The sequence below is a fragment of the Brevundimonas sp. FV1ps31S genome (genome assembly GCF_058681265.1).
On the sequence record NZ_CM178735.1, the window covers coordinates 111727 to 169397 of the forward strand.

Here is a 57671-nt window from a genome sequence, read left to right on the forward strand (position 1 = left end):
GGTGGCTTCGACACGCCATTGAGACACGAGAAGGCTCGTCGCGCCGCCGAGGAAGAACCCTCGCGCCAGGCCTGACAACGGGCGGCCGTTCGGGCGGTCGGCGCCTCCGGTGTCGCAGGCCGCCAGGATGATCCATTGCGCGCCGAACCGGAGATCGACGATGTCGCTGGCGGTCAGCCGGCCGTCGTCCTCAGGATCCGCCTGGCCGGGAGACGGCGTGAAGGCCAGGGCTGGCTCGATATCGCCCTCGCCCGGCAGGCCGTGGGTTGCGAACACCACGATGCGGGCCGTCTCGAAGGCTCCTGCGCGCCCCGCCTCCCGGACCGCTCGCTCGCTCGCGGCCTCTCCTGTGACGACCGTGCCGCCAAACCGGCCGTGGAGGGTCCGCAGGAGCTCACCCATTTCCGGAACTGACGGAAGCGTTCGTACATCGATCGCAGCCCCGGACAAGGAGCCGGAGGGTGAAGGCGGGCCAAGCGTTGGGTCGCCAAATCCAATGAGGGGCGAAGGGTAGTCCGTCGAACGGTCGCGTCCGCGAACCGTCAGCAGCGAGGCGACGTCCGGAAGCATGCTGATGGCGCGCTCAGTCCCTAGCCAACGAGTCCTTCGATAGCGATCCAGGGCGCTTCCCCGGAGCGGAGCCTCTCGCGTCACCAGGACCGAGAAGGGCAGGGATTCGAGCGATCCGTCGGGAACGATAAAGAGGTGATCGACGCCGTTGAGGCGCCGTTCGATCGGAGCGAACACCTTCCCGTAGAGGATGTGAGAAGCGCGCAGATCAAAAGGGGGAAGCGCTTCGCCGTCTCGATACTCCAGCGATCCGCGAAGGCTGGCAGTCGCCGCCCCTGCCTCCGCGGCCGTGATGTCCAGAGGGATGACCTGCGCCGGACCCTGGGATCGGATCAGGATGGCGTTGAGCGAAATGCCTTCTGCGAAGACAACGAGGGCTTCCCGAGCCCTCAGCACGGACTGGATGTCTTGTAGGCGCGCGGGTGTCGGGGCGGACAGGATGCGAAAGTCGGGGATCGCGGCTTCGAGTTCCGCTTCCACTTGGGCGAGCTCCCCGCGCAAGCTCACGATCCGTCCCGGGTCGCTGAACGCCCCGCCGGACGCAGCGGCTTGAGAAAGCTCCGTTGAGGCCGATTGACGACGCGTTAGAAGAGCTGCGGCACCGGGTTGGGTCGCCACCCGGCGCAACGCAGCTTCCTTAAGCGCATGGCCGGCCGCGCTCGATCTTAGCCACTGTGCGGCGATGAACGCCTGAGGCGCGCGCTCGGGCTCATCGGCGGCGATGCCGATCATGCTCTTCAGCGCGTAGCCGTATATCTGCGCAGGGCTGTCGCGCGTGGCCAAGCCTGATGCATTGAGAACTGACTCGTCAGAACGAAGTGTCGTGTCCACCAGGTCAAATAGATCGGCGATCTCTTCGAGGCCTTGGGTCTCACTAACGAAGAGGCCATGCACGATGGCGATCTGGAGTTGCGCGAGCACGGCGCTACCCTGCGCGGCCTCCGAGACTGGCATGACGTCGTGAACCCCCTTGTAGAACCCGCTGAACGCCAAAGCCAAGTCGCGATCATCGTAGGCGGCCGCGATATAGGCTGCGCCCGCGAATGCGCCGATCAGCATGGCTGATGTGTTTGGATCCCTGCGGATGTCCAGGGGCGGCGCGTCGAAGAATGCTCCCGGCTGGATCAGGGCGGACCATTCGTCCTTGAACCCCCGCAGCCTTCTCAAGCTCTCCGCAGGATCGGACGTCGATGTCGCGGAGGCGGCGGCAAGGGTCAGCCGCCCCGCAAGGATCATTCGCCAGAACGGACCGATGACCTCGAGAGCTTCTGGCGGCGCGGACGTGAGCTCGCTGACCAAGGGGCCGGCCGGGTCGAACATATCCGCAGTGTCACGCCTGAACTCCGCGCCCAATCTGTCGGCCCGCTCAAAGTCACCCTCTGAATAGGCTGCAGCGGCTTGGAAATAGGTCTGGATCGTGGAGTCGGGAAAAAGGCCGGCGAGGCTCTCGTAGGACTGGGCGATTCCATTGGAACTCGGCGTCGTCGGCGTAGGCGGCGAGACCGAACTGACACCCTGGCTTTGAAGTTGTCTGAGTGCTCCATCGGCGGCCGTGGCAAGGCCGGAATCGTTCGCCGCCCGCGCATCTGCGGATGCCTTGAGACAGGAATCGATCGCCTTCGCATTCTGTCCCTGACCGGCGAACAGCGCGCACAGCATCAGCCCGCTCCGGGCTCGGATCGTGAGAGCCTCGGGCGTATTCGACTGACCGGCGACTTGGTAGGAAATATCTAGATCGCTCATGGCGTTCGGTAGGTCGCCGCCGATCGCCGACGCGCTGGCCACCATGAAGTACCCCGCCGCGATGCGAACCGCATCGCGGACGCCGGACGCACGGATCGTCTCCAGACGAGCCCGCCATCGCGCCGCGATTTCGAAAGGCATCCCTTCCATCGACCCAAGCGCAGGACTTTCGGTCGGCTCGGTCGCGCTGATCGCCTCTAGGAAGGCATCGTCTTCGGGGCTCAGAGTCTGGGACCAGGCGCGTGGGGCTGCGGCGCAGCCGACGATAACGATCATCAGCGCGACGATCCAGGTAAAGCGTGTCATTCCGTCAGCCTTCCGACTGCGATGATTTCGGCGTCGGCGGTTCGCACCAAGGCGAAGCGATCCGGGACTAGGCGATCAATGTCGGCGAGACGCAGGCGCGCCTCGAAACCCCAGATCTGCGGGTCGGCGAGGCCGATCGTCCGGGCGACGATAACGCCGCGGGCGACAGGCCCCATTCCGGCAGGCTCGGTGAAAACGGGCAGTGTGCTGGCTCCGACGACGGTGAAAGCGCCCTCCGCGGTCGAGCCTTGCGCATCGACGATATCAAGGCGGTAGGATCCAGGAACAAGGCTGACGGGATCATTGCTGCTTGCCGGGGGAGCGCTGAGATCGGACGCACGCCAGACGGGCGTCCCGGACTCGTGGATGACCTCGAGGCGATATGGAGGCGTGCCGCCGCTCCAGGTCATGGTGAGCCGGCGCGAGCCTTCGACTACCTTGGCCCGGCCGGCGCGCAGGCCAGGCGTATCGAGCCGAAGCGCCCCGGGGGACAGGCCGACGCCGTGCCGCGTGGTGTCGAAAATGTCGGTCAAGGCCAGCCCGAACGTCTCGAGAGACCAGAAGCCGCTGCGACCGGCCTCTCGCCTGACCCTGTGGCTTTGGCCGGGCCTCAGCTCAATGACGAGGCCGCTGCCATATTCGATCGCCACCGCGCAGCCGGGGGGCGCTGCGACGGTGTCCCCATCGAATAGCGGCTCGAGCAGCCCGCCGTGAACAATGCGTCCCCGTCGGCTGATGCGGGCGCGGCCGCGCGGCTGCCCGAGATGAATGATCTGGGCCTCCGAGCGCGTCTGCGCACGCGCGAGGCGGGGGAGAAGGATTGCCGCTGTCGCGGCAGCGAGGGCGGTGCGTCGTGTGGTCATGCGCTGGAGGCTCCGCTGGCCGAGAAATGTCTCTCTCGTTGGGCTGCCAGAATGAAGAATATCGACATCAGGTACTGTGGAGCGACGACGGCCAGGACCGCAGAGCCGCTCAGGAGCAACCAGGCCAGCAGGGTCCAGAAACCCGTCACCAGCAACTTGACGCCTTCGTTGGCGAGCTCGCCGTTGAACCCTGGCCAGACAGCCCGAATCCAGAGCCAGAAGCCGAAAGTCGCGGTGGTGACCAGAATCGCAGTCAAGAGGGACTGGACAATCGGGGCGTCACGCACGATCCGACCGACCGACCATTGCTGGATCGCCATCGCCGCGATGGCGACGCCAGGCGAAGGTCCGATCGGCGTCCTCCATTCATCGCGGGACGTGGCACCGGACGAGCCGATCATCACAGGCCTTCCCCCCATGACCCGATGGGTCACATCTCCGGACGAGAGAAAGGCGCTTCCGGCGAGCCGCACGATGGCGGGGTCCTGCCTCCAGGCCTTTCTGAAGTCCACGCGGGTCGAAGCCCGGTCGGCGGCGTAGCGCTCCGTCTCTCCGTTCAAGGTGACCGCCAAGGGGGGATGGCCGGCACCTTCGGCGCAAGAGGCCCTCTCAGAGCGCGAGCGGTCGACGGCATTCAGCCCGTCTCGTCCGTCGTTCAGTATCGCGGCCCCGTAAACGTGCACTCCGGGCAGGACGCCATGGGTCTCACCACGACAAAATGCGGCGGACGGAGCTATGCGCCGAATGACCTGATCAGGCTCTTCGGCGAAGGCGGAAGAGACATAGCGAAGGTTGCGGGAAGGCAGCACTGTGCTGTCGAGAAGGGACGTCGGCAGGGTGCGGCCATCGAACAGCTCACGTACCAGCAGAACGGGCACATTCGCCGCTTCCGCCCGGTCCAGCGCGCCTCTCACCACGTCCAACTCGGCTTCGTCTTGCGACCGGCTAACGTCGATATCGATCACGATGAAACGCGCCCGTTCGATCACCGCTTGGTCGATCGCTCGAACGATCGCCGGCCGCGGCGTTACGAGCGGCCAGCCGGCCCAACGAGACGCTGTTTCATCGAAATCCACGATGACGACTTCCGGAGCCGGCGGCAGCGGACCCAGCGACCGCACGCGCAGGAACAGATCGGTGGTCGCTTCACCGGAGTCGATCTGGCTGAAGAGTGGGCGGTCACGTCCCGCGAGAAACACGAGCTGAAAAGCACAAGCGATCAGGACCGATGCTAGCCAAAAGCGGACAAGCCGACCGGCGGGGCCTAAGTAAAGGGAACGCATGGACAACTCGCCCCTCCCAGTTGCTCCCCACGATCGGGTCGTGCGTATCAGTGTTCTTCATGTGCGGCCTTGAGGTCAAGGCGCTTTTGGCGTCGAGCCCCTGCATCGACGGCTTTTTGTAAACGCGTTCTCGGCGGACCAACATCAGCCCGCTTGGCGTTCGCCTCTGCGCCAATCTCATTGATGTAGCGCTGTTATCGAGTTGGGCTTTGGGTTGAGGCGGGGCACGGCAAAATGGGTCGATTTTTAGCGGCGCTTGTCGTGACGGATCGCCGCGGTCCTGGATTTCCAACCGGGGATGCAGGGGGTGATGTCCTTGGCCTGCAAGGCGTCTCTGAACCTGTCAGCGTCATAGCCCCGGTCGCCCGGCAGCCCTTGCGTCTTGGGCAGGCTGTCCAACAGGGCCGCCGCACCGGTGTAGTCGCTGACCTGGCCTCTGCCGTCATGAAGGGGCTGATCGGGTGCCCATTCGCATCGGTCACGGCGTGCAGCTTGGTGTTCATGCCTCCCCTTGGTGCGCCCGATGAATCGCCCGACACCCCTTTTTACCCAAGCTTGAAGCCGTGCGGTGTGCCTTCAGATAGGTCGTGTCGATCTTCACGCGGTGCGGCGTTCGGCGTTGCCACCGGACAGGTCCTCCATCATCCTGATGAAGGCACCCGCCTCGCTCCAACGCTTCCAGCGATTGTACAGCGTCTTGTCGACCCGTAGACCGCAGCGCGTCACGCCATCGCAAACCGTTGCGATTGACGAAGATGATCCCGCTCAGCACCCGCTGATCATCCACACGAGCCCTGCCGTGGCTCTTGGGGCAGTGCGGTCGCAGCCGCGCCATCTGCTCGTCCGTTAGCCAACAGGGTCGCTCATATCCAGTCTCCTTACAGAGCCTGACTCATATCGAGCGCATCAATGGGGCCTGACCCTAGGTTGAATTCAGCCTTGCCATGTAAGCGATTTCACGAAACAATGGTCTTTGAGGCGGGCGTCTCGGGGGGGCAGCGGTGACGAAGGTCAAGATTGAACGCAAATTCAAGGACGCTGGCCCGACAGCCTCGGGCTTCGTTTTCATCTCCTATGTGATCGACGAGCTGATCACCAATGACCTGGTGGAGCTGACCAACAACAAGGGCGAATATGATTTCCCTGTCGAAGTGACGAAGTTCATCCTCTCCTGCCAGGCGATGGGCGCCTACAAGGGCACCGTCGAACTGATCCTCAAGGTCGGGTCGCGGGTGCTCGAGCCCGAGTTCAAGATCGAGTTCAAGCGCGACGGCACAGTCCTCGACAGACAGGTCAAAACCCTATGAAGGCCGTAACCCTTCCCTGGCTCGCCACGGTAGTCCTCGCCGCGGCCACAGCGACCCCTGCTTCGGCATTTCAGGTCGACGACGCGGCCATCGAAAGCGATGCACGCGGCTTGGCGGGCCCGCCGTTGGGATCGCGTCTGGATGGGATCGCCGCATTCTTCAACGTCGAAGCCTCGACCGACAAGACCGATGCGAGCTTGAGCCTGACCCGCAGCTGGGACGACTCGCGCAGCTCGACCCTGTTCTTCAATACAGTGACGGCCAAGGTGACAACGCCGCTCGGCGATGACGAGGTCAGCGCCGACTTCGTCACGGACGACGGCTTGGCCAATGTGTCCTCGGTGACCCTCGAATATACGCTGGTCTGGACCGAGCGGGTTACCAACACCTACGATCCAGTCAGATTCTTTCCCATAATGGCTGCGGCGGCTGCTTTGTGCCGGGCGCAACGCGGATCGGAAGACGTATGCGAAAGCGCCATGGCCGAGAAGCTTTTGCCCTATGTGACGAACTTGGCGGACCGGGCCGCGCTCGGTCTGGTCGTCCCGCCGAACCATTTTGTCGGGGCCTTCTCCGCCTCCGGGAGCCTGGGTTCGAAAGAGTACAAGTTCCGAGAACCTCTGACCCTGGTCGAAGCCGAGGATCGCCAGACGCCCTTCAGTCTGTCGGCCCAGATCGGCGGCTCCTACCAGGGTACGGCGCAGTGGGCGACGGGCTGGTACGCCGGGGTGGGCGTGGAATACGAAGAGGCCTACGAACCGGCCACGTCACGCACCCTCTGCCAACCGGCCCCGGCAATGGGCCCCCAGGAATGTTTCACCGGCTCCTTCGCTGCGCCTGATCTGGAGCGGATCTCGAAAGTTTTCGGCGAGCTCCGCAAAGGCGGCCTCGGCTCATTGGCGGGCTTCGACCTTAGCGCCCGGGTGAGAACCGCCTACGACTTCGAGGGCGATGTCTGGGGCGTCGAAGGCACGATCTACGCCTTGCCGGACGGCGACGGACGCCTGCGTGGCGGAGTGCGCTTCAAGCTTCAGACGGACGACGATCGCCCGACGACCGAGGACGACAATGCGAGCATCGGCATCTTCATCGGCAGTGCGTTCTAGGTGTTCAGCCCCGGCATCTGGAGGATCGGATCGAGGATGAATCGCTCTGGCTCTGAAGTCCAGATTTTGGCGATGTATTCGTAGGGTGTGAGGCCGTTGAGGGTGTTGAGCCTGCGAGCGAGGTTGTAGGCGGCCATAAAGTCGGCGAGGTGGTCGCGGCGTTCCCATGACGAACCTGTTCGATCGTGCCTCCTTCCCTTCCGTGGAAAGGATCACACCATCAAAACGTGGGATCAAACAGTCCGCAAGATCAGGACCGGCATGGAGACCATCGACGTCTTCGCCTTCCTGACGACCGACCCCAGCGAGCCGGTGAAGTCGGTTCACCCCAAGGCCATGCCGGTGATCCTGACTCGACCTGAAGAATTCGACGCCTGGATGACGGCACCGTGGTCGGAGGCCCAGGCCCTTCAGCGGGCGCTGCCGGATGGGGCGCTGGAGATCATCCATGACTGAACCCCAGGATTGGCCCGGAGAAGACGATGAAGCTCACGCCCAGCCCTATCGGCCCTAAGACTTCACCAAGCTGCAGTATGTTCCGCCCACCCACTTTCAACAGGCAGTCGCTAAACTGAAGATCGTCGGGGCCCTCACCGGCCTACTGATTGTCGTGGCGTTATGCGGGCGGGTCGCTGGGATAGTCTAAACCGCGTGATCGCGGCCAGCGCCATTCCGTACGGCGCACCGGCGACGCCCTGACCGACTCGCCCTACAGGTCGACGGCATGACGACTGACGACCTGAACGACACCTTGGACGCAATGTTGGCTGCGGCCGGTGACAATGCCGACAAGGCGCCCGGACTGATCGAAATCCAGATTGACGACTGGATCAACAGCCTATCGGCGATGCAGACGGGCAGGCCTCAGACCATCGTGGACGGCGTCCGCATCCGGGACATCAAGGTCGCCATCGGCGCCGCCAGCGAGACTCGGGTGTTGACCCGGGCCGAGGCAGGAGACCGGGGCGAGCCGTATCGTAATCTGGCGTCTCGCGGCTAACTGGATTGCCAGAGCCTTCGCGACGCTGGCGCGTGTCAGAGCGAAAGGACGTGCGGCTTAAGCGCGTCTACGGTTTCGGTAAGGCCTGCGGCTTCCATGTCGAGAAGCAGGGTGTCGGCCGTCTTTTCAGGCCTTTTCAACCTTGTTCGCATTTTGCGAATGGCGGCGACGGCCCGTCCAGGGTCGAGCGCTATCGTGTCCGCGATAAAGGCGTCGGCGCTTCGGGCTTCGAGGTTGAGTGGCGTCAGGACCGCCTCCGGGAAGTCCTTGAGGTTGTCCGTGACAATGACGGCGGCGCTGGTCTTAAGCGCAGCCGCGACGACGTGGCGATCATTCTCGTCGGGCAGGCCCGCCACAGCCCCCATCATGCCCGTGAAATCGCCGACGCAGGCCTCTTCAAAGGCTGTGACCATGGCTTTTCGGGCGCGGGCCGCGCGCGCCGTCGCGTCCTCAACCCCCTTGTCGCGCAGGATGCCTTCGATGGCGGTTTCGGTCTCGTCGAGGATCTTGTCAGACCAGCGGATGCGGAAAAACTCCGCCTCCGCCAAGGTCAGGAGGAGGTTCCGCTTCAGAGCGCCGGCAAGCGCACAGGCGTCTATCAGCGCTGTGAAGCGGTTGGCGAACATGGCCTAGAGATGCTCCGCATCCATTTCAGCCAGTTCGGAAAGTGCGGCGCTTCGTTGAGCGTCGCGCGCCTTCTTGTAGGCGAACAGGTTCTCCGCCTTGACCCGGCGATGCCGACCCACAGTCACATGCTCGATGGCCCCCTTTTCCAACAGGGACACGAAGAACGGCCGCGACACGTTCAGAATGTCGGCGGCCTGCTGGGTGGTCAGCATTTGGCTGACAGGGACCAGGGTTACGGCGTCGCCCTTTCCGACGTGCCGAAGCAGCTCCATTAAAAGCCGCGACAGGGCCGGCGCCAGGATGATCTCGGCGGGCTTGCCGGTCTCGTCCAGAACGCGAAGCCGTTGATCCGTGTCACTGGTGGCCTGCGCGGCCAGGATCTGGCGCAGTTGATTGGCCGCCGCCCTTTCGTTGGCGGACGGCAGCCGGTCGCCGAGCTCCTCGGCGAAGGCTGGCATAGTCATATTGGGTCTCTCCGGTGGCTTCGGAAAATAGACGATATTCGAAATAATCGCAACGAAAGAAATATTCGAAACCACTTCCCGTTCCGTTAATTTTCGAGAATTCGGAGGGAGCGCCCGCAAAATCCGAATTCGAGAATCGCGCTGGCCGTCGCTTGCTGCGGTTGGTTGTGCAATCCGGATGAAACGTCTGAAGCCGACCTTTTTGCGTTGGTCGCCCGGACGGTCAGAGCCATCACGAGCAACCACGGGAATCGACGCGCTCAGCGACAGGGGAGACTGCCGCCGTATTCGGGCTCGGCGATCCACCAGTGGCGGCCGGGTTTCAGCGGCCCGGTCGCGGCGCCAAACTCCCGCCAGCGGGCGAAGTCCCTCGTCCCGCCCTGCGCAGGAGGAGATCAGCCGTGGAGCATTTTGCCGGTCTGGACGTGTCGATGGAGGAGACGGCGGTGTGCGTCGTCGATACCGAGGGGACGGTGCTGATGCGCTGCTCCGTTCTTACCGATCCCGAAGCGATCGCGACGGTGCTGGCGCCGTTCGCGCGGACTTTGCGCCGCGTCGGGCACGAGGCGGGTTCGTTGTCGCCGTGGCTTCAGCCCGGTCTGAAGGCCCTGGGCGTGCCGGTGGTCTGTCTGGAAACCCGCCATGTCCGCGCGACAATGGCGGCCCAGCGCAACAAGACCGACGCCGCCGACGCGCTGGGCCTGGCCCATCTGATGCGCACCGGCTGGTTCCGCCAGGCCCATGTGAAGACCGACCAGGCCTACCGGCTGCGGCTGTTGCTGATCCAGCGCCGTAACCTGAAGCGCAAGTTCCTCGATCTGGAGAACACCATCCGCCACTCGTTGAAGAGCTTCGGCGTGCGGTTGAACAAGGTCGGTCGCGGCGGCTTCGATGCGGCGGTGCGCACGGCGTCGGCCGACGATCCGCTGACCGCCGAGTTGATGGACTGCATGCTCGAAGCCCGCGCCGCGCTGTGGAAACAGTACCTCAAACTGCACGATCTGGTGGTCAAGATCGTCGCTCAGGACGCCCTGTGCCGACGGCTTATGGCGATCCCCGGCGTAGGGCCGATCACCGCCCTGACCTTCGTCACGGCGATCGACGATCCGGCCCGGTTCCGCCGCTCGCGCAACGTCGCCGCCTACTTCGGACTGACGTCCAAACGTTGGCAGTCCGGCTCGTCGATCGACATCCAGGGCCGCATCAGCAAGGCCGGCGACCCCGATGTTCGACGCGCGCTCTACGAGGCCGCCAGCGCCATGCTGACGCGCTTCAAGGGCACGACGGCGCTCAAGACCTGGGGCATGAAGCTCGCCAAACGCTGCCACAAGAAGGCGGTCGTGGCGGTCGCCCGCAAGCTCGCGGTGATCATGCACGCCATGTGGCGCGACGGCACCGAGTACCTCGACCGACCTGCCGACAGCACCTCCACGACCACGACCTCGGCCAAGGACCGCAAGCTTCTCGGAGCCTGTGCATGACCGGGATCATCCCCATACGCGACGCGGCTGCGGCCGCCTGAACGCAAGGAGATCCGCTTCGGCGGAGAGAAAGGGCGCAGACCATGGAATGCGGGAAGCACGATATCTTGCCTGTGGCCGGAGTGATCCAGGACCACGCTCGAGTGCCTGTGACGATGCCCCGCGAGTCCGATAGCAGCATGTGCCTCGACGGCTCGACGACCGCTCAGACGGTCCCAAGCCCGCCGTCGATGAGCCCGGAAGAGTGCACGGCGCGCCTCGACTTCTCCCAAGAAACACGGATCCAACCTCAAAGCGTCGATTCTCGCGTCTACTCGTCCATCGGAGTACACTGGAGACCATCAGAGAAAGGAAGACGGTCATGCCGAAGAAGAAAGAGAAGAGCCCGATTAAGAGGGCAAGATAAAATCCGGCCTGCGATCCTTGGACATCGCCGGCCGGGTACATCGGTGAAGGCGAAGGGTTTCGGGGGCGCTGGAGCCCGCCATGACCGAACCGCGCGATCCTGAAGACTACGGCTTCAAGCCGCCGATGACGGCGCGGCGGGAGGCGCCGCCGACCTGGACCGTCGGGCGTCTGGTCAGCCGGGCGACGCCGTCGATGCCCCCGCGTGCGAGAGCGCGACACTTCTCCTCGAAGGGTTCGGTTCAGCGCGTCCGGCCGGTGCGTTCGGCGGCGGGCGGGATGCGGCGGGTGATGGTCAAGGTGCGGGTCGTGCCGATGACGCCGGGCGCGAAGAAGGCGCTGATGACCCATGTCCGTTATGTGGCCCGCGAGGGGGCTGGCGCGGAGGGCGAGCCGGGTCGATTCTTTGATGCGCGCGAGGATGCGGTGGACGCGTCCGGCTTCGTGCGGCGTTGTGAGGGAGACCGGCATCACTTCCGCATCATCGTCAATCCGGAGGACGGGCGTGATCTGCCAGACCTCAAGACCTTCACGCGCCGGTTCATGGAGCAGGTGGAGACCGACATGGGCACGCCGCTCGAATGGGTGGCGGGAGAGCACTACGACACCGGCAGACCGCATCTTCATATCCTGCTGCGGGGCAAGCGTGACGACGGCCGGGATCTGGTCCTGCCGCGCGAGTACGTCAGCCACGGGCTACGTCAGCGATCCCAAGAACTGGCGACCGAGATCCTCGGGTCGAGGCAAGAGCGGGCGGCGTCAGAGCGGGATTTGACGGCGGACCGATTCACCCGTCTGGATCAGACCTTAATCGGCGAGGTCCGGGACGGGCGGCTGAGCCTGGACAGCTTGCCGGAAGCGCAGCGAACCGACGCGCTACGACGGCTCGTCCATCTGGAAACGCGAGGCTGGGTCGAGCGCGAGGGGCCGGGCCGATGGACCGTCCCCGCCGATCTCCGTGAGACCCTGCAACGGGTCGGCGAGCGCGAGGCGAGGGACGCGGCGGCGGCCAAGGCGATCTGGGGCGGCCGATGGGGCGGAGAGGTGGAGCGGCTTCAACCGTTGGAGATCAAGGCGGGCGAGACCGTGGTCGGCGCATATGCCGGAGTCCAGCCTATCGGTCCCTATGGGAGCGGACCCCAGGCCCTGGTGATGGAGACGATGGATGGACGGTTCGGCCATGTGCGGCTGCCGTCGCTGGACAGCGCCTTGATTCTGGACCGGGTGCCCGAGCGAGCGATCGTCGAGGTGCGTGGCAAGGCGCGGCCGGAGCGAGCCTCGGATCGGACGATCGGCGAGATCGCGGGCGAGCGCGGCGGGGTCTATTCGGCAGCGGACCACCAGGCCGCGCGACTGGACGACAGCCCGGCCTTCATCGAGCGGCATGTGCGGCGGCTGGAGGCCATGAGCCGCGAGCGGGCGTGTCGGGCCTTGGGCGACGGCCGGTTCGCCATTGCGGAGGACTATCTGGCCAAGGCCTCAGCAGCGGACCAGGCGCGTCATGGCGCGGTGGATCTGGAGGTGCGGGTGCTGGATGTCCGGCCGTTGGAAGTACAGCCGCAGGCCAGAGGCGTGACCTGGCTGGACAAGGTCGCGGGCGGGATGGCCAAGGGACCCGAGGCGGGAGCGCTGGCCGACGAGGCGAAGGCGCTCGGGCTTCAACGGGCGGCGGTGCTGAAAAGCTGGGGCATCGGCTCAGGGGCGCCGATGGGGCTCGGCGAAGGGGAAAGACAGCAGCTCTGGGCCCTGGAGCTGGAGAGCCAGATGGAGCGACTCGGTCAGACCGGCAAGCCGTTGATCAGGGCCCAGGAGGGGCAGAGGTTCTCCGGCGTCTATCTGGACCGGGCCCATATGGGCGGTCGGACCTATGCGGTGATCGAGAGCAAGACCGCCGTGACCCTGGCGCCGTGGCGGCCGGCTCTGGAGGCCTGTCGGGGACAGGCGCTCACCGGGGTGCTGCAGGGCGGGCAGGTGGACTTCCGCTTCGGCCAGTCGCAACGCGGCAAGGGGCTCGGCCTGGAGCTCTAGAGCGGCGGCGACTGATCCGCATCTTGCGCCCAGCCGCCTTGCCGGCGCGGCTGGCTCGACGACGAGCGCAGACCGGTCAGCTGGCTTCGGGCCCATTCGTGCAGTTTGCTTCTCGGATAATAGGGCGTGCGGCCGAGGTGGGTGCAGGGCGGACCGTCGGATCGGGTGCAGAAGATCTTGGCGAGGGTGGAGGGCGCGCGGCGGATTCCGAGGGTCGCAAGCTCGCGCGACGCCTCCTTGCGGTTCAGCAGAACGTCTTCGGTCTCTTGGGGGAAATGACGGGTCATTGAGGGTGCTCCTTGGTGAAGATCCTCAAGCGACGCACTTATCCCCAGGCCGTCAATCCCGCCGAAACGGCCGGTCACGGAAGGGTTGTTTCAGGGCTGTTCAGGGCGTTTCATTTTCACATTCCCTCAAGCGAATGTGATCGGCCGCTGTCGCGGAAACCCACAGGTCAAACGCGAGCGGCCGTGGCCTTGAGCTCGGCGATGCGGGTCTGGCAGAGGGCGGCGACGAGATCGCGCAGATGGCGTGCGCGGGTCATCAGCCACTCCAGATCCTCGGCCGAGGCGTCGTACTGATCGCTGTATCGGGCTTCGACATAGGCGCGCTTCAGCAGTTCGAACCGGCGGCGGTCGAAGCGGTGTTCGCGGGGCCAGGCTTCGACCAGGGCGGTGTTCACGTCCTCGGCCAGAGAACGGAGGAATTTGATGTTGTGAGAGCGCGGGAAATAGAAGGTGTGGACGAGCAGGAAACAGGCGTAGGCCGTCTCTACGGCCTGGTGGAGTTCGAAGGCAGCTCGCTTCCGAACATGTTGGCCGTCCGCCTGCTCGGCGATGTGGTTCTGTGCATCGCGGAGCCACAGATCGAGATCGGCGATTTTGCTCGCAAAGTACCTGTCAGCGGTTGCGGAGGCATCAGCCGGTGTCATCGGCTGCGGCGTTGCGAAGGGATGGCCGGGGATTTCGTAGAGGGCGATGCCGTCGCGGACGATGTCGGTCCAGAAGTACTCGCCGCGCCGCAGGGCGTCGTTCACCTCCTGGAGGTCGTGGACGATCAGGTTCACGGTGCGGCCGATGGCGGGGTCGCGGAGGATCTGGTCCTCGGAGTTCCACCAGTAGTCGGCGATGTTGGTCAGCTTCTCGTGGTTGACCACGATCAGCAGGTCGAAGTCCGAGAGGTAGCCGTTCTCGGGCTCATCGACCCAGTCGGTGCGCGCGTAAGAACCGAACAGAATGATCTTGTAGACTTGGCCGCCACGACGCCAGGTCTGGGTGCCGCCGCCGCCGCCGTTCTTCGCGGCCTCAAAGCCGGCGAGCAGGAGGTCGCGAACGCGTTCGAGTTCGCGCTGCTGGCGTTCGGGAAGATGGTCGAGGTCGGACCGCATCAGGCGAGTCTAACCGAAAATGCGAGGGGTGCATCAGCGAACGGTCGCGCTGGGACAAATATACGGCCGGAAATTTGTGCGCCGTGCCGCAGACGTCAGGTTTCCGGCGTCGGCTCGAAAAGCCGATCCCGCTCTATGTCCGGAAGCCCGACGCCAAGATGCCCACCGGCTGAATCTGGACGGGCCGCACTACAAACACGCTGCCCGGATGAAAACGGTTTGGGGCGACATCTTGGACCGCAAGGCCGCCAAGCGCGCCGTGGCGGCCCCTGCGTAGCGAAACCTAAGGTCGTCGCGGCGGCGGCGGCGGCGGCGGCGGCGGCGGCGGCGGCGGCGGCGGCGGGGGTGGCGGAACGTTAACAAACCCGCCATGTTCGCGGCCAATAGGAGGAGGTTTCACCGGAGCCATGTTACTCTCGCAGAGGTTGAAGACAGATCGCAGGGAACTGCGATATCTGATGCATAGTCAAGGGGACCTGCGGATGCAGGACCTCCATGCTTTCGCCAGCGTCGCCGATACGCGCGCGTCGATCATCATCAGCGTCGCCGCCGCTCTGGCTGCGGCCGCCGCGGGCCTTTTCGCCGCGACTCTGGACAAGGGGCCGAACTACCCCGTGATGCTGGGCAGCCTGACGGCGGTGGTCTTGTTCGGGCTTTGCGCCAAGCGGGGGCTTCACAGCGCCCGCCGCCGACTGTTCCATCCTCGGGGACATCCGCCCTCGGCCTTCGAACCTGACGTTCTCGCGGACAAGCCGCTTGCCGACATCTATGCCGAGATGGCCGAAGACCTGGACGAACGTCTCGCCTTCAACACAGCCATCCTCCGCGAGCGGGACGACGAACTTGAGAAGGCGATCAGACTGATGTGGCGCACCCCGTTCGCCGCCACCGCCGCCGCGATCGTCGGATGGGTGATACCCACGCTCTGGCCCAAGTAGGGCCTTCCCACTTTCAAGTTCCCAGAAGGGCGGTCCGAACGGGCCGCCCTTTCTCACTCAGGATCCCCGTATCGCCTCTTCATCTAGGAGCTCTCAATGAGAGCCTGCAAACTTGGCGAGGGCGGTGCTCACGATGTGTTGCGGTCGACTCTTCGTTAGCGGGCGGTTGGATCAAACCAGAAGATCAAGTCCTGAGGTCTGAATTGCGCGAAGCGATCCAGATCCTCGACGGGCCGGCTGGCAAGAGCCTCGGCAATAAGGTGGTGGAGCACGGCGTCCGGCAGATTGCGGCACCAGGCACCGGGCATGCCGACCGGATCGACGATAAACGGGTCGCCTCCGCCTCCGCCTCCCGCTCCAGCCTCTTGCGAGCCCGCCCCGAGGCGGCCAAGACCTTCCATGACGATGACCCCGGCCACCGCATCGAACCGGACAGGCTGATTCGCAGCATCCCGCGCGAAGGAGTTCGGGGTGAATAGCCCTGATTCCGCATGCAGCAAGGCGGAAATCGGCTCGTAGAGATGCTCATCCCAGACAATCACCAGCACGCCGTTCACAGGTTTGTCCGCCGAGAAGTCCTGGAACTTGCTCTCTGCGCTGAAAAGGAAGTCCTTCACCGCATTGTCTCTCGGCAACGCCAGCTCTGGGCCGCCGTCCCGCTGGCGCAACACGTCGCCCGCTACGCCTCGCGCAGGCACATGGTAGTCTACCGCAGCGCGACGGTGCTGGTGATCAAATAGAGCCGGGCATTTGACCTCGACCAACACGATCTGGTCGTCCAGCTCGATCGACATCTCAGGCCGACGTCCCGTGGTCGGATTGACGGGTTCATAGGCCAGCGCCCGACCCGCGGGCCATGGCGCATTGCAGAGAGCGCGGATCACTAAGATCTCGGCGAAAAGCTGTAGAAGTTGTTCGAAACCTGCGCGCCAAGCCGCCGGATCTAGCGCGGTCGCCACGTACCGAACGGCAGCGAGTTCGGTGACGTAACGAAGCCCCACATTCGGAAGCGCGCTGTCGATGTCCTGCAAGGCCCTTAGCAGGCTACGGCCGAATTGGCTCGGCGCGCGCGGGTGGAGGTGATAACTCAGCCACCCGCCATCTCCCGCCCATCCGAGCCAGGCGTCGGCGTAAACCCTTTCTTCTGGCGAATACGGGCGGCGCGGGGGCATCATAGCATCCGTCTACCAAACCAGGAGCGCTACCGAAAACCCCGCTGGCTCGAAGGTCTCAATGCCGTCCGAACAGCGGTCGAGCTGAACATCCCCTATGAGTCAAAGACGACAACGGTCAGGCGGATCTCATCATGCCTCTTTATGACTGAGGCCGTGTAAAAACTGCTGAGCGACGGCGGGACAGAGGTGGAGACGAAGCGCAGGACGCCTCCTGCTCGGGCTCTGATGGCTTCCATCAGCGGCTTGGTTCCGAGCACCGCCATCACCCGCTTCATATTGTAGGCTAAGATGTGGAGGCTGATCTCGGTCTTCACGTTGGATAGGCGTCGAGTTCCGCGCTCACCTAGGCCGCCGGAACGTCGTCCGGATGCAGGCGGCGGAAGAGCGTGCGTCCCCGCTCGCCGAGAAGCCCGCGTAGGGCGGCTTCGGACTGCCCGCCGATCTGTTCCAGGCGGATCAGTCCGGCCTGCCTCATCTGCAGCAGCTCGCCACGGGTCAGAACGACCGGCAGGGTCAGAAGGGGAAGCAGTTCGGCTGGAATGCCCAATTCAAGCCGTTTGATCAGTTCATCCACCGCGAGCTCGCCGTCCTGACCGTCGAGAATGATCGCGGCGATCCGAACCGCGGCGTCGAGCAGAAAACGGCTGCCGTCGGCATAGCCCCGGATGTCGCCATGCCCGATGCGCGAGAACGGATTGGTCGAATAGCTGTCCTCGATCTGACTGGTCGGAACGCCGTCGATCCAGTCCGAGACGATCAGGGCTCGCTTGCACCGGGCGTAGTACAGCCGGTCCGTGCCGGCGCCCCGGCGCAGCAGCCGGGCCAGATCGGCGCCGAGACGGCCGGCGAGACGCTGGCCCCAGACGGCTTCGCCATGACGGTTTTGCGGCGTGTAATCGGCGTCGCGCTCCGGCAGGGCTTCAATCAGATGCAGCAGAGTCTCCGGACCCGCCCGGCCCTCGGGGAGGGCGCGGATCAGCTCGACGAGCCGCAGGGCGGATTCCAGCTCTAGCGGCGACTCTCCGCAGGCCTGACCGAGCATGGTCAGGCGTAGACCCTCGCCTTCGGCGTTGACCAGACCTTCGGCGATCATGCGGTCGAGCAGGTGGTCCAGACGCGCGGCCATACGGGCGCGCCATTCGGGGTCGCGGAGGATGGCCAGAAATCCCCCGTAGGTGTTGGCAACCAGATCGACCACGGCGTTCCGCGGGACCTCGCGCACCTGGGCCATGAGTTTCATGACCCAAGTCCCGGGCGCGCGTTCGTCGAAGGACGACTGAACCGATTCTGGAGCGCCCTCGACATAGCGTCGGAATAACCGCTCGCGCTCTAACGGCGTCTCGCCGATGACGATCGCCTTGCCTTCGGCTTCGTAGCCGAGACGGCCGGCGCGACCGGCCATGTTCTTGTACTGGGCCACCGTATAGGGCTGGGGTTCGCCCGCCCCGGGAAAGGCTGTCTCGACGATGACGACGGTCGAGGCGGGCGTATTGACGCCGGCGGCGACGGTGCTGGTCGCGACGAGCACCTGGACTCCGCCGTCTATCCGGCGAAATCCATGTTCGACCGCAATGCGCTCGTCACGGGTAAGGTCGCCGTTGTGGAAGGCGACTCCGCCTTCTAGGGCCGTCCGAAGATTGTCCGACATCGCCGACCGGTCCCCGTCGGGAAGGGCATCAATGACGGTCGCCGCCCGGGGAAGTCCGAGCTCCCGTGACAGATACAGGGCGCAACCGCTCGCCGATCCCCGCATGTTGCGGAAGACGATGACCTTCTCGCCGAGTCCCACGAGATGCCGCACGAGGGGCACCACGACGTCCTGGGACGAGGGGCGCGCGCCACGTTGTCGGATCTGATGCCGGTCGAGCATCGGGTCCCTGTTGATCCCGCCGTCGGGCGTCCGATATTGCCACATCCCGGTCCGGTCGATGACGCCCTCCGCGAGGGGGACGGGCCGGTCCGTGGTCATGAGCAGGCCGCAGTCCAGCCAGCGTTCGAAGCCGTTGGCGTCGCCGATGACGGCGCTGAGCGCGACCAGTTGCGGCGCCACGCCGCGTGACTTGGCCGACAGCAGGCTGGTGAGCAGGAGCTCGACGACCATCCCGCGACCGGGTTCGGTGATGAACTGGGCCTCGTCCAGCACCACCAGACCAATCTGGTGGAGCAGATGGGGGGCGGCTAAGGACAGCGAAAGGAACTTCTCATAGGTGAAGAAGGCGATGTCGTACTTGCCGCGCAGGACATCACCGACCTGATCCTGCCAGTCGCCGCTGCAGCGCGCGATCCGAAGGCTCAGCTCCTCGCCATAGTAGGCTGAGAAGTCCTCGTACTTTTCGTTGACGAGGGCCTTGTAGGGCAGGAGGAACACCGCCTTGCGGCCTTCCGCGACCGCCCGGAGCGCGGCCATTTCCCCGACGAAGGTCTTCCCGGCGCTCGTCGGCGCAACGACCAGTAGAGAGCTTCCGCCGAGGATGTTGTGTTCGTTGACCGCCTCGATCTGCAACGTGTTGAGGCCGTCGGGATAGCGAGCGTTCCAGCTGCCGAGAACGGCGTCTGGCAGGCCGTATCCGGCGAGTTCGGCGAACCGCCCGGTCGTGCGGACCGGCGCCAGATCGGGGAAGGCTGCGTAATAGGTCGCGCCGCGCTGGCCAGGCGGCAGGGACAGCTCCCCCTGGACATGGCCGAAAACCGCCGGGGTCTGCTGATAGCCGAACCGCGCGGCGCTGGCCCGGACGAGGCCGACGACTTCTTCGGCCAGGCCGAGAACGCCGACCGGTTCAGTGCGTAGCAGCAGGGTGTCGAGGATCGCCTTGGTGAAGAGGCCGTGCCGGGTCTGCGGATCTTCGAGCGCCGGTTCATCCGGTGCCGACGCCGCGAAGAGAACCCGGCCCTGACCCGCCACCTCCGCCAAGGGCAGACCAACCGCCCTTGGCGCGACGCCGAGGTCCAGGACCCGGGCGCTCGCCCCGCCGCTGAAGCAGCAATCCAGGAGCAGGAGGACGGCCCGGGCCCGGCTCTCGCGGAAGCGACGGGCGAGATCCGCCATGTCGAGCGTCGTGACGGGCAGATCATCCGCGCGGGTGTCCGTCAGGACCAGCCGGTGGTCGGGCGTGCCGTGGCCGGCGAAACTCAGGAGAACGACATCGTCTTCCGTCGCAGCGCCCAGGGTCTCGTCGAGTGCGCGCGTGACGGCCGCCAGGGTCGCGTGTTCGTTGGTGATCAGGGCGGCCGCCATGCCGTCGATGGAATCGCTCAACACGGCCCATAGCGCCGTGGCGTCCCGGACTGCCCCGTTCAGATCCCGCACCAGGGGATCGGAATGGCGGTCGATTCCAATGAAGGCGGCCCGGATCATCAGCGGATGATGCGGCCGAATGTGGCTTGCGGCCGTTGGGACGGCTCAAGCACCGCGAGCGGGAAGGTGTCGCGCTGAACGACCTGCTTGGCGCCGACCCGGTCGGACCAGACGCACCAGACCTCGGTCTGTCCCGTCGCCGCCCGCGTTCCGACGCTCTCCACGGTCATCAGAGGCCCGCCGGACTTCAGTCTGACAAGATCTCCGGCCGCGAACGAAATTTTCTCACCCATGGAATGGCCTTGTTCATTATTTGTTCGAACCTAACACACGGTCAAGCTGCGTTCAAAATGAATCCTCGCGTGTGCCCAGACCGGACCGCCGAACACGGGCCGATCCGGACGTTGGCTGGCATTGACTACAGCGAGGCACGTCTCGACGCGGAGGAGACCGGTTGAAGGGTCGGGCGTTTGACCGGCGACAGGACGAGTTTCACCACGAGGAAGGCGAGGCCGACGAGGTCGCCGAACAGGACGCCGCCCGCGAAGCCGATGGTCATGGCCGGATAGCGCCCCTGCGGCGCCAGCAGGATCGCCAAACAGGCCAAGGCGATGACGACCAGGATGCTGAGGATGAGGTAGCTCATGCGGAGCTGAAGGCGAAACCAGCCGATCGACTGCGCCTTGTTGAGATCGAAGGCCTCGCGCTCCTGGCGCAGTCGCTCGTTCTGGGCCTGGGTCATGCCTCGTCCATCATCGCGCCTTCCTGGCGCGCCCGTTCGATGTTGTTGCCCGCATGATCGCGGATCCAGTCGTAGAGCTCCCAGGCCGGCGACATCGGCGACAGGTCGTGGAGGATGGCCGTTGCGCGCTCGAGGGTCTTGATGTCCCGCGGCATCGGTTCGCCCGGCGCGCCCGAGTACATGCCCGAGGTCGCGCCGCCGTAGAGCCGTTGCCGCGCCAAATGGGCGAGGTCCGGATCGATCGCCGCGCAGCGCTCCAGGAAGCGGATGACGAAGCCGTCTTTGTCGAGGACGAAGCTGTAGTGGGCCTCGCGGAGCAAGGCCGAGATCAGGGACAGTTCCGTGCCGCCCGCCGTGGCGAGCAGCGGATCGAAGAAGTCGACCAGACGGTGGGCGTCCGACAGATACATGGCGTCGAACAGATGGGTCGCGCCATGCTGGAATTCGAAACCCCGGTGCCAGTTCTCGCGCAACCAGTCCCAGGTCTCCTGGAGGATTTCCGCGCTCGCGGCAGAGGTGGAGAAGCCAAGACCCGCCCGCCGCCAGGGGCCGTAGTTGGCGGCCCGGAATCCGAAGGGGTCCGCCACCGACCGTTCGACCCGCGCGCGGAAGAAAGCGGCCGTCCGTCTCGGGTGCAGGGTCGAGAAGGCGGCGATGGTCTGGTTGATCCAGTGGCCGTCGATCTCGGGGATCGGCTCGGCCGCCTTGAGGAAGGCGTCGACCTGGGCCGGGGTCGCGAGGGTCAGGCGTTCTCCGCCCTGTCCACCGGCGATCATGGCGACCTGGTCGAGGACTTGGGGATCGTCGAGCCGCGCGCCGAACGCCAGGTCGAGGACGAGCCTCGGATCGGCAGGCCGCCACGACCAGAAGGCGCGCAGCGCGCCCAGCACCACGAGCGGATCGGCGTCCTGGAGCATGCGCCGGACGAGCGTCAGATCCTCGGGCTGGATGCTTTCGAACTTGCCCATATAGGCCAGGGCCGCGCCGCGACGCAGGTCCGCCCGTTCCCCGTCCAGCCAGCGCTCGACGATCCGCCGGCCCTGCGCCGGATCGGCTTGCCGGATGGACTGCGCCGCCGCCGGACTGAAGGGGGCGGTCGGCGCCTGCTCGCGCGCCTCGGCGTTGGCGATCAGGGCCTCGGCGAAGGCGACGTCGCGCTGCGTCAGCGTCGAGATCAACACATGGGCGGAGGTCAGCTCCGTCCCCGCCTGGGTGAGGTCGTCCATGGCGGCCTCGACGAAGGCCAGGCGCGCCGCGGGCTGCGGGAAGGTGGCGGCGAGGGCGTCGCCCATGGCCGCCATCCAGGCGTCGAGGTTTTCCGACCAGCCGTCGATGTCTTGCCGATCGAGAAACAGGTTTCCGAAGCCGTCGGCGAGAGCCGCGCGGGTGCGGAAGGCCAAGGTGTCCGGGAGCGCGGACATCACTGCTTCGGCGGCCGCGCGTGTCTTCAGTCCATGATCGGCGTGCCAGGAGACCGCGGCGGCCAGGGCTAGGGCCGTCGTGTCGCCAAGGCCGGCCCGCACGACGCTCTCGAGACGCTGCAGCACCCCGATCATCTCGACGTCGTACAGGTCCTGGGCTTCGGGGGAGGGGTCATTGCCCATCAGCCCCATGGGCGCGCGGAGGACATTCTGGAACGCCATCCCCGCCAGCCGGGCCACGCGCGATTCGGGGCGGCCGAGCAGGCTGAACAGCGCCTCGATAACTCGCATACGATAGGGTTGCAGGAGGTCGTAGCGCAGCTGGTAGGGGGTGAGGCTGACCCCCCGGGCGGTCGCCCGGTTGCGCACTCCTTCGGTTGCCAGGAAAGGCTGGAGCAGATCGATGGGGGTGTAGGCGCCGTCCCAGCCGTCGCTGCGGGCCGCTCGATCCAGTGCGAACGCCAGCAGGGCGTCGTTGATTTCGAGCGGCTTGCCGTCCTCGAACCCGGCCATCTCCGTCAGCACCCGCATCGGATGGGAGGGGTGGGGGCCGGTCTTGCGGTAGTCGGTGCGGCCAAGGTCCCACAGAAGGGCGACGGCCTCGAGCAGATGGTCGGCGGTGTAGGCGACGTTGCGCAGGATCTCGGGGACGATCGCGAGGCCAATCCCCCGCTTCAGCAGATGGGCGGCGAAGCGCAGCGCCTGACGCGGCTGGAACACCGAGACCGTGCGAACGGCCTCCAGCCGGTCGTCGTAGTCGGTCTCGATGGACTCGAGGCTCCGCCATACCGCGTCCAGCAGATGGCTGTTGGCGGTGTCTCCATCGGTCCGGCGCCAGTCCAGGCGGCCCAGGTTGATGATGATATTGACCAGCAGGCGGGACTCCGCCGCCGCGAGGACCGCTTCCGCGAACTGCGAGAGCCGGCCGCCGACGAGACAGGCCTCGTCGATGAGATAGTCACCCATGACGTCGGGCATCAGCCGGTGCTGGGCACCCCGGCGAAGCGCCACGCCGCCCTCGACCAGGCCGCTCATGATACGTTCGGCGTCCAGGGACGGAATGCCGTGAACCGTCTCGAACAGCTTGAGCAGCTGCCGGTCCTCGGGATGGAAAGGTTGCACGAGGGCCAGAAGCTCCAGAACCTTGAGCCTGATCGCCTCGTCGCCCCCGGATCCCAGCCGCCCCTTCACCACGTCGGCGAACTTGCCTAGCACGAAATTGCGCAGGGCCTCCTGGTTCTTGACCCGTTCCGGCGCCATCGGCTCGCGCGACAGGATCCGCGCCGCCATGGACAGGATTAGCGGCGATCCGCCGGCGATCCCCACGACGGCGTCGGCCCAGGCGTCGCTCTCGCCTAGGGCGGACAGCATGTGACCGGCGAGCGCCGTCAGGGCCTCCGTGTTCAGCGCGTCAAGTGTCACCTCGACCGGGGTCAGGCCGAAAACCGACGCCTCTCGCTTCAGACGCTGGCGGGCATAGGGTCGCGACGCCAGCACGAGGCGGGTCTGGTTCGCCGGGTCGGCGGCGGTCTCGAACAGCAGGCCGAAGGCGTCGCGGTCGTGGGCGTCATCGACGATGACGATCTTCGATCCGGGCCCCAGGGCCGCCAGATCGGCATGACCCACAGTGGCGGTCGTCGAGAGGAACCACAGGCGGGTGGCCGGATCGGCGTCTCGGCGGCGGCGGGCCGCTTCCAGCAGGAGGCGCGACTTTCCCATCCCGCCAGCGGCGCAGAGAAGGGTCACTGGCGTCGCTGGATCGGCCATGCTGGCGGTCAGCGCGTCGAGTTCGGACTCGCGGCCGACTAGGCCCCAGTCATGGGTGAACAGGGCGTCGGGCTGGCTGAACGGCTGAAAGAAGGCGTCGACCTCGGACCACGGGCCCGGGCCGGGCCGCCCCAGAAGTTCGAGGTTCTGCCCGCGAAAAAAGGTGTCGACGATCTGGTCCTGCCGATAGGGCGCCAGGGTGCGGAACAGCCGGGTCAGATCGTCCTTGTCCCAGAGCTCCCAGCCGCGATGGGCATTGACCCTGGCCGCCGTCTGCGGGCTGGCGACGCGACTGAGGACGATGATCTTCCGGTCGGCTTCGCCCTCGAAGGCCGCGACGACGGCGTCGACGTGCGCCGGCCCGAACTGCGCCATGCGCTTGCACTGGAGGGCCATGACGCGGTGCCCGTCCTTGTCGGTCGCCTCGACGTCCACGCCCCCCTGGTCGTGGCCGGTCATGCCCAGCCGACGGACGTGCAGGCCCGGCTCGAGATCCTGGACCACCACAGCCGTGATCTGTTCGAAGGTTTCCGGGTCCAGTCTGTCGACGGGCAGGGGTTTAACGAAGCTCACGCCTGAGGGCGTGGCGTAACCGGCCATCACCTTCAGGTCCGGAACCTTAAGGCCAATCGCCTTGGCGAGCTTGTCCAGCTGGGCCGGTGCCGGGCGATGGGTTCCGGCTTCCCAACGCGAGACCGACTGCTGGCTGACGCCAAGCGCGAGCGCCAAGTCCGCTTGGGTCGCATAACCAGCACGCACCCGGGCTACCGAGATCGCATGTCCGAGCTGGCTGTGGGGCGGCGGCGTTGAAGACGGTGGATGGGCGACCATTCGTACCCGTAACATGAGTACAGTGCGGAGTCCATCGAGCCGCACACATGCCCTGAGTACGAGTGAGGACAGGCTCGGCCTACATGATACAATGCCGGGGGTGGTCGGGGTTCGCGGCGGTGGCGGGCCGCTTCAATCTCGGACTGGTCACTTCAACAACGGGACTGCGTAGCAGTGGTGTCGTGAGCGAGGCGTGGCCTCCTCAGCGCCGCCAAGCGCCTGTCGCCATGTCCGCTGTGTGAACCTGGACCCAAACCCGCTGCTGGCGCACAGCGGCCTTCAAGCCAAGAGAAAGTCGGCAACGTCGGCCGGAGTGAAGGCAATGTAGTCGGGAGCAGCGGCGGCCAGGGCCTCGGGAGCGGCGTAGCCCCATGCGACGGCGACGGCGGCGACGCCCGCCCGATGCGCCGCTTCGATGTCCCGGACTTCATCTCCCACAGCGCAGGCCTGATCGGCAGGGAGGTCGAACCTTTTCAGGAGCGATGAGAAACGGGCGCTCTTGCCGAACAGCGAGGAGCCGCAGCTGAATGTAGAAACGAGGGAGGCGCTCGCACCGAGGATCGTCCGGATGTTCTGTTCGCTGTTCGAACTCACGATAGCCGCGCGGACGCCTCGGTCGTGCAGCCGCCGCAGCATCCTGGGCGTCTCGTCGAACATCCTGATCTGGGCGGCGTCGGTTGCCATCCTCTTGCGCAGGTCGGCCGCTATGGCCGGCAATCGAATGGTAGACACACCCAAGGTTTTCACGATTTCGCGCGTCGGCAGACGCCGAAGACGTTCGACCTCCGCTTCGTCCGGGAAGCGGAAACTGTGGCGTTCGGCAAGGCTTGGCAGCTGCGCGACGAACCATGCGGCGCTATCGGCGAGGACGCCGTCGAAATCGAAAATCGCAAGTCGGTAGACCATCGGGCCCGCTTAGCTCAGGTGTCTACGTCTTGTCTGCGGCAATGAACGCACGGGGCGTCTCGCAGAGCGGCCGAGGCGACTTTCGTCGTTCATTCTGGTAGGTTCTCCAGCAGGCTGGAAATCGCTCGCGATTGCCGCCGCCGTGGTGACCATAGGGTGACCACGGGGTTCTTCCGCTCCACGTCGGTGCGGAATTCATCAACACGCTCAAGGGTTTATTGCGACGGATTAGGCGTTTTCCGCTTCCTGTACTGGGACATCGAGCTGGAACCCTAGGGTTTCCCTATGGCCGCGCCCGGGTGTGCGGATCAGCGGGCCTGGCGTTCCTGGCGGCGGAAGTCGGCGGGCTTCAGCCCGTGCCGCTTGAGCTTGTCGTAGAGCGTCTTGCGCGGGATTTTCAGCTGGCGAAGAGTTTGCGTCACATCCCCTGCCGTCGCTTGCAGGGTGTCGTGAAGAATGCGGCCTTCGAACTGCGCCACACGGTCGGCAAGCCCGTTGTCCGGCGCGTCTGCGGCGTCGTCGGGGTCTTCGAGACCGAGGGCGAAACGCTGGGCGAAGTGGGACAGCTCGCGAATATTGCCGGGCCAGGCGGACTCCAGCAGACGGGAGCGGACGGCGTCGGTGAGCGATGGAACAACGCCGTCCGGCCTGATCTGGGCACGGGCCAACAGGCTGGCGAACAACAGGGGAATGTCTTCGCGGCGTTCTCTCAGCGGCGGCATTCGCAGACGTACGGCGTTGAGCCTGTAGAAGAAGTCCTCCCGCACGCGGCCGTCGGCGACCGCCTCGCCCAGATCGCCGGTCGAGGAGGCCAGGACCCTCAGGTCCACGACGCGCGGCGTGTCGGATCCGATGGGATGGACTTCTCGCTCCTCGAGCACGCGCAGCATCTTGACCTGAACCGACAGGGGCATGGTGTCGACGGCGTCGAGAAAGAGCGTGCCGTTGTGGGCCCGCTCCACATGGCCGACGCGGCGGCGCAGGGCCCCGGCGAAGGCGCCCAGCTCATGGCCGAACAGTTCGCTCTCGATCAGACCCTCGGGCAGCGCGCCGCAATTCACCGCGACGAAGGGTTGGAGGCGGCGGCGGCCATTGTAATGCAGGGCGCGCGCGACGGCCTCCTTGCCTGCGCCCGTTTCCCCTTCGATCAGCACGTCCATGCGTGCGTCCGCGATCTGCGCGATGGCGCCGCGAAGCGCCCGGATCGCCCGGCTTTCGCCCAGCAGCGGCAGTTCCAGCCCGGCCTCGGACGACAGGGCGGTCAGGCGGCGATTGTCGAGCACGAGCGCCCGCTTCTCCAGCGCGCGTTTCAAGCTCGCGCGAAGGCGATCGAAGGCGAAGGGTTTGGCCACGAAGTCGTAGGCGCCGGCGCTCATCGCGGCCACGGCTTCGGTGATGTCGCCGTGGCCGGTGATCAGGATGACGGGGAGGGCGGCATCCAGAGTCTGCAGACGGCTCAGCAACTGGCGCCCGTCCATGCCGGGCATTCGCAGGTCGGTGACGACCACGCCGGGAAAATCGGCGCCGATCTCGACCAGGGCCGCCTCCGCGGACCGAAAGGCGTGAACGGTCAGGTCCTCGAGCTCCAGCCGCTCGACCAGGGCGGCGCGGAAGTCGTCATCGTCCTCGATCAGGGCGACGGCGTCGAGACGCGGAAAATCCATCATGCGCTCCGCAGGGTGACGACGAAGGCGGCGCCGACGTCGCTGGGGCGTAGATTCAGCTCGCCGTCGAAGGCGGCGACGATGTCGCGGCTGATGACGAGTCCCAGCCCCAGCCCATTGGCCTTGTCGGTGACGAAGGGGGTGAAAAGCTGCTCGCGGATGGCAGGGGAGGGGCCAGGGCCGTTGTCGGCGACGATCAGCTCCACCTGCTCGCCCAGGCTTTTGAGGGACAAGGTGACGGCGGGGTTGGGGGTGGTCTCCAAGGCTTCCAGCGCGTTCTGGATCAGATTGACGATGACCTGTTCCAGCCGGAATCGATCCGCCAGGACGACGGCGTCCTGGTCCTTGTTTCGGATCAGCCGGACCCCGGCCTGACGCAACCGGCCGCCGAGCAGGAGCAGGGCGCCGTCGACGGCCTCGTTCACGGAGACGGATGACACGCCGGCGTCGCTCTTGCGGGCGAAGGCGCGCAGTTCCTGGGTGATGGCGCCGATGCGCGCGGTCAGATCGCCGATCCGGCCCAGGGCGCGGGCCGCCTTCGGAGCCTGGTCGCGCTCCAGATACGCGGCTGCGGTTTCGGCCTGGGTGCGGATGGCGGCGACCGGCTGGTTAATCTCGTGCGCCACCCCGGCGGCGATCTGGCCCAGGGCCGCCAGCTTGCCCGCCTGCACCAGTTCGTTGCGCAGGACTTCGCGGCTGGCCTCGGCGCGCAGGCGCTCCTCGATCTGGCGGTTCAGCGCCGCATTCGCCTCGCTGAGGTCGCGGGTGCGTTCGGCGATGCGCCGTTCCAGGTCGCGACGGGCGGCTTCCGCGGCGCGCTGACGGGCGGCGGCCAGCTGACGGCGACGTAGCAGGACGGCCAGGACGCCGAACACCAGGGTGATGAGCAGGGCGGCGATGGCGCGGGCATTGGCGACCGCGGCCTCGATGGCGCCACGCGTGGGCGTCAGCAGGTGCAGTGTCCAGCCCGGCGTCGCGGTCCGGGACGAGGCGTGCATCCAGTGGCGGGGGGCGCCGTCGACCGGCGCCTCGACGATTTGCGGATGACCCTCGTCAGGCGTCCTGAACGCCAGCGGCGTCAGCGCGCTGTGGCCGAGGGTCTGGTCGGCGAGGGTCAGTCTGCGGCTGGCGGCGTCCATCGGACGCAGGGTGCGGAAACGCCAGGCAGGGACGCTGGTGATCAGGATCACGCCGCCGGGATCCGCGACATAGGCGGGTTCCCCCGAGGCGCGCCATTCGGCCTCCAGGGCGTCGAATTCGACCTTGACCACGACGACGCCCAGGGCGTGCCCGGCGGGGTCGACGACGCGTCGCGCCAGGAAAAGGCCGGGCTTTCCGCTGACGGTGCCCAGGGCGAAGAACTCGGCCGCCCCGTCGCGCATGGCCTTGATGAAATAGGGGCGGAACCCATAGTCGGCGCCGATGAAACTGACGGGACGGCGCCAGTTGCTGGCCGCCCGCGTCACGCCGTCGGCGGCGATGACATAGATGGCTGAGGCGCGGGTCTGATCGGCCAGCGTCTCCAGCCGCTGGTTCAAGGTCGTCGTGTCCGCTCGGTCCGGCGCCCTCAGCAGGCGACCGACATCGGGGTCCGTGGCCATGGCGGGGGGGAGGGACCGGTATTTCTCGAGCTCGCTGCGCAGAACAGCCGCATGAAGAGCGGCGGCGTTTTCCGACTGACGCGCCAGGACGTTCGACGCGTTGCGCCGCGCCGTCTCGCCCACGGCGTAGGCCCCCGCAAGACTGGCGATCAGCCAGACCATGGCCAACAGCGCCAAAGCCCGCCGATTGCGCGCCTTCGGCGTTGCGGCGGAGGAAGTCGGGGCGGAATGGCTCATGATTCAAATGTGCGATATTTCGCACAAGTTGGCCATATCTTGAGCGGATTTCTACACATTCAGACCAGCGGTCCAGGCGATGGGTCGGTATTTATATAAATATTTCAGTATCTTAACATCTTTCTGCTGCCGTGTTGGTGACCGGAGACGCCTGACGCAGACTGAGGCCGAAGCGTGACGAAGAGCACGCCGAGGAAATCCGCGAGCTTCAAGCTCGCCGTCAGGAGCGACCTTCTTGATCCCCATCGCGTCAGAGACGGCGGCCGTCGTGCGCCGCCCCTTCTATCGGCACCTCTATTTCCAGGTGCTGGTCGCCATCGTCCTGGGCGCGGCGATCGGGCATTTCTGGCCGGTCTTCGGCGAAAGCCTGAAGCCGCTGGGCGACGGCTTCATCAAGCTGGTGAAGATGGTCATCGCGCCGGTGATCTTCCTGACCATCGTGACCGGCATCGCCGGGATGCGCGACCTGGGCAGCGTCGGCCGGGTGGCCGCCAAGGCCTTCGCCTATTTCCTGACCTTCTCCACCCTGGCCCTGATCATCGGCCTGATCATCGCCAACATCGTGCGCCCCGGCGACGGCCTGAACATCGACCCCGCCACGCTGAACGCGGGGGCGGTGGAGCAGTACGCCGTCGCGGCGCATGAGAGCACCATCGTCGGCTTCCTCATGGGCGTCATCCCGGACACCCTGATCAGCGCCTTCTCGACCGGCAACATCCTGCAGGTCCTGTTCGTGTCGATCCTGTTCGGCGTGTCCCTGGCCCTGATCGGCGACCGCGCCCAGCCGGTGCTGGATCTGTTCGAGACCTTGAGCGTCGCGGTCTTCAAGCTGGTGGCCATCGTGATGAAGGCCGCGCCCATCGGGGCCTTCGGGGCCTTCGCCTTCACCATCGGCGCCTACGGCATCGCCTCGATCGCCAATCTGGCCGCCCTGATCGCCACCTTCTACCTGACCTCGATCATCTTCGTGGTCGGCGTCCTGGGGCTGGTCGCCATCGCCAACGGCTTCAACATCCTGAAGCTGATCCGCTACCTTAAGGAAGAGCTGCTGCTGGTGCTGGGGACCTCCAGCTCCGAGGCCGCCCTGCCGAGCCTGATCGCCAAGATGGAGCGTGCGGGCGCAGCCAAGTCGGTGGTCGGCCTGGTCGTCCCGACCGGTTATTCGTTCAACCTGGACGGCACCAACATCTATATGACCATGGCGGCCCTGTTCATCGCCCAGGCGCTGAACATCGACCTGACGATCTGGCAGCAGATCACGCTTCTGCTGGTGGCCATGCTGTCGTCCAAGGGGGCGGCGGGCATCACCGGCGCGGGCTTCATCACCCTGGCCGCGACCCTGTCGGTAGTGCCGGACGTGCCGGTCGCGGGCATGGCCCTGATCCTGGGCATCGACCGCTTCATGAGCGAGTGCCGGGCCCTGACCAATTTCATCGGCAACGCCGTGGCGACCGTCGTTGTGGCGCGCTGGGAGGGCGCGCTGGACCGCGACGCCCTGGACGCTGCGCTGAACGGACAACCCAGGCCTATCGCCGCCAAGCCGGACCCGGCGGCGGGGCCGGGAGACGATCTGGTCCTCGCGGACGACTGACCGCGGGGACGAATTCTGGAGGGGGATCGCCGGCCACAACGGCGACCCGGGAGGAGGAAAGAGATGAAGATGCAATCCAAGTTCACCCTGATGGCGGGCGCGGCCTCGGCCGTCTTGCTGATGTCGGCCGGCGCGGCCCTGGCCCAGGATGCGGCGACCACGCCGCGGGACGGGCAATCCGCCCAGGTCGAGGAGATCGTGGTCGTCGGCTCGCAAATCCGCGGCGCCTCGACCACGGCGGCCCTTCCGGTCACAGTCGTGACGCAGGAGGAGATTGTCGCCACCGGCGCGGTCAGCGGCGACGACCTGCTGCGCTCCATTCCGCAGATGGGCGACGTGCTGTTTTCCAGCGCCAACAATCCCCAGACGTCGAACGCGGCGCGCGGCGACGTCAATTCGGTCAACCTGCGCTCACTGGGCGTCGGCAACACCCTGGTGCTGCTGAACGGCCGCCGCATCGTCCAGCACCCGACCAGCCAGGGAACGTCCGACACGGGCACCGTGCCGGTCCTGAGCTACAACTCCAACGCCATCCCGGTCTCGGGCCTGGAGCGGCTGGAGGTGCTGCTCGACGGCGCCGCGGCCATCTATGGCGCCGACGCCGTGGCGGGCGTGGTCAATACGGTGCTTCAGGACGATTTCGACGGCCTGGAGATGAAGGCCCAGTACGGCGGCGCCGAGGGCACCCATCGACGCGAGTTCTCCTTCGGCCTGTTCGCGGGCAAGGACTTCGAGCGCGGCAATATCTCGGGCTTCCTGGACTATACCGACCGCACCGCCCAGCGCGCCGAGGACATGGACTACACCGCGTCCGACAATCGCAGCGCCCTGTTCGCCGATGTGCCCGGCTATGAGACGTCCACCGCCCCTGACGCCCGGTCCTCCTACACCTCGTGGGCCAATTTCCAGACCCCGTTCAGGGTGCGCCAGGGCACGACCAATCTGACGACGACCGCCGGCGCCTTCCACAACCAGCCGTCCGACTTCGGATGCACGGCGCCGATCGGCGGCGACGTCTGTCTGGCCAGCGGCAACATCAGCTACAGCGGCGCCGGGCGCGAACTGCGCTATGACACCGCGCCGGGCACGACGGTCTCGCCCGACGCCGAACGGCTGAACCTGTTTGTTTCGGGCCATTACGACCTGGACAACGGCGTCACCGCCTTTGGCGAACTGGGCTACTACGCGGCCACGACCCAGAATATCCAGCCGCCGACCATCCTGCTGAACCAGCTGTGGATTCCGGCCAGCAACTACTGGAACCCCTTCGGTCCGGTCACCTTCGCCGATGGGACGCTCAACCCCAACCGCCTGCCGGGCCTGACCAATGTCCCGGCTGGAGGCACGGACGTGAAGCTGGTCCGCTACCGTTTCAGCGACCTGGGCGAGCAGATCGTGAAGGTCGACAACTGGCAGTCACGCATCCTGGGCGGCCTGCGCGGCGAATGGCGCGGCTTCGACTGGGAGAGCGCGATCCTGTATTCGGAGGCTGAGGCCACCGACAGCTCGAACGCGGTCAACCTGACCGCGCTTCAGGCCAGCCTGGCCCTGTCCACGCCCGACGCCTACAATCCCTTCAGCGGAGGATGTGTCGACGACACCAGCGGCGGCGACTGCACGCCCAGCTCGCAGGCGGCGATCGACGCCATCACCACCGACCTGACGCGGGTGTCCAAGACGACCCTGGCCTTGTGGGACTTCAAACTGAGCCGTCCCGACGTCTTCACCCTGCCGGGCGGCCCCGTCGGCATGGCCCTGGGGGTCGAGGCCCGCAGGGAGACCCAGAGCGACGACCGCGACGAGGATCTGGACGGCACCAATGTCTTCGTCGACGCCATAAGCGGCGAGACCAGTCTGTCGAACATCGCCGCCGTCAGCTCCAATCCCGACACCTATGGCGAGCGCGAGGTCTATTCGGCCTATATCGAGTTCGCCGTGCCGGTGGTCTCGCCCGAAATGAACGTGCCGCTGGTCCGCAGCCTCGATCTGCAGGTCGCCGGCCGCTACGAGCACTATTCGGACTTCGGCGATGTGGCCAAGCCGAAGGTCGCCCTGGCCTGGGACATCATTGACGGCGTCCGCGTGCGCGGTTCCTATTCCCAAGGCTTCCGCGCGCCGAACCTGGAGCAGACCAACGCGGCGCAGTACGCGCGCCTGTCCACAAACAATGACTACATCCGCTGCGAGGCCGACCTACGACTGGGCCGGATCGCGAACTTCAACGAATGTTCCCAACCCGCCAGCGCCTCGCTGCTGGTGTCGGGCAATCCGGATCTGGAGCCGGAAGAAAGCACCAACCAGTCGATCGGCCTGGTGCTCCAGCCCTGGTTCATCCCCGAGCAGTTCGGCCGCTTCACCTTCACCATCGACCGCTGGAAGATCGAGCAGGAGAAGATCGTCGGCCTGCTGGGCGCCCAGTCGAACGTCGTGCTGGATTATCTGAACATCCTGCAGGGCACGACCAACGACAACGTCAACCGCGCCCCCGTGACCGCCGACGACATCGCCTTCTTCGAGGGCAGCGGCATCACGCCGGTGGGCCAGATCACCTCGATCGAGGATCAGTTCATCAACCTGCTGCCGCAGACGGTGGAAGGCCTGGACATCGGCGTGCAATGGCGACTGCGCGGTACGCCGTGGGGCGACTTCCGGGCCAGCCTGAATGCGGCGCACCTGATGGAGTTCAACCGTTCGCCCGGGCCGCTGGTCGCCTCCCTGTTCGAGGGCCGCGAACAGGGGCTGATCAACGAGAACACGCCCCTGCCGATTTCCGAGACCCTGCTGGCCCGCAACGGCCGGCCGGAGTGGCGGATGTCGGGCTCCTTCACCTGGTCGAAAGGCCCGGTGCAGGTCGGCGCCTTCACCCAGTACATCAGCTCGGTCACCGAAACCGGCTTCCTCAGCGACGCGGGGGATTCCTGGACGGTCGACAGCCAGCTGACCGGAAACCTGTACGGCCAGTACGAGTTCGAGGACGGCTACGGCTTCGCCTCGGGCACGACGGTTCGCCTGGGCGCGCGCAACATCACCGACGAACAGCCGCCCCTGACCTCCGACGGGTATCTGGGGTCGCTGTACCGTCCCTATGGCCGCTACTGGTACGTCAACGTCTCCAAGACGTTCTGATCCGAGGAGGCGAAGGATGCGCTCGATCCCGATGCTGGCGGCCGCCGCCGCCCTGACGCTGATCGGCGCGCCCTTCGCCGCCGCACAGGAGGCCCGGCCGGTCGGCCCGCCGGCCGCCACCGTATCCGATCCCTCTCCGGACCCGGCCGCCTGTCCCGACTTCCTGCCGCAAGAGACGCGGTGCTGGTCGGGGCGGGCGGCCAAGGGCGGCTATTACTGGATCGCCGTGCCGAAGGACTGGAACGGGACGCTGGTCGTTCACGCCCACGGCGGCCCGCGCACGGCCATGCCGGAACCGAACGATCCGCTGGAAGACCTGGAACGGTTTTCCATGACGGTGAAGGAGGGCTTCGCCTGGGCGGGGTCCACCTATCGTCGGGGCGGCTATGGGGTTCGCATGGCGGCCGAGGACACCAACGATCTGCGCCGGATATTCTGGGACGCTTTCGGGCGACCGCGCCGCACGATCCTTCACGGTCAGTCCTGGGGCGGCAATGTCGCCGCCAAGGCGGCCGAACTCTACGCGCGTGACGCCGAGGGCCAGGTGGTCTGGGACGGCGTTGTCCTGACGAGCGGCGTGCTGGCCGGCGGGACGGAGGCCTACAGCTTCCGAGCGGATCTGCGCGCCGTCTATCAGTACTACTGCTATAACCATCCGTCGCCTGACGAAATTCAGTATCCGGTCTGGCAGGGCTTGCCCGAAGGCGCTCGCATGACCCGCGCCGAACTGGCGGAGAGGGTGAAGACCTGCACCGGCGTGGGTCTGCCGGACGCCGAGCGATCGCCTGAACAGAGGCAGAGATTGGCCGATATCCTCAATGTGGTCGGCGTCGAAGAAGATCAGTTGGTGGGTCATCTGGCCTGGGCCACCTTCCTGTTTCAGGATCTGGTGCAGCGGCGACTGGACGGGCTGAATCCCTTTTCCAACGTGGATACGGTCTATGCCGGGTCGCACGATGACGCCGCTCTGAACGCCGGAGTGGAGCGCTTCTCCGCAGACCCGATGGCGGTGGCGCGTCTCGCCTATGACGCCGCCCTCTCCGGCATGATCGTCGCGCCGACCGTGACTATTCACGGCAAGTACGACGCCACCGCCTTCGTCTCGAACGAGGCGGCCTATCGTGATCGAGTGGCGGCCGCCGGCCGTTCCCACCTTCTGGTCCAGACCTTCACCAATGAATCCGCCCACAGTGCCTTGAGCGCCCCGGAGTATGTGGCGGTCTTCGAAGCCCTGATGCTGTGGATCGACCAGGGCGTGAAGCCCGACGCCCGTTCTGTGGCCGCCCTCTGCGAAAACGCCAGCCCGCGCTACGGGGCGCCCTGCCTGTTTGATGAGACTTATCGCCCGTAAGAGCCGCCGCAAGGCCATCGCTGCTTGTCGAGCGACGCGCCCCTGTGTCTCTGTTAGGCTGGGATTCGGCCTGGAAATCGCACGCGATTTCGCCCTGGGCAGGGACCGCAAAAAATCTACACGCGCGGAGCGTGTCGGATTTCGCCTGTTCGAGCGTCTATAGGGTGAAGGCGGGAATCCGAAGTGGCCACGATCACCGACATGCTCAGGAAGGCAAGGCGCGCCGTGTTGCGGCAGGGCATCGCCGACCAGGATGCGGACGAGCTCGTGCATGAGGCCTTTCTGAAGGTCGAGGCCTACCAGCGCCTCCACGCCGTCCAGTCCCAGGAAGCGCTTCTCGTCAGAACGGCCGTGAACCTGTCGATCGATCGACAGCGCCGCGCCGGTCGGCTCCCGCTGGCCGATGGCGCGATGCTTCATGAGATTCCGGACACATCGCCGGATCCAGTCCAGATCATGGAGGCCAGAGCGAGGCTGCGCCAGGTCGCCGCCGGCCTGGATCGATTGCCGGAACGGACGCGGCGCGTCTTGCTGAAACGACGGCTGGAGAACATGAGCCATGCCGAAATCGCCGCGTCGGAAGGCATGACGGTCGCGGCGGTGGAAAAGCTGGTCGCGCGGGCGACCCTGCAACTGATGCAATGGATGGCGCAGCCATGAGCCGCCTGACGCCCTCCCCTCATCTCGAAGCCCAGGCCGCAGCCTGGCTGGCGCGGCTCCAGGGCGACGACGGGGCGGTGCAGCCGGCCCTGGACGCCTGGCTTTCCGAAGACCCGGCGCACGCCGAAGCGTTCGAGCGCGCCAGCACGGTCTGGGCGATCCTGCCCCGCGCCGCTGTTCAGACGCGGGAGCACATCCCGTTCGGACCTGTCGCGCGCAAGCGCGATCTGAGACCCATGGCGATCGCCGCCTGCCTGGCGGTGCTGGCGGGCGCGGGCGCGCTCTGGTGGTCGCTGGCGGACGCCGGCGCCTACGCCACCCGGCCTGGGGAGCAGACTGTGGCGACCCTGCCGGACGGCAGTCGCATCGCCCTCAACACCGACACGCGCGTGGACGTCCGGTTCGACGCCGACCGACGCCGGATCGCGCTGGACCGGGGCGAGGCGATGTTCGAGGTGGCGCATGACGCCGAGCGGCCCTTCGTGGTCGTGGCGGGCGACACCAAGGTCATGGCGATCGGCACGGTCTTCACTGTCCGCAAAATCGGCGAGGACGTGGTGGTCACCCTCATCAAGGGGCGGGTGGCGGTTTCGCACGACAAGGCGGGCAACCGGGGGGCGCCGAATGCGGTGGTGATGTTGCGCCCCGGCGAGAAGCTGACCGAACCGGCGACGGGGCCTGCGCGCGTCGAGCCTGAATCCGTGGAGGTCGCCACCGCCTGGCGCCGGGGGCAGGCGGTCTTTCGCGATACGCCGCTCGGGACGGCGGTGACCGAACTGAACCGGTATGGCGGGCCTGGGATCATGGTGGACGACCCGCGCCTTGCCGCGCTTCCAGTATCGGGGGTCTTCGCGACCAATGCCGCGGATTTCGCGGAAGCGGTGGCCCAGCTGCACGGGCTGAGAACTGAAAAAAGGGGTGAAAACGTGCACATAACGCGCTGACGGACGCAAAAATGAACTTTTTATGTCCAGAGAGTGTCGGTTTGTCGGAAGAATATCGTCTCTCTTGATGCGGGCGTATTGGGAGTGCGCCCTCATTGGGGGATCCATGTTTTCACGCAATTTCGCACTGGCCGCCGGCGCCAGCATGCTTGTTCTGTCGGCGACCGCCGCCGACGCACAGGCCGTTTATGTCTTCGACCTGCCAAGCCAGCCGTTGGAGGTCTCGCTCCGGGCTGTGGCCTCGCAGACCGATACCAACGTCGTCTTTTCCAGTGATCTGGTGCGCGGAAAGACGGCGCCGGCCGTGCAGGGGCGCTATTCCGCTCAGGCGGCCTTCGAGGCGCTTTTGCGAGGGTCGGGGCTGAGGCTCGCCCTCACGGACGGCGGATCCTTCATTGTCAGCGGTCCAGCGGCGGGCCAGGCGGCGGGGCAGGGCGCGCTTGTCGGCCATGTCTCGGTCGCGGACAGCGCGCGCGGACTGGATGGCGCGCTGGTGCGTCTGCTCGAGACGGGCCAGACAGCGACGGTCGACGGCTTCGGCAATTTTCGTTTCACGGCGCTGACCGCGGGCGACTACACAGTCGAAATCTCCTTTCTGGGCTATGAGCCGCTCATCGAGATGGTGACCATCCCTGCGGGGGGGACGCGCGATCAGAACTTCGCCCTGCGGGAGCCGGGGTCGGGGGCGGTCGATGAAATCGTGGTCTTCGGTTCGCGCAGCGCTCGCGCCAACGCCTTGAACCTGCAGCGGACGGCGGAGAACAGCGCCGATGTTCTTTCGGCAGACGATCTGGGCAACTTCACCGGAACGACCTTCGCGGAGGCGTTGCGCCGCGCGCCCGGCGTGTCCTTCCAGCGAAACTCGGTCACCGGCGACGGCGCCAATGTGGTCGTGCGCGGGCTGGAGCCCGACATGAACGCGGTCAAGCTGAACGGGGTCAATCTCGCCGTCGGCAACGGCGTCGGCCGGTCCGCCGATCTGTCGAACCTGCTGGCCGATTCCGTCAGCCGGATCACGATCAACAAGTCGCTGCTGCCCAGCCAGGATAGCTCCGGCACCGGCGGCCTGATCGAGATCGAGACGATGTCGCCGCTCGACCGGCCGCATCGCTATGCGAACTTCCTGGTGGAGGGGGGGCGGACGCCAAAGGACTTCAACGAGGACTTCCTCGCCTCGGGCACGGTCGCCGGCGCCTTCGGCCAGAATTTCGGCCTGAGCGCCTCGGTCCAGTACCGCAAGAAGAGCACCCGATCGATCGCCTATGACTCGGGCGGAAACGGCGGGGCCCTGACGTTCGGCCGTTACCTGCCTCTGGACGCCGACGGCGACCCGATCCTGACGCTGGACGCGATCGACCCGCTGCTGAACTTCCCCTTCATCGAGGGCGAGGACACGGCCTATCCGCGTGGCGTGGTCACCCACTTCTATCACGACGACACCGAAAACCTGGCCCTGACCCTGTCGGCCGAATGGAAGATCGCCAGCCACACGAACCTGAAGCTCGACCTCCAGCATTCCCAGGCGACGACCGACTTCTTCTCGCTGTCGGACACCTTCTCCACCGGCGCCGAGTACGCCGTCGTGCCGGGGCAGGGGGCGAACGCGCAACTGGTGCTGGATCTGACGCCGGGCAACGCCGCCATCTCGCGATCCCAAGGTTATTATTACGACCGGGACGTCGAGAAGGTCACCGATACCTACAGTCTGAACGGCAAGACGACGCTGGGCGCGTTCGAGTTCAAGTATCTGGCCGGCTATGCCCACGGGACCGAAACCCACCCGGCCAGTTTCGGCGTCCAGCTGCGAATGCCCGATAGCGACGCCACCGAGAGCCTGTTCCTGCCGGAGGCGTTCGATCCGGAAACCGGCTCCATCGCCACGGGGTTCGGTCCGAGAAGCGGAAACGGCATACCCTTGCCCCTGCTCAGCGCCGCCGGCTGGGCCCTGGTCAATGATCCGTCCGCCTTCGCCATCGACAACGCCAGCGGTCAGATCGACGAGACCGAGGGCAGCAATGATCGCTACACCGCCAGCGGCAGCGCCCGCTGGACGCGGGGTCATGGCTTCCTGAACTATGTCGAGGTCGGCGCCTTCTACGAGGGCACCGAGTTCCGCAGCGATCTGGTCCGCAGCCAGTTGGGCGGCAATATTCCGGTCTCCGCCCTGGGCTTCGATTTTACGCCGTCGGACCTGTCGCGCATCGGTCTGTCGGGCGCCGGCTTCTCGACCCTCAGCGAAGGGACGCTGCGGAATTTCGTCGACAATCTGGGCAGTATCGCCGGCGGTCCCTCAGGCCTGACCCTGACGCCGATCGTGCCGCACCCCGACCAGGGCAACCAGAAGACGGAAGAGACCAACTTCGCCGCCTATGTGCAGACACGGCTGGACATCGGCAAACTCGAGGTCATCGGGGGCGTCCGCTACAACCGCACCAAGCTGGCGGCGACCAATCTCAGCTTTCCCGTCTATACGGGACCGATCCTGCCGGAGAACGGGGGCGGGATCGGTGTCGATCTGACGTTCCAGAACGAGTTCACCCGCCTGGTGACCGAAGAGACGACCGCCGAGGATTTCCTGCCGCGCGTGCTGTTCAACTATCGCTGGAGCGACGATCTGATCTTCCGGGGCGGATATTTCCTGTCCGTCGCCCGGCCTTCGATCGGTCAGCTGTCCAGCGAGACCCGCATCGCCTTCATCAACTTCCCGATCCCTGGTCCGGAAGGGGTCAAGCCGATCCTGCAGATCAATAGCGGCAATCCCAACCTGAATCCGGCGACGACGGACAATTTCGACATCAGCGCCGAATATTACTCGGGCATCGGCATCTTCAAGGTCAGCGCCTTCTACAAGCGGATCGACAATCTGCTGCAGACCAATATCACCAACGGACCCGCCGTGCTGGAGTCGGTGACCCTGCCGGACCACCCCTACTTCAATGGCGCGCCCTATTTCGATCCCAACAATCCGAGCGCGGTGTTCATCGTCGGCGGCAGCCCGGTGAACAGCGACGAGGTGGCTGAACTGTGGGGCATCGAGGCGCAGGCCGAGCGGCGGTTCGACTTCCTGCCCGGCTTTTGGAGCGGTTTCGGCGTATTCATGAACCACACCTACACGCACAGCTCGCGGGCCGACCGCTACAACTGGGCCTATGATCCGGATCCGGATCATGTCTACCAGTTCACCGGCCTGCCGTTCTCGCAGCAGCCCGAATATTCAGGCACGGCGGCGCTGACCTATAACAAGTACGATATCGACGCCACGCTGACCTATGGCTACCAGGCTCGGGCGTTGGCTTCATTTCAGCCGCGCGGCCTCAGCGTCTATACCGAGGGCGTTGAGACCCTGGACTTCCGCGCCGAATATTATCTTCGGCCTGCGTTCGGCAGCTTCCGCGTCTTCGTGGAGGCGAATGATCTGCTCAACGGGACGGACGACCCGGATCTGGAACAGACGTTCGGCGGCGAGAACGGCGCGCCGAAATACTACACCCAGGCGACCTATCTGGGCGGTCGCAGCATCAAGGTCGGACTGTCCGCCACCTTCTGATCGTCACGTCTTCAGTTTTTGGCCGGCGCCTCGGCGCGCCGGCCGCCCTTACCTTGCATGTCAGGATACCCGATGAAGAAGATGCTGCTGATGGCGTCGGTCGCTGCGGTGCTCGCCGTCTCGACCGCGAGCGTCGCCCAAACCGCCCCCCAGGCCGCTTCTCAGGCCGCGCCCCAGGGCCAGGCGCTGGTTCCGTATGAGCGGTTCACCCTGCCGAACGGTCTTCGGGTGGTGGTTCACGAGGACCATTCAGCACCGAAGGTCGCGGTCGCCGTCTGGTATCATGTCGGATCGATGAACGAGCCGGAGGGCAAGTCCGGCTTCGCCCATTTGTTCGAGCACCTGATGTTCAACGGCTCGGAGCACCGGGACGACGAATACATGCCGCCGCTGCAGGAAATCGGGGTCTCGGCCGTCAACGGCGCCACCTCGCAGGACCAGACCTACTACTATGAGGTCGTTCCGACCGGTGGGCTGGAACGGGTGCTGTGGCTCGAATCCGACCGGATGGGCTATCTGCTGGGCGCCGTCACCCAGGCCAAGCTGGATGAGCAGCGGGGTGTCGTCCAGAACGAGAAGCGGACCTACGAGAACCGGCCGTATGCGATGATGCCCCAGTTGCGGGGCGAGGCGCTGTTTCCGATCAACCATCCCTACAACCACACCGTCATCGGCTCGATGGACGACCTGAACGACGCTTCGCTGGAGGATGTGAAGGACTGGTTCCGGCGCTATTACGGAGCCTCTAACGCGGTGGTCACCCTGGCCGGCGACGTGACGGTGGAGCAGGCGCGCGAACTGATGACGCGCTATTTCGCCAGCGTTCCGGCCGGCCCGCCGGTGGGTCGCATGACCGACTGGGTCCCGCTGCTGGAGCGCGTCAAGACCGAGGTGGTCGCCGACAATGTGCCGCAGACGGCCCTGGCCTGGAGCTGGCCGGTTCCGGGGCACGGCGCCGAGGAAGGGCCGGCGCTGCGCATGGCGTCATCGGTGCTGGGCCGCGGGCGGTTGTCGCGCTTGCATCAGGCTCTGGTGCTGGACCGGCAACTGGCCACCAGCGTGTCCGCCAACTACGAAAGCTCGGCGATCGCCGGCGTCTTCACCATCGAGGTACGCCTCAAGCCTGATGCCGACCGGGCCGAGGCTGAGCGGGTGCTTCAGGACGAGCTGACGCGCTTCCTGGACAAGGGCCCGACCGCCCAGGAACTGGAACGCTACAAGATCGGCGCCTATGGCGACAATATCCGCTCGCTTGAGTCGCTGTTCGTCCGGGCGATGATGCTGGCGGGCGGCACGATGTTCGATGACAATCCGGGCCAGTTCCAGATCGACCAGGAAAGGTTCGACGCGCTGGAGGCCGGCGAGGTGCAGGCGGCTGCGAAATCCTGGTTCGCTCGCCCGAACTACCGGCTGACCGTGGTTCCCCAGACCCAGTTCGCGGCCGGACCGGACGGCGCCGATCGCACACAGTTGCCCGGCATGGGACCGATGTCGGACCTGAGCCTGCCGCCGCTGGAGGAAGGGCGGCTGTCGAACGGGATCCGGGTTCTCTATTCGCATCGTCAGGGCGTGCCCACGGTCGACATGGTCATGGCCTTCGATGCCGGAGGCGCGGCCGATCTGGGCCTTAAGGAGGGGCTGCAGGGCTTCACCGTCGGCCTTATGGACGACGGCACCACGACCATGACCGGTCAGGAATTCGCCCAGGCGCAGGAGATGCTGGGCGCCCGCATCTATGCCTACAGCGACGCCGACACGACCAACTTCTCGGTTTCGGCCCTGAGCCGCTCGTTCGAGGAGACGGTGGCGTTGTGGGCGCAGTACATCCGCGACCCGGGCTTCCGCGACAGCGACCTGGAGAGGGAGCGCGCGGCGTCCCTGTCCGGCCTGCAGCAGGCGCTGGTCGATCCCGACAGTATCGCAGGCAGCGTCTTCAACAACCTGATCTATGGCGCCGACCACGCCTATGGCGCGCCGCTGGCCGGTCGGGCCGAGACGATCGCCTCCTATACGCGCGACGACCTGAAGGCCTTCCATCAACGCTATATCCGGCCGGACAATGCGGTGATCCTGGCTGCCGGCGACGAGGATTTCGCGACCCTGATGGCGACGCTGGAGAAGAATTTCGGCGACTGGCGGGCGCCGGCTTCGGACAGGGGCGCCAAGACCATCGCCGCCGTGCCCGGCCAGGCGGCGCCTCGCATCGTGCTGGTCGACAAGCCGGGCGCGATTCAGTCGGTGATCCGGGTCGGCCAGATCATGCCGGACGGACTCGACCCCCGGAACTTCGACTTCGACCTGTTGAACGGCGTGCTCGGCGGAGGCTTCACCGCGCGGCTGAACATGAACCTGCGCGAGGCCAAGGGCTGGACCTATGGGGCGGGCAGCGGGGTCGGGGACGCACGGGGCCCGCAGGTCTTCTCCGTCTCGACCAGCATACAGACCGACCGCACCGCCGAGGCGCTGACGGAAATCGCCAGGGAGTTGCACGACATCGGCGGCGCCCGGCCTGTGACCGCAGCGGAGCTGGATCTGGTGCGACGCGGCGAAGTCTTGACCCTTCCGGACCGGTTCGAGACCAACGGCGCCATGGTCGGCTATCTGCGCTATGTCAGCCGGTTCCAGCATCCCTACAATTGGATCACCACCCTGCCCGAGCGTTATGCCGCCGCCACGCCGGAATCGGTCACGGGCATGGCCTCGCTACTGCAGCCGGACGCCATGACCTGGGTCGTGGTCGGCGATCTTTCGAAGATCGAGACAGGGGTCCGCGCCCTGAACCTGGGAGACGTGGAGGTCTGGGACGCGCAGGGCGCCCGACTGCGCTGACGAGCGGCACGCAGGCGCCGGCCGGGGGCAAGCAACCCGGCTGGCGCCTGGGTCGTTAGCTTGCCATGCAAACCAGTCCGCTCCCCGAAGCCCTGTTCGACGGTTGGCAGGGCGTGCTGCGCATCCTGATCATCGCGCCGGCCGCCTACGCCGCCCTGGTCCTGATCCTGCGACTGTCGGGCAAGCGGACTTTGTCCAAGTTGAACGCCTTCGATCTGATCATCACCATCGCCATCGGCTCGACCCTGGCCTCCATCATCACCAGTCGGTCGCTCGCGCTTGTCGAGGGGCTCACAGCCCTCTTGCTTCTGGTGTTGATGCAATTCGTCGTCACCGCCGCCTCCGTGCGGTTCAATCTCGTGGATCGGCTCATCAAGGCCGAGCCGAGTCTCCTGCTGCGTGACGGCCATTTGCTGGCCGGGGTCATGCGACGACAACGGGTGACGGTCGGCGAAGTCCAGGCGGCCGCGCGTGCGGCCGGGGTGGAGCGGCTGGAGGAGCTGGAGGCGGTGTTTCTCGAAACGGACGGCTCCTTGACCGCCCTGCCGCGTAAGAGCCGGCGGTCCTAGCCGCCCGCCGCGAGCGCCTGCATCGCCGGCTCGGGCCGATCCGCCAACTGGGCCTGAATCTCGTTCAGAAGCAGGGACAGGGTGAAGGGTTTGCCGAGATGGCGGTCCGCCCCGGCGGCCCGCGCGGCCGCCACGTGTTCGGGCTGGGTGTTCGCGGTCAGCATGATCACCGGGACAGGGGGCTGCGACGCCCGGCGTTCCGCCTCGCGAATGCGGGCGACGGCGGTGATGCCGTCCATGCGGGGCATCTGGATGTCCATCAGTATGATGTCGAACCGTTCGCGCGTCGCCGCTTCGAGCGCCTCGATTCCGTCCTCGGCCACGGTGATGTCCGCCACGGTCTCGAGCATCATCTCGAGGATACGGCGGTTGGTCGGATGGTCGTCGGCGACCAGGATCCGCAAGCGCGCCGCCGGGCCGTCGGCGAGCGGCTCGCCTGCGGTCTTGTCCGGCACGACGGTCGGCGGAAGGTCCAGCCAGAAGATCGAGCCTCCGCCTTCGCGCGGCGCGGCGTCGATGGAGCCGCCGAGCGAGCGAGCGGCTTCTTTCGCCAGTGCAAGCCCCAGGCCCATGCCGCCATACTGGCGTGTAAGCGCGTCGTCCTGTTGTTGGAAAGCGGCGAAGAGGGCGTCCTTCGTGCCCGGGTCGAAACCGACACCCGTGTCCACACAGGCGAACCGGACGCCTCCGTCCTGGCGCGGGCCGACCGCCAGAATGATCTGGCCCTGGTGGGTGAATTTGACCGCATTGCTCAGCAAGGGGGCCAGGACGCGACCGAGCATGGCCGTGTCGCAGACGAGGTCGGTCGGCACGTCGGTGGCCATCTCCGTGACGATCTCCACGCCGCGGGCCGCCGCGGCGGCCCTGTGCAGATCGACCAGCCGTTCGAGATAGGGCGCGAGGGCGAAGGTTTCGGGGCAGGGCTCGGTCTCCCCGCCCTCCAGATGGGCGACGTCCAGTAACTGCTGGAATCGGTCCTGAAGCGCGGCGGCGGAGGAGCGGATCATGTCCGTCACCTCCTGAATCTCAGGGGCGCTGGATCGGGCGGCCAGGAGATCGGCCCCGGCGATGACGCCGTTCAGCGGGGTGCGGATCTCATGGGTTATATTGCTGACGAAGGCGCTGCGGGCGCGATTGGCCTGTTCGGCTTGTTCGAGGGCCGAGCGGAGGGCGTCGGCGTCTCGCTGCTTGTGCGTGATGTCCTCGGTCAGGCCGATCAGATGGCGCACGCCCTCGTCGTCGTAGGTCGCCACCTTGGTCGCGGACAAATACCGCAGGCCGTTCGGGGCCGGGGTCTCGTGCACCGCCGACTGGGAACCCATGCCTGGCGCGGCGTCGGCGGCCCATTCGGCGAAGGGCGCCGGCAGGACGTCCACGGCGCGCAGCCCGGTCAGGCCCTCGAATCGTCCGAAGAGCTTTTCCGCCGCGCGATTGGCGAGGATATAGCGACCCGTTCTTGCGTCCTTGACGGTCAGGGCCAGGGGCAGGACGTCGATGACGGTGTTGAGAAAGGCCGCAGACTCGGTTTCCGTCGTGACGTCCTCGGCCTTGACCAAAAGGCGCACGATCTGTCCGGCGGGATCGCGTACGGCGCTGACCGTCGCGTCCAGATAGACCGCCGACGACAGGTCGGTCGAGAAGCGGGTTCGAAAGGCGAACGCCCTGCCGGCCTGAGCCTCCTGCACGCCGCGCTCGATGGAGAAGCGGCAGTCGGCGGGCCAGGCGTCGCGCCAGGCCATCGTATGGGGAACCGGTCTGTCCGGCTGGAAACGAGTGGCGGCGAGATTGACGTGGACGATCCGTCCTTGCGGATCCAGCAGCCAGATGTAGGCCGGCGAGGCGTCCACGATCTGAGCATGGAAGACGTCGCCTTCGTAGGGAAGGCCTTCCGGCAAGGCCACGTCCCGGGAACCCTCGCGCCCTGGATCGGAGCTTCGCAAGCCTAAGTCGATCAATTCAGACCTCCGCACAGCCATTCTGCTGAGTGAACCACCTTAGTTCATTGGAGGTGAAGTCGAGGTTAAGCACACAGCCTCCCGTTGCTTATGGCCAAGCTAGGTATAATCCCCTACCTCGACCTTGAGAGCGGTTTAACAGACCCCGACGATCATGGTTATCAGATGTAGGGCGTGCGCCCTTGCATGGGGGTCAAGCATGACGAAACGGCTGTTGATCGACGCCGCACTGGTGGTGAAGAACGTCGCCGTTCTTCAGCAATCCTTCCTCGACGCCTTTGAAGAGGACGACACGATTAGTCTCGACCTCGTCGACGGACAGGCCGTCGATCTCTGTGGATTGCAACTGATTGAGTCGGCAAGACGCCATGCGCGGGCTGTAGGCAAGACCCTGGTGCTGGAACGTCCGGGTACGGAATTCGCGCCTGTTCTCGATGCAGCCGGCTTCCTCACCGACGCCTCCGCCGACGATCTCCAGTTCTGGCTTCACGAAGGAACCGCTCAATGACGGCCTCCATTCTCACTGTCGACGATTCGCCCAGTATCCGGGTCGCGCTGAAGATTGCGCTGACCAATGCGGGCTATTCGGTCGCCGAGGCCGGCAATGGCGCCGAAGGAATCGAAAAGGCCAAGGCCAGCGCCTTCGACCTGATCATCACGGATCTGAACATGCCGGTTATGGACGGCCTGACAATGATCGAGGAGATGCGCCGAATGCCTGATCAGATGGGGGTTCCGATCGTCTTTCTGACGACAGAATCCGACGAGGGCATGAAGGCCCGCGCCAAGGCTGCGGGCGCCACCGGGTGGCTGACCAAACCCTTCGATCCCGACCAGTTGGTCCGGATCGCCAAGAAGGTTCTGGGACGATGAGCGACGAAGCCATCGCCGTTTTCCAGGTCGAAGCGCGAGAAAACCTGGAGTTGATCGAGCAAGGGTTGCTGGATCTGCTGGACCGGCCCGAGGATCGCGATCTGGTCGACGCCGTCTTCAGGGGCCTGCACACCCTGAAGGGCTCGGGGTCGATGTTCGGCTTTGACGCCCTGGCCGGTTTCACCCACCACTGCGAGACCGCTTTCGACCGCGTCCGCAAGGGCGAGGTGGCGGCGACGACCGACCTGGTTTCGGCCGTCCTTGCTGCACGCGACCATATGCGTCAGCTGATGGAAGATCCGTCAGGGGATCACGGCGCGGCGGGCGATCTGCTGCTGGCCGATCTGGAACGCGCCGTGCGCGAGGCGGACAGCGCCGGTCCGCTCGCCGTCGTGACGCCGGACCTGACCACGTGGCGGATCAAGTTCGACCTGCCGGCCAACGCCTTCAAGAATGGCTCCAATCCCTTGGCTCTGCTGGCCGAGCTGCGGGACCTGGGCGAGGCCCGGGTGGTTGTGGACGCCTCGCGCGTGCCGCCGCTGAACCAGATTGATCCGACGGACCACTATCTGGCCTGGGATGTGACCCTGACCACCGATCAGGGGCGTGGGGCCATCGAGGACGTCTTCATCTTCGTCATCGACGACATGAACCTGTCGATCGAGGCGCTGAACGGGGAGCTGGACGAGGCGTCGCCGGTCGAGAGCGTGTCCGTCGCTGAACCGTCCCAGCCGGCGCCTGAGCAGGCCGTCGCTCCTGTTGCGGCCCCCGCGCCGGCCCAGGCCGCTGCGGGGATCGCCAATGATCCCGTCGAAGCCGGCGGCGCCAAGGCGGCCAAGGCGGTCGAGAGCGTGCGCGTGCCGGCCGACCGCCTGGACGAACTGATGGACCGGGTCGGCGAACTGGTGATCGCCCAGTCGCGCCTGACCCAGATCTCCAACTCCGGAACCGACACCGCCCTGCGCGCCGTGTCGGAGGAGATCGAGCGGCTGTCGGGCGAACTTCGCGACACCATGATGGTGCTGCGCATGGTGCCGGTGGCCACCCTGTTTGGTCGGTTCCGCCGGCTGGTCCACGACCTGGCCCGCGAGACCGGCAAGGTCATCGAGCTCTCGACCGACGGCGAGACGACCGAGATCGACAAGACCGTCATCGAACGCCTCGCCGACCCCCTGGTCCACCTGATCCGCAACGCGGCGGATCACGGGCTGGAGACGGCCGAGGATCGGGCCGCCGCCGGCAAGCCCGCCACGGGGCGTATCCGCCTGTCGGCCCATCAGTCGGGCGGCGAGGTGGTCATCACCATCCGCGACGACGGCCGCGGCATCGACCGCGACCGGGTGCGCGCCAAGGCGGAGACGCAGGGGCTGATCGAGCCGGGCGCGACGCTCAGCGACCATGATCTGCTGCAGATGATCTTCCACCCCGGCTTCTCGACGGCGGCGGCGGTGACCAATCTGTCCGGCCGCGGCGTCGGCATGGACGTGGTGAAACGCACCATCGAAAGCCTGCGCGGCTCGATCGACATCGCCAGCCGTCCGGGCGAAGGCTCGGAGGTGTCGCTGCGCATTCCGCTGACCCTGGCCATCATCGACGGCCTGCTGGTCCGCGTCGGCCAGGGCCGCTACGTCATCCCGCTGGGCGCCGTCGAGGAATGCCTGGAACTGTCGCTGGACGAGGATCTGCGGTCGCGCGGTCGCAGCTTCATCTCGCTGCGCAACAGCCTGGTGCCCTATCTGCGCCTGCGCGAAATGTTCGAGACCGGAACCCCGCCCGAACTGCACCAGAAGGTCGTGGTCGTCTCGACCGGGACCGAGCGGATCGGCTTGGTCGTCGATCAGATCATCGGCGACCACCAGACCGTCATCAAGTCGATGTCCAAGCTCCATTCCGGCCTGCCGACCTTCTCGGGCGCCACCATCCTAGGCGACGGCGGCGTGGCCCTGATCCTGGATGTCGGACACCTGGTCGCCAAGGGCCAGCAGCAGGAGGCGCAGATGCGCGAGGCGATATGAGCACCCAGACCGAACTCGCCACCGCCCCCGGCTGGACCGGCGCCGAACAGGTCGAGGTCCTGACCTTCGAACTGAACGGCGAGCTGTTCGCCCTCCACGCCGTCGGCGTGCAGGAGATCATGGATCTGGTTCCCGAGACCGTTGTGCCGGGCGCCGGCGCCTTCGCCGGAGCGGTGATCAACTTCCGCGGCAAGGTCATTCCGCTGTCCGACCTGCGCGTCGCCTTCGGGCTCGAGCGGGGCGCCCCCACGATCGACAGCCGGATCGTCGTCATCGAGATCGAACTGTCCGGCGAACCCACCCTGGTCGGTCTGCGCACCGACAAGGTCCACGAGGTCACCACCCTGGCCCGCGCCGACTCCGAGGCGCCGCCCAGCGTCGGCATGCGCTGGCGACCCGAGTTCATCCAATGCCTGGTCAAGCGGGGCGGCGAGTTCATCGTCGTTCCCGACCTCCAGACCATTTTCAACCAGCAACAGGACGCCCGTCAGCCGGTCCCGTCCGCCACGCGTCATTGACCGATTTCAGGGGGACTGAGTATGCGTTTCACCATCAAGGCTAAACTGGCCGCAGGCTTCGGGATGATGATCATCCTGCTCGTCGGCGTCGCCGCTCTGGGCGTCTATAGCCTGGGCAATCTCAACCAGGCGATCTCCGACGTGATCGCGGGTCCGGCGAAGCGGCTGGAGAATTCTCAGACGGCGAATATTCGCCTGCTGGAATCGATCCGGGCGGAAAAGAACCTGGTCCTTTCCTCAAGCGCTGAGGAAATGAGCCGCCATGTAGCGACCGGCGAACAGGCCCGTGAAGCCATGGCTGAGCTCCTTGCGGCAGGCGAAGAAAAAGCCTCCGCCGCCGGCAAGACGGATTGGCAAAGACTGGAAGCCCTGTTGTCGCAGATGACGACGATGGAAAGCCGGATGGCTGAACTGGTGCGCGCCGGGCAGAATGCGGAAGCCATCGCTCTTTCCAATGGGGAAGGTCGTGAAGTCGCGACCGAGATGACGGAAATCTTCCAGAAGATCGTGGCGCGCAACCAGGCCGCCATGGTCCAGGCGGACGACGACACGGGCAAACAATACGCCGACACTCGCAATCTCGTGATCGTTCTGACGCTGGCCGCACTGGCCATCGCTGTGGCCTTCGCCCTGTGGATCGCCCTGGGCATCAGCGCCGGCCTGAGCCGCCTGATGACCGTGGCCGACGCCGTCGCCATCGGCGACCTGGACGAGCGGGTCGAGATCAAGTCGAACGACGAGATCAAGGATCTGGTCAACGCCTTCAACCGGCTGACGGACAATCTGAAGGCCACCGCCACCATGGCCGACGAGATCGCCAACGGCGACCTGACCGTCCAGCCCAAGGCGCTGTCGGATAAGGACACCCTGGGTCTGTCGCTGCAGACCATGGTCGAGCGCCTGCGCGGCGTCGTCACCGACGCCCTGTCGGCCGCCGACAACGTCTCGGCGGGCAGCCAGGAACTGTCGGCCACCTCGGAACAGATGAGCCAGGGGGCGACCGAACAGGCCGCCGCCGCGGAACAGGCCTCGGCCTCGATGGAGGAGATGGCCGCCAACATCAAGCAGAACGCCGACAACGCGGCCCAGACCGAGAAGATCTCGCGTCAGTCGTCCAAGGACGCCGAGGCCAGCGGCGAGGCGGTCAATCGCGCGGTGGACGCCATGCGCACCATCGCCGAGAAGATCGGCATCGTGCAGGAGATCGCGCGTCAGACCGACCTGCTGGCCCTGAACGCGGCGGTCGAGGCCGCCCGCGCCGGGGAACACGGCAAGGGCTTCGCCGTCGTCGCCTCGGAAGTGCGCAAGCTGGCCGAACGCAGCCAGACGGCCGCCGCCGAGATCAGCTCGGTCTCGGGCGACACCGTCAAGGCGGCCCAGGAAGCCGGCGACATGCTGCAACGCCTGGTGCCGGACATCCGCAAGACCGCCGAACTGGTCTCCGAGATCAGCGCCGCCTGCCGCGAGCAGGACGTCGGCGCCAGCCAGATCAACGAGGCCATCCAGCAACTGGACAAGGTGACCCAGCAGAACGCCGGCGCGTCCGAGCAGATGTCGGCCACCTCCGAGGAACTGGCGGCCCAGGCCGAGGAACTGCAGACCTCGATCGCCTTCTTCCGCACCGATACGGCGGGCGGTCGCAGCGGCGCCCGGGCCCCGGCCCGCGCTCCGGCCCGCGCCTCGACCTTCAAGCCCGCCGCCAAGCCGGCTGCACGCCCGGCCGCCAAGTCAGCGCCGGCCAAGCCCAGCGTCCACGCCCAGCAGGCCCGCGCCAAGGGCTTCGCCCTGGATCTGGCCACGGGCGGCGCGGACGCCGAGGACATGGACTTCCGGGAGAGCGCATGATGTCCGGCGCCGAAGAGGGTCAGTATGTCGCGTTCGGCCTGGGCGATGAAGTCTTCGCCGCCCCGGTCGGCCTGGTGCGGGAAATCCTGACCTATCAACCGCCGTCGCGCATCCCCAACAGTCCCGACTATCTTCTGGGGCTGACGGACGTGCGGGGGCAGGGGGTTCCCACGGCGGATCTGCGGATCCGCCTGGGCATGGCGCCGACCGAACCGACGCTGAACACCCGTATCCTGGTGCTGGATATCCCACTGGAGGACCGGACCCTGAGCCTGGGTCTGATCGCCGACCGGGTGTTCGAGGTGACGGCCTTCACCGCCGATCAGATCGAGCCCTCGCCCGACATCGGGATCAAGTGGCGTTCCGACTATATCGCGGGCGTGGTGAGACGTGACGAAGGCTTCGTCGTCCTCATTGATTTGCCCCGACTGTTGTCCAGCACCGACGCTGTCTCTCTCTCGTCCTTTTCCAACATCGACCGGGCGGCCTGACGGTCCCGGCCTGCCTCACTGAAGGAGCATTACATGCGCGCTACGATCAAGATGAAACTGGCCGGGGCCTTCGCCGCTGTGCTGGCGATCTCGCTGGTTCTCGGGATCGTGGGTGTCCTGAAGATGAGCAGCGTCAACGACCAGTCGACGATCATCACCACGAACTGGATGCCCAGTATCGACGCGATCCACCGCATCAACACGGCGACGTCGGATCTGCGGGCACAGCAGTATGCTCACGTCACATCGACCGATCCCGCGCGAATGGCTGCGGTCGATCAGGACATCGTCACGACTCTGAACGCCATCAAAAGCGACCGCGCCAAGTATGAAGCCCTGATCTCCTCCGACTCGGAGCGGGCGCTCTATGATCAGTTCGCGGACAAGTACGAAAACTATCTGCGGGACGGAGAGCGGATGCTCGGCTTCTCCCGCGCCAATCAGAACGAGGCGGCCGCCCAGGCCATGCTGGACAGCAAGCCCCTGTACGACGACATGTCGGCGGACCTGGTCAAGCTGGTGAGCCTCAATGTCGAAGGCGGCACCGCCGCCAGCGCCGAAGGGGACAAGGTGTTTTCCGAGGCGCGCAACCTGTTCATCGCCCTGGTCGCCGCCGGTCTGATCATCGGCGTGGTCGCGGCTCTGTGGATTTCGCGCACCGTCACCCTGGGTCTGCGCAAGGTCTCGACGGCGATCGACGCCGTCGCGATCGGCGACCTGAACCAGGACGTCGCCGTCACGACCAATGACGAGATCAAGGATCTGGTCGACACCGTCAACCGCATGACCGCCAACCTGAAGGCCACGGCCGCCCTGGCCGACGAGATCGCCCAGGGCGACCTGAGCGTTCAGCCCAAGCCGCTGTCGGACAAGGACATCCTGGGTCTCTCCCTGCAGAGGATGGTCGGCAATCTGAGAGGCACCGCCGCGATGGCGGACGAGATCGCCAACGGCGACCTGAGCGTTCAGCCCAAACCCATGTCGGATAAGGACACCCTGGGCATTTCGCTGGAGAGAATGGTCGTCAATCTGAGGACCACCGCTGCGATGGCCGACGAGATCGCCCAGGGCGACCTGACCGTCCAGCCCAAGCCGCTGTCGGATAAGGACACCCTGGGCCTGTCGCTGCAGACCATGGTCGAGCGCCTGCGCGGCGTGGTCGGCGACGCCCTGTCGGCCGCCGACAACGTCTCCTCGGGCAGCCAGGAACTGTCGGCCACCTCGGAACAGATGAGCCAGGGCGCGACCGAACAGGCCGCCGCCGCCGAACAGGCCTCGGCCTCGATGGAAGAGATGGCCGCCAACATCAAGCAGAACGCCGACAACGCCGCCCAGACCGAGAAGATCTCGCGTCAGTCGTCCAAGGACGCCGAGGCCAGCGGCGAGGCGGTCAACCGCGCGGTCGACGCCATGCGCACCATCGCCGAGAAGATCGGCATCGTGCAGGAGATCGCGCGTCAGACCGATCTGCTGGCCCTGAACGCGGCGGTCGAGGCCGCCCGCGCCGGGGAACACGGCAAGGGCTTCGCCGTCGTCGCCTCGGAAGTGCGCAAACTGGCCGAACGCAGCCAGACGGCCGCCGCCGAGATCAGCTCGGTCTCGGGCGACACCGTCAAGGCGGCCCAGGAAGCCGGCGACATGCTGCAACGCCTGGTGCCGGACATCCGCAAGACCGCCGAACTGGTCTCCGAGATCAGCGCCGCCTGCCGCGAGCAGGACGTCGGCGCCAGCCAGATCAACGAGGCCATCCAGCAACTGGACAAGGTGACCCAGCAGAACGCCGGCGCGTCCGAGCAGATGTCGGCCACCTCCGAGGAACTGGCGGCCCAGGCCGAGGAACTGCAGACCTCGATCGCCTTCTTCCGCACCGATACGGCGGGCGGTCGCGTCCCGGCCCGCGCGGCGGCGAAGTCCAGCTTCAAGGCCTCGCCCGGCAAACCGGCTGCGGCCAAGGCCTCGACGCCCAAGCCGGTCAACCGCCCGGCCGTCCACGCCCAGCAGGCCCGGGCCAACGGCTTCGCCCTGGACATGGCCACGGGCGGCGCGGACGCCGAGGACATGGACTTCCGGGAGAGCGCCTGATGTCCGCCGCCGAAGCGGGCCAGTACGTCACCTTCGGCCTGGGCGACGAGGTCTTCGCCGCCCCGGTCGGCCTGGTGCGGGAAATCCTGAACTATCAGGAGCCGTCCAAGATCCCGAACGGTCCCGCCTATCTTCTGGGGCTGACGGACGTGCGCGGGCGCGGCGTGCCGACGGCGGATCTGCGGATCCGCCTGGGCATGGCGCCGGCCAAGCCGACGCTGAACACTCGCATCCTGGTGCTGGACGTGCCGCTGGAGGACCGGACCCTGAGCCTGGGTCTGGTCGCCGATCGTGTGTTCGAGGTGACGCCCTTCGCCGAGGAGCAGATCGAGTCCGCCCCCGACATCGGGGTGAAGTGGCGTTCAGAATACATCTCGGGCGTGGTGCGCCGGCCTGAGGGGTTCGTAGTCCTGATCGACCTGCCGCGCCTGATGTCGACCACCGACGCGGTCTCCCTGGCCGCCCTCGCCGACGTGGACCGCGCCGCCTGATGACGCCGCGGTCTCCCTCCTTCCCCGAAAGGGCCCCCTAGATCGTGTCCGCTGCGACCACCCTGCGTGAACCCGCGCAAGTCATCGACCAGATCAGCGCCCGCAATTTTGAGCGTCTGGCCCGCTATATCTACGACTACAGCGGCATCAAGATGCCGTCGTCAAAGCGCACCATGCTGGAGGGCCGGCTGCGCCGCCGCCTGCGCCATACGGGTTACGCCACCTTCGACGCCTATTGCGAGTACCTGTTCCGCCACGACGGCCTGGAAACGGAGTCGATCCATCTGATCGATGCGGTCACGACGAACAAGACGGACTTCTTCCGCGAACCCAAGCATTTCGAGTTCATGTCCCAGCGGATGATGCCCGAATTCCACCAGGCGGGCCTGCGTCGCGTGCGCGCCTGGAGCGCCGCCTGTTCGACGGGAGCCGAGCCCTACACCATGGCCATGGTGTTGCAGGACTATATGGAGCGTCAAAGCGGGCCGGACTACGAGATCCTGGGCACCGACCTCTCGACCGACGTCCTGGAGGCGGCCCATCGCGGAGTCTATGCGAGCGAGATGATCGCACCCGTCCCGGACGAGATGCGTCGGCGCTGGGTCATGACCGCCCGCGACGCCAAGCGGCGCGAGGTGCGCATCCACCCTTCGCTCCGCGCCAAGCTGGCCCTGGCGCGGCTGAACCTGATGGACGACAGCTATTCCGTCGGCGACCCGTTCGACTTCATCATGTGCCGCAACGTGATGATCTATTTCGACAAACAGACTCAGGCCAAGGTGCTGCAACGGCTGTGCGACCGGTTGAAGCGCGGCGGTTATCTGTTCATCGGCCATTCGGAAAGCATCACCGGCGTCGAACTGCCTCTGGTCACCGTGGCCAATACCGTCTTCAGAAAGACCTGATCCCATGCCCAAGGTCCGCGTCCTGGTCATCGACGACTCGGCCAGTGTCCGTCAGACCCTGGTCGACGTGCTCTCGGCCGATCCCGGCATCGAAGTGATGGGGGTCGCCTCCGACCCCTTTGTCGCCGCGCGCCGGATCGCCGAGGATGTGCCGGACGTCATCACCCTGGACGTCGAGATGCCTCGGATGGACGGCATCACCTTCCTGCGCAAGCTGATGTCGCAGCGGCCGATCCCGGTCGTCATGTGCTCGTCCCTGACCGAGGCCGGGTCCGAGACCCTGATGCAGGCGCTGGAGGCCGGGGCCGTCGACATCATCCTGAAGCCGCGTATCGGCGCGGCCGATCATCTGGCCGAGAGCGCTGACCGCATACGCGACGTGGTCAAGGCCGCTGCGCGCGCGCGCGTGGGCGGCCGTCGCCCTGCGACACGGACCCTGGATCCCGGGACCAAGCTGACGGCCGACGCCATGCTGCCGCCGCCGACCGGGGCGGCCATGGCGCGCACGACCGAGATGGTCGCCTGTCTCGGCGCCTCGACCGGCGGAACCGAGGCGCTCCGCGAGGTGCTGCAGGCCCTGCCGGCCAATGCGCCCGGAATCGTCATCGTCCAGCACATGCCGGCCGGCTTTACCGCCGCCTTCTCCAAACGGCTCAACAGCCTCTGCGAGGTGGAGGTCAAGGAGGCCCAGCACGGCGATCCCGTCCTGAGGGGGCACGTCCTGATCGCGCCGGGCGACAAACATATGCTGCTGGAACGTCAGGGCGCGCGTTATCAGGTCGCCATCAAGGACGGCCCGCCGGTGTCGCGGCACCGGCCGTCCGTCGATGTGCTCTTCCGTTCCGCCGCGCGAGCCGCCGGCCGCAACGCCATGGGCGTGATCATGACGGGCATGGGCGACGACGGCGCGCGCGGGCTGCTTGAGATGAAGGAGGCGGGCGCCGTGACCGTGGCCCAGGACGAGGCGACCTCGGTCGTCTTCGGAATGCCCAAGGAGGCCATAGCGCGCGACGCCGCCCAGAAGATCATGGCGCTGGAACATATCGCGCGCGAGATCATGGCCGTCGATCGGGCGCGTTAAGGGCTGAAGCCCGGCCCCGTCGAGGGGCCGGGTCAGCCGTACGGCCGGTTCCCGCCGTCGCCTCTGGATTCAGAACAGGACATCGTCGAATTCGTCGAGGGCCTCGACTTCCGCCGGAGCCACGACGGCGTCTTCCGTCGAGTCCGCCATCGGCGCGGCGTCCGATCCGGTGAAGACGGCGTGTGCGGCGTGGATGGTCCGCTCGCGCGCCATGGTGTAGCTGCGGCCGATCTCGGTCATGGCGGCGTCCACCACGCCGGCGATGTCGGTTAGGTCCTCGACGACCGGGCCCGCCGCCGTCGCCAGCGCAATGGCCGCCGTGTGCAGGGCGTCGCCCAGATCTTCCTTGAGACCCAACTGGTCCGCAGCGAGGCCCAGCGAGCGCGCGGTGGCCTCGCCATGGGCGCCCAGGCCGGCGAGATCGTTTTCGACCACGTCCGCTGCGCGACGCAACTGTTTTTGCACGCCTTCCAGGCGACCGGCGTCGACGTGGGTCTCGTCCGGGGCTGTCGTTCCCATGCCGTCGGCGAGACCGGCCAGGGCCGTCAAGGACCCCAGGGTCTGATCGGCCGCCTCTTCGAGGTGGGTGGCGTGGCTGCTCAACTCGATGGCGATGACGCTCAACGGCTTGCCGATTTCGCCCAGGCGGTTGCACCGCAGGCTGCTGTTGATGGCCATCTGCTGAATGTCGCGCTTGACCTTCTGGATGGCGCCCACGCGTCGGCTCAGCGCCTCGACGGCCGAGACGGTCTCGCCGCTGATGCGCTCGGCGTTGGTCATGGCCGCAGTGACGTCGTCGACCAGCAGGCCGGCGCGTCCCAGGCTGGTCTCGAGGTCGCGCAGGTCGCCTCCGCCGTCGGACAGGCCGTTGACGACCATGATCTGATTGGTGTCATGGGCCATGCCCGCCAGACTGCCCGTCACCTTGGCGGCCTCGGCCTCGAAGTCGGACGCGGTGTCGGCCATCTGATCGGCGACCATGTGCAGCAGCCGACGTTCGGCGCGGTCGCGTGCTTCTGGCGACAGGTCCGTTTCGCGAACGATGCGGGCCGCGACCTCGATGCCCAGTTGGACGTGTTCGATCCTTTGGCGGGTGATGTCGCCGATCTGCAAGGCCATCAAAGCCTTGCCGACCTTGGTCTGGATGTCGCGCGCGATGGCGGCGACCGAACCGGCGACTTCGGCGATGCGGGCGTGGTGGACGCGGATGGCCTCGGCGTCCACGGCCAGTTTGTCGGGCACCGTCGGGATCAGTTGCTTATACTTGCTGCCCAGCGTCTGTTCGAAGACCAGCGCGCCGTCCAGCTGCCCGGACAGGCGTTTCAGTTCCTCACTCAGTTCGCTCAGTTCCGAGACGCCCAGGTCCAGCTGGTCGCACATGCGTTCAGCGAAGCCGGCGAACTCGTCAGCCGCGCTCATGGTCGCGCCCGCCGTGATCTTGACGTTCAGGGCGAAGGCTCGAAGATAGCGCAGCGTCGTGCGCATCACGTCGATATGGGCTTCCAGCTTGCCGCCGGCGGCTTTCAACTGGTCCAGCTGCGACACCCGACGCGTCTGGGCGAGCGGCAGCGCGTTCAGACTCTGCGCCGTCAGCAGCAGTTCGTTGGTGGTATGGGACACCGAGTCCGCATTCAGGGTCAGACCCAGTCGA

The 57671-nt window shown here is 66.2% G+C and carries 42 protein-coding genes and 3 pseudogenes (2 of these 45 only partly in view); 25 read left to right on the forward strand and 20 right to left on the reverse strand.

Translation table 11 applies throughout. The features are described from left to right. The 4 genes and pseudogenes from ACVPT3_RS00560 to ACVPT3_RS00575 form a co-directional block, all read right to left on the reverse strand. Positions 1 to 2619 carry the 5' portion of a CHAT domain-containing protein gene (locus tag ACVPT3_RS00560; protein WP_492042298.1) on the reverse strand. The gene continues 168 nt to the left of window position 1, outside the view, so 2619 of the gene's 2787 nt are visible here — the first part of the coding sequence; it begins with the start codon at positions 2617 to 2619; its stop codon lies beyond the left edge, outside the window. Continuing rightward, on the reverse strand, positions 2616 to 3482 hold the full coding sequence (locus ACVPT3_RS00565; RefSeq protein WP_492042299.1) for a hypothetical protein: 867 nt from the start codon (positions 3480 to 3482) through the stop codon (positions 2616 to 2618). Before ACVPT3_RS00565 ends, ACVPT3_RS00560 begins: the two co-directional genes overlap by 4 nt. Next, positions 3479 to 4765 carry a CHASE2 domain-containing protein gene (locus ACVPT3_RS00570; protein ID WP_492042300.1) on the reverse strand — a complete coding sequence of 429 codons (1287 nt, stop codon included), beginning with the start codon at positions 4763 to 4765 and terminating at the stop codon, positions 3479 to 3481. The genes ACVPT3_RS00565 and ACVPT3_RS00570 overlap by 4 nt, the downstream gene beginning before the upstream one ends. 249 nt (positions 4766 to 5014) lie before the next feature. Then, a pseudogene (locus ACVPT3_RS00575) lies at positions 5015 to 5600 on the reverse strand (IS5 family transposase); the annotation flags it as partial. Between the two features lie 166 nt (positions 5601 to 5766). Here ACVPT3_RS00575 and ACVPT3_RS00580 point away from each other — a divergent pair. Together ACVPT3_RS00580 and ACVPT3_RS00585 are read left to right on the forward strand one after the other, a co-directional pair. Further along, positions 5767 to 6072, forward strand: coding sequence for a hypothetical protein (locus ACVPT3_RS00580; RefSeq protein ID WP_492042301.1), 306 nt, complete (start codon positions 5767 to 5769; stop codon positions 6070 to 6072). Beyond that, positions 6069 to 7178, forward strand: a complete 1110-nt coding sequence (locus tag ACVPT3_RS00585; RefSeq protein WP_492042302.1) for a hypothetical protein — start codon at positions 6069 to 6071, stop codon at positions 7176 to 7178. The genes ACVPT3_RS00580 and ACVPT3_RS00585 overlap by 4 nt, the downstream gene beginning before the upstream one ends. On the opposite strand, the pseudogene ACVPT3_RS00590 reads toward ACVPT3_RS00585, so the two are convergent. Then, positions 7175 to 7336, reverse strand: a pseudogene (locus ACVPT3_RS00590) (IS481 family transposase); the annotation flags it as partial. The gene ACVPT3_RS00585 and the pseudogene ACVPT3_RS00590 sit on opposite strands and share 4 nt — an antisense overlap. Before the next feature lie 103 nt (positions 7337 to 7439). Between ACVPT3_RS00590 and ACVPT3_RS00595 the strand changes: the two are divergent. Then, complete coding sequence (locus tag ACVPT3_RS00595; RefSeq protein WP_492042303.1) at positions 7440 to 7634, forward strand: hypothetical protein; 195 nt, start codon at positions 7440 to 7442, stop codon at positions 7632 to 7634. 268 nt (positions 7635 to 7902) lie between these two features. Next, complete coding sequence (locus tag ACVPT3_RS00600) at positions 7903 to 8178, forward strand: hypothetical protein (protein WP_492042304.1); 276 nt, start codon at positions 7903 to 7905, stop codon at positions 8176 to 8178. 35 nt (positions 8179 to 8213) lie between these two features. Here ACVPT3_RS00600 and ACVPT3_RS00605 read toward each other — a convergent pair whose 3' ends face one another. Further along, positions 8214 to 8804, reverse strand: a complete 591-nt coding sequence (locus ACVPT3_RS00605; protein ID WP_492042305.1) for a PIN domain-containing protein — start codon at positions 8802 to 8804, stop codon at positions 8214 to 8216. A 3-nt stretch (positions 8805 to 8807) separates the two neighbouring features. Next, positions 8808 to 9269 (reverse strand): excisionase family DNA-binding protein, encoded by a 462-nt coding sequence (locus ACVPT3_RS00610; protein ID WP_492042306.1) that lies wholly within the window; start codon positions 9267 to 9269, stop codon positions 8808 to 8810. A gap of 401 nt (positions 9270 to 9670) precedes the next feature. Here ACVPT3_RS00610 and ACVPT3_RS00615 point away from each other — a divergent pair, with 401 nt between their 5' ends. Both ACVPT3_RS00615 and ACVPT3_RS00620 read left to right on the forward strand, forming a co-directional pair. Beyond that, a complete protein-coding gene (locus ACVPT3_RS00615; RefSeq protein WP_492040729.1) occupies positions 9671 to 10750 on the forward strand; it encodes an IS110 family RNA-guided transposase in 1080 nt (359 codons plus the stop codon). Between the two features lie 486 nt (positions 10751 to 11236). Continuing rightward, complete coding sequence (locus ACVPT3_RS00620; RefSeq protein ID WP_492042307.1) at positions 11237 to 13183, forward strand: DUF3363 domain-containing protein; 1947 nt, start codon at positions 11237 to 11239, stop codon at positions 13181 to 13183. On the opposite strand, the gene ACVPT3_RS00625 is transcribed toward ACVPT3_RS00620, so the two are convergent. Together ACVPT3_RS00625 and ACVPT3_RS00630 are read right to left on the reverse strand one after the other, a co-directional pair. Next, complete coding sequence (locus tag ACVPT3_RS00625; protein ID WP_492042308.1) at positions 13180 to 13470, reverse strand: hypothetical protein; 291 nt, start codon at positions 13468 to 13470, stop codon at positions 13180 to 13182. The two genes, ACVPT3_RS00620 and ACVPT3_RS00625, sit on opposite strands and share 4 nt — an antisense overlap. 167 nt (positions 13471 to 13637) lie before the next feature. Continuing rightward, positions 13638 to 14570 (reverse strand): HEPN domain-containing protein, encoded by a 933-nt coding sequence (locus tag ACVPT3_RS00630; RefSeq protein ID WP_492042309.1) that lies wholly within the window; start codon positions 14568 to 14570, stop codon positions 13638 to 13640. Between the two features lie 482 nt (positions 14571 to 15052). Here ACVPT3_RS00630 and ACVPT3_RS00635 point away from each other — a divergent pair, with 482 nt between their 5' ends. Continuing rightward, complete coding sequence (locus tag ACVPT3_RS00635; RefSeq protein ID WP_492042310.1) at positions 15053 to 15508, forward strand: hypothetical protein; 456 nt, start codon at positions 15053 to 15055, stop codon at positions 15506 to 15508. A 155-nt stretch (positions 15509 to 15663) separates the two neighbouring features. On the opposite strand, the gene ACVPT3_RS00640 is transcribed toward ACVPT3_RS00635, so the two are convergent. The 9 genes and pseudogenes from ACVPT3_RS00640 to ACVPT3_RS00680 all read right to left on the reverse strand — a co-directional run bounded on the left by ACVPT3_RS00640 (position 15664) and on the right by ACVPT3_RS00680 (position 29147). Beyond that, positions 15664 to 16539 (reverse strand): hypothetical protein, encoded by an 876-nt coding sequence (locus ACVPT3_RS00640; protein ID WP_492042311.1) that lies wholly within the window; start codon positions 16537 to 16539, stop codon positions 15664 to 15666. A 362-nt stretch (positions 16540 to 16901) separates the two neighbouring features. Further along, positions 16902 to 17012 (reverse strand): annotated as a pseudogene (locus ACVPT3_RS00645) (hypothetical protein); the annotation flags it as partial. Positions 17013 to 17026: 14 nt separating this feature from the next. Further along, a complete protein-coding gene (locus tag ACVPT3_RS00650; RefSeq protein WP_492042312.1) occupies positions 17027 to 20038 on the reverse strand; it encodes a DEAD/DEAH box helicase in 3012 nt (1003 codons plus the stop codon). Then, positions 20038 to 20271, reverse strand: coding sequence for a YodC family protein (locus ACVPT3_RS00655; RefSeq protein WP_492042313.1), 234 nt, complete (start codon positions 20269 to 20271; stop codon positions 20038 to 20040). The genes ACVPT3_RS00650 and ACVPT3_RS00655 overlap by 1 nt, the downstream gene beginning before the upstream one ends. 125 nt (positions 20272 to 20396) lie before the next feature. Continuing rightward, positions 20397 to 20720: a hypothetical protein gene (locus ACVPT3_RS00660; protein WP_492042314.1), complete on the reverse strand. Its 324-nt coding sequence runs from the start codon at positions 20718 to 20720 to the stop codon at positions 20397 to 20399. After that, the gene (locus ACVPT3_RS00665; RefSeq protein WP_492042315.1) at positions 20717 to 24754 is read right to left on the reverse strand and encodes a helix-turn-helix domain-containing protein; all 4038 of its coding nucleotides are present in this window, start codon (positions 24752 to 24754) and stop codon (positions 20717 to 20719) included. The genes ACVPT3_RS00660 and ACVPT3_RS00665 overlap by 4 nt, the downstream gene beginning before the upstream one ends. A 264-nt stretch (positions 24755 to 25018) precedes the next feature. Beyond that, positions 25019 to 25645 carry an HAD hydrolase-like protein gene (locus tag ACVPT3_RS00670; RefSeq protein ID WP_492042316.1) on the reverse strand — a complete coding sequence of 209 codons (627 nt, stop codon included), beginning with the start codon at positions 25643 to 25645 and terminating at the stop codon, positions 25019 to 25021. 308 nt (positions 25646 to 25953) lie between these two features. After that, positions 25954 to 27312: a sigma-54-dependent transcriptional regulator gene (locus tag ACVPT3_RS00675; RefSeq protein ID WP_492042317.1), complete on the reverse strand. Its 1359-nt coding sequence runs from the start codon at positions 27310 to 27312 to the stop codon at positions 25954 to 25956. Further along, the gene (locus ACVPT3_RS00680; protein WP_492042318.1) at positions 27309 to 29147 is read right to left on the reverse strand and encodes a sensor histidine kinase; all 1839 of its coding nucleotides are present in this window, start codon (positions 29145 to 29147) and stop codon (positions 27309 to 27311) included. Before ACVPT3_RS00680 ends, ACVPT3_RS00675 begins: the two co-directional genes overlap by 4 nt. Before the next feature lie 235 nt (positions 29148 to 29382). On the opposite strand from ACVPT3_RS00680, the gene ACVPT3_RS00685 reads away from it, so the two are divergent. From ACVPT3_RS00685 to ACVPT3_RS00720, 8 genes are all read left to right on the forward strand, one after another. Continuing rightward, positions 29383 to 30738 (forward strand): dicarboxylate/amino acid:cation symporter, encoded by a 1356-nt coding sequence (locus tag ACVPT3_RS00685; protein WP_492042319.1) that lies wholly within the window; start codon positions 29383 to 29385, stop codon positions 30736 to 30738. A gap of 63 nt (positions 30739 to 30801) precedes the next feature. Beyond that, on the forward strand, positions 30802 to 33864 hold the full coding sequence (locus tag ACVPT3_RS00690; RefSeq protein ID WP_492042320.1) for a TonB-dependent receptor domain-containing protein: 3063 nt from the start codon (positions 30802 to 30804) through the stop codon (positions 33862 to 33864). Between the two features lie 16 nt (positions 33865 to 33880). After that, the gene (locus tag ACVPT3_RS00695; protein WP_492042321.1) at positions 33881 to 35215 is read left to right on the forward strand and encodes an alpha/beta hydrolase; all 1335 of its coding nucleotides are present in this window, start codon (positions 33881 to 33883) and stop codon (positions 35213 to 35215) included. Between the two features lie 183 nt (positions 35216 to 35398). After that, on the forward strand, positions 35399 to 35875 hold the full coding sequence (locus ACVPT3_RS00700) for an RNA polymerase sigma factor (RefSeq protein ID WP_492042322.1): 477 nt from the start codon (positions 35399 to 35401) through the stop codon (positions 35873 to 35875). Next, positions 35872 to 36819 carry a FecR family protein gene (locus ACVPT3_RS00705; RefSeq protein WP_492042323.1) on the forward strand — a complete coding sequence of 316 codons (948 nt, stop codon included), beginning with the start codon at positions 35872 to 35874 and terminating at the stop codon, positions 36817 to 36819. The genes ACVPT3_RS00700 and ACVPT3_RS00705 overlap by 4 nt, the downstream gene beginning before the upstream one ends. Positions 36820 to 36925: 106 nt before the next feature. Next, positions 36926 to 40366 (forward strand): TonB-dependent receptor, encoded by a 3441-nt coding sequence (locus ACVPT3_RS00710; RefSeq protein ID WP_492042324.1) that lies wholly within the window; start codon positions 36926 to 36928, stop codon positions 40364 to 40366. 72 nt (positions 40367 to 40438) lie between these two features. After that, positions 40439 to 43195 (forward strand): M16 family metallopeptidase, encoded by a 2757-nt coding sequence (locus ACVPT3_RS00715; RefSeq protein WP_492042325.1) that lies wholly within the window; start codon positions 40439 to 40441, stop codon positions 43193 to 43195. Positions 43196 to 43260: 65 nt separating this feature from the next. After that, complete coding sequence (locus ACVPT3_RS00720) at positions 43261 to 43764, forward strand: DUF421 domain-containing protein (RefSeq protein ID WP_492042326.1); 504 nt, start codon at positions 43261 to 43263, stop codon at positions 43762 to 43764. On the opposite strand, the gene ACVPT3_RS00725 is transcribed toward ACVPT3_RS00720, so the two are convergent. Further along, a complete protein-coding gene (locus ACVPT3_RS00725) occupies positions 43761 to 45659 on the reverse strand; it encodes a hybrid sensor histidine kinase/response regulator (RefSeq protein ID WP_492042327.1) in 1899 nt (632 codons plus the stop codon). The genes ACVPT3_RS00720 and ACVPT3_RS00725 overlap by 4 nt on opposite strands. Positions 45660 to 45918: 259 nt before the next feature. Here ACVPT3_RS00725 and ACVPT3_RS00730 point away from each other — a divergent pair, with 259 nt between their 5' ends. Genes ACVPT3_RS00730 through ACVPT3_RS00775 form a run of 10 tightly spaced genes read left to right on the forward strand, consistent with a single transcriptional unit; the run spans position 45919 to position 56020 of the window. Then, a complete protein-coding gene (locus ACVPT3_RS00730) occupies positions 45919 to 46227 on the forward strand; it encodes an STAS domain-containing protein (RefSeq protein ID WP_492042328.1) in 309 nt (102 codons plus the stop codon). Next, on the forward strand, positions 46224 to 46592 hold the full coding sequence (locus ACVPT3_RS00735; protein ID WP_292122843.1) for a response regulator: 369 nt from the start codon (positions 46224 to 46226) through the stop codon (positions 46590 to 46592). Before ACVPT3_RS00730 ends, ACVPT3_RS00735 begins: the two co-directional genes overlap by 4 nt. Beyond that, positions 46589 to 48607 (forward strand): chemotaxis protein CheA, encoded by a 2019-nt coding sequence (locus ACVPT3_RS00740; protein ID WP_492042329.1) that lies wholly within the window; start codon positions 46589 to 46591, stop codon positions 48605 to 48607. Before ACVPT3_RS00735 ends, ACVPT3_RS00740 begins: the two co-directional genes overlap by 4 nt. Continuing rightward, complete coding sequence (locus tag ACVPT3_RS00745; protein WP_492042330.1) at positions 48604 to 49125, forward strand: chemotaxis protein CheW; 522 nt, start codon at positions 48604 to 48606, stop codon at positions 49123 to 49125. Before ACVPT3_RS00740 ends, ACVPT3_RS00745 begins: the two co-directional genes overlap by 4 nt. A gap of 21 nt (positions 49126 to 49146) precedes the next feature. After that, positions 49147 to 50970, forward strand: a complete 1824-nt coding sequence (locus tag ACVPT3_RS00750) for a methyl-accepting chemotaxis protein (RefSeq protein ID WP_492042331.1) — start codon at positions 49147 to 49149, stop codon at positions 50968 to 50970. Beyond that, positions 50967 to 51461, forward strand: coding sequence for a chemotaxis protein CheW (locus tag ACVPT3_RS00755; RefSeq protein ID WP_492042332.1), 495 nt, complete (start codon positions 50967 to 50969; stop codon positions 51459 to 51461). The genes ACVPT3_RS00750 and ACVPT3_RS00755 overlap by 4 nt, the downstream gene beginning before the upstream one ends. A gap of 33 nt (positions 51462 to 51494) precedes the next feature. Further along, the gene (locus tag ACVPT3_RS00760; RefSeq protein WP_492042333.1) at positions 51495 to 53543 is read left to right on the forward strand and encodes a methyl-accepting chemotaxis protein; all 2049 of its coding nucleotides are present in this window, start codon (positions 51495 to 51497) and stop codon (positions 53541 to 53543) included. Then, entirely contained in the window at positions 53543 to 54034 is a 492-nt protein-coding gene (locus ACVPT3_RS00765; RefSeq protein WP_492042334.1) for a chemotaxis protein CheW, read from the forward strand. Before ACVPT3_RS00760 ends, ACVPT3_RS00765 begins: the two co-directional genes overlap by 1 nt. Positions 54035 to 54078: 44 nt before the next feature. Then, complete coding sequence (locus ACVPT3_RS00770; RefSeq protein WP_492042335.1) at positions 54079 to 54939, forward strand: CheR family methyltransferase; 861 nt, start codon at positions 54079 to 54081, stop codon at positions 54937 to 54939. Positions 54940 to 54943: 4 nt separating this feature from the next. Further along, positions 54944 to 56020, forward strand: coding sequence for a protein-glutamate methylesterase/protein-glutamine glutaminase (locus tag ACVPT3_RS00775; protein ID WP_492042336.1), 1077 nt, complete (start codon positions 54944 to 54946; stop codon positions 56018 to 56020). A gap of 69 nt (positions 56021 to 56089) precedes the next feature. On the opposite strand, the gene ACVPT3_RS00780 is transcribed toward ACVPT3_RS00775, so the two are convergent. Beyond that, positions 56090 to 57671: the 3' portion of a hypothetical protein gene (locus ACVPT3_RS00780; RefSeq protein WP_492042337.1), read on the reverse strand. 197 nt of this gene lie beyond the right edge of the window; the window shows 1582 of its 1779 coding nt (coding positions 198-1779); its start codon lies beyond the right edge, outside the window; the stop codon is at positions 56090 to 56092.

Excerpts from the sequence above, each read along its gene's own strand:
- ACVPT3_RS00565 (WP_492042299.1), bottom strand. The coding sequence starts at position 3,482 with ATGACCACACGACGCACCGCCCTCGCTGCCGCGACAGCGGCAATCCTT.
- ACVPT3_RS00570 (WP_492042300.1), bottom strand. The coding sequence starts at position 4,765 with ATGCGTTCCCTTTACTTAGGCCCCGCCGGTCGGCTTGTCCGCTTTTGG.
- ACVPT3_RS00585 (WP_492042302.1), top strand. The coding sequence starts at position 6,069 with ATGAAGGCCGTAACCCTTCCCTGGCTCGCCACGGTAGTCCTCGCCGCG.
- ACVPT3_RS00595 (WP_492042303.1), top strand. The coding sequence starts at position 7,440 with ATGGAGACCATCGACGTCTTCGCCTTCCTGACGACCGACCCCAGCGAG.
- ACVPT3_RS00600 (WP_492042304.1), top strand. The coding sequence starts at position 7,903 with ATGACGACTGACGACCTGAACGACACCTTGGACGCAATGTTGGCTGCG.
- ACVPT3_RS00605 (WP_492042305.1), bottom strand. The coding sequence starts at position 8,804 with ATGTTCGCCAACCGCTTCACAGCGCTGATAGACGCCTGTGCGCTTGCC.
- ACVPT3_RS00610 (WP_492042306.1), bottom strand. The coding sequence starts at position 9,269 with ATGACTATGCCAGCCTTCGCCGAGGAGCTCGGCGACCGGCTGCCGTCC.
- ACVPT3_RS00620 (WP_492042307.1), top strand. The coding sequence starts at position 11,237 with ATGACCGAACCGCGCGATCCTGAAGACTACGGCTTCAAGCCGCCGATG.
- ACVPT3_RS00625 (WP_492042308.1), bottom strand. The coding sequence starts at position 13,470 with ATGACCCGTCATTTCCCCCAAGAGACCGAAGACGTTCTGCTGAACCGC.
- ACVPT3_RS00630 (WP_492042309.1), bottom strand. The coding sequence starts at position 14,570 with ATGCGGTCCGACCTCGACCATCTTCCCGAACGCCAGCAGCGCGAACTC.
- ACVPT3_RS00635 (WP_492042310.1), top strand. The coding sequence starts at position 15,053 with ATGCAGGACCTCCATGCTTTCGCCAGCGTCGCCGATACGCGCGCGTCG.
- ACVPT3_RS00650 (WP_492042312.1), bottom strand. The coding sequence starts at position 20,038 with ATGATCCGGGCCGCCTTCATTGGAATCGACCGCCATTCCGATCCCCTG.
- ACVPT3_RS00655 (WP_492042313.1), bottom strand. The coding sequence starts at position 20,271 with ATGGGTGAGAAAATTTCGTTCGCGGCCGGAGATCTTGTCAGACTGAAG.
- ACVPT3_RS00660 (WP_492042314.1), bottom strand. The coding sequence starts at position 20,720 with ATGACCCAGGCCCAGAACGAGCGACTGCGCCAGGAGCGCGAGGCCTTC.
- ACVPT3_RS00665 (WP_492042315.1), bottom strand. The coding sequence starts at position 24,754 with ATGTTACGGGTACGAATGGTCGCCCATCCACCGTCTTCAACGCCGCCG.
- ACVPT3_RS00670 (WP_492042316.1), bottom strand. The coding sequence starts at position 25,645 with ATGGTCTACCGACTTGCGATTTTCGATTTCGACGGCGTCCTCGCCGAT.
- ACVPT3_RS00675 (WP_492042317.1), bottom strand. The coding sequence starts at position 27,312 with ATGATGGATTTTCCGCGTCTCGACGCCGTCGCCCTGATCGAGGACGAT.
- ACVPT3_RS00680 (WP_492042318.1), bottom strand. The coding sequence starts at position 29,147 with ATGAGCCATTCCGCCCCGACTTCCTCCGCCGCAACGCCGAAGGCGCGC.
- ACVPT3_RS00690 (WP_492042320.1), top strand. The coding sequence starts at position 30,802 with ATGAAGATGCAATCCAAGTTCACCCTGATGGCGGGCGCGGCCTCGGCC.
- ACVPT3_RS00695 (WP_492042321.1), top strand. The coding sequence starts at position 33,881 with ATGCGCTCGATCCCGATGCTGGCGGCCGCCGCCGCCCTGACGCTGATC.
- ACVPT3_RS00705 (WP_492042323.1), top strand. The coding sequence starts at position 35,872 with ATGAGCCGCCTGACGCCCTCCCCTCATCTCGAAGCCCAGGCCGCAGCC.
- ACVPT3_RS00710 (WP_492042324.1), top strand. The coding sequence starts at position 36,926 with ATGTTTTCACGCAATTTCGCACTGGCCGCCGGCGCCAGCATGCTTGTT.
- ACVPT3_RS00715 (WP_492042325.1), top strand. The coding sequence starts at position 40,439 with ATGAAGAAGATGCTGCTGATGGCGTCGGTCGCTGCGGTGCTCGCCGTC.
- ACVPT3_RS00720 (WP_492042326.1), top strand. The coding sequence starts at position 43,261 with ATGCAAACCAGTCCGCTCCCCGAAGCCCTGTTCGACGGTTGGCAGGGC.
- ACVPT3_RS00730 (WP_492042328.1), top strand. The coding sequence starts at position 45,919 with ATGACGAAACGGCTGTTGATCGACGCCGCACTGGTGGTGAAGAACGTC.
- ACVPT3_RS00735 (WP_292122843.1), top strand. The coding sequence starts at position 46,224 with ATGACGGCCTCCATTCTCACTGTCGACGATTCGCCCAGTATCCGGGTC.
- ACVPT3_RS00740 (WP_492042329.1), top strand. The coding sequence starts at position 46,589 with ATGAGCGACGAAGCCATCGCCGTTTTCCAGGTCGAAGCGCGAGAAAAC.
- ACVPT3_RS00745 (WP_492042330.1), top strand. The coding sequence starts at position 48,604 with ATGAGCACCCAGACCGAACTCGCCACCGCCCCCGGCTGGACCGGCGCC.
- ACVPT3_RS00750 (WP_492042331.1), top strand. The coding sequence starts at position 49,147 with ATGCGTTTCACCATCAAGGCTAAACTGGCCGCAGGCTTCGGGATGATG.
- ACVPT3_RS00755 (WP_492042332.1), top strand. The coding sequence starts at position 50,967 with ATGATGTCCGGCGCCGAAGAGGGTCAGTATGTCGCGTTCGGCCTGGGC.
- ACVPT3_RS00760 (WP_492042333.1), top strand. The coding sequence starts at position 51,495 with ATGCGCGCTACGATCAAGATGAAACTGGCCGGGGCCTTCGCCGCTGTG.
- ACVPT3_RS00765 (WP_492042334.1), top strand. The coding sequence starts at position 53,543 with ATGTCCGCCGCCGAAGCGGGCCAGTACGTCACCTTCGGCCTGGGCGAC.
- ACVPT3_RS00775 (WP_492042336.1), top strand. The coding sequence starts at position 54,944 with ATGCCCAAGGTCCGCGTCCTGGTCATCGACGACTCGGCCAGTGTCCGT.